At 60.1% G+C, this 57,671-nt stretch carries 40 protein-coding genes, 5 tRNA genes and 2 pseudogenes (2 of these 47 only partly in view); 32 read left to right on the plus strand and 15 right to left on the minus strand.

The annotated features are described in order from the left end of the window. A protein-coding gene (locus GEV38_RS08235) for a LysR substrate-binding domain-containing protein (RefSeq protein ID WP_015269374.1) crosses the window boundary here: on the minus strand, window positions 1–475 show its 5' portion. It extends 377 nt beyond the left edge of the window; 475 of the gene's 852 nt are visible here — the first part of the coding sequence; its start codon is at window positions 473–475; its stop codon lies off the left edge, out of view. 96 nt (window positions 476–571) lie between these two features. On the opposite strand from GEV38_RS08235, the gene GEV38_RS08240 reads away from it, so the two are divergent. Beyond that, window positions 572–790 carry a DUF1127 domain-containing protein gene (locus GEV38_RS08240; protein WP_054573472.1) on the plus strand — a complete coding sequence of 73 codons (219 nt, stop codon included), beginning with the start codon at window positions 572–574 and terminating at the stop codon, window positions 788–790. Between the two features lie 111 nt (window positions 791–901). Here GEV38_RS08240 and GEV38_RS08245 read toward each other — a convergent pair whose 3' ends face one another. Beyond that, on the minus strand, window positions 902–2,248 hold the full coding sequence (locus GEV38_RS08245) for a class II 3-deoxy-7-phosphoheptulonate synthase (RefSeq protein ID WP_003247094.1): 1,347 nt from the start codon (window positions 2,246–2,248) through the stop codon (window positions 902–904). A gap of 116 nt (window positions 2,249–2,364) precedes the next feature. Between GEV38_RS08245 and GEV38_RS08250 the strand changes: the two genes are divergently transcribed. After that, window positions 2,365–3,120, plus strand: coding sequence for a spermidine synthase (locus tag GEV38_RS08250; RefSeq protein ID WP_054573471.1), 756 nt, complete (start codon window positions 2,365–2,367; stop codon window positions 3,118–3,120). 406 nt (window positions 3,121–3,526) lie between these two features. Further along, a pseudogene (locus tag GEV38_RS08255) lies at window positions 3,527–5,240 on the plus strand (DEAD/DEAH box helicase). 125 nt (window positions 5,241–5,365) lie between these two features. Here the strand turns inward: GEV38_RS08255 and GEV38_RS08260 are convergent. Continuing rightward, window positions 5,366–6,133: a class III extradiol ring-cleavage dioxygenase gene (locus GEV38_RS08260; protein WP_054573470.1), complete on the minus strand. Its 768-nt coding sequence runs from the start codon at window positions 6,131–6,133 to the stop codon at window positions 5,366–5,368. Between the two features lie 101 nt (window positions 6,134–6,234). On the opposite strand from GEV38_RS08260, the gene GEV38_RS08265 reads away from it, so the two are divergent. Further along, on the plus strand, window positions 6,235–6,885 hold the full coding sequence (locus tag GEV38_RS08265; protein ID WP_054573469.1) for a thiopurine S-methyltransferase: 651 nt from the start codon (window positions 6,235–6,237) through the stop codon (window positions 6,883–6,885). Between the two features lie 52 nt (window positions 6,886–6,937). Here the strand turns inward: GEV38_RS08265 and htpX are convergent, their stop codons facing one another. Together htpX and GEV38_RS08275 are read right to left on the minus strand one after the other, a co-directional pair. Then, window positions 6,938–7,825, minus strand: coding sequence for a protease HtpX (gene htpX / locus GEV38_RS08270; RefSeq protein WP_023661073.1), 888 nt, complete (start codon window positions 7,823–7,825; stop codon window positions 6,938–6,940). Window positions 7,826–8,100: 275 nt separating this feature from the next. Continuing rightward, window positions 8,101–9,312 (minus strand): pyridoxal phosphate-dependent aminotransferase, encoded by a 1,212-nt coding sequence (locus GEV38_RS08275; RefSeq protein WP_013971543.1) that lies wholly within the window; start codon window positions 9,310–9,312, stop codon window positions 8,101–8,103. Between the two features lie 167 nt (window positions 9,313–9,479). Here GEV38_RS08275 and msrB point away from each other — a divergent pair, with 167 nt between their 5' ends. Both msrB and GEV38_RS08285 read left to right on the plus strand, forming a co-directional pair. After that, the gene (gene msrB / locus GEV38_RS08280; RefSeq protein WP_015269381.1) at window positions 9,480–9,875 is read left to right on the plus strand and encodes a peptide-methionine (R)-S-oxide reductase MsrB; all 396 of its coding nucleotides are present in this window, start codon (window positions 9,480–9,482) and stop codon (window positions 9,873–9,875) included. A gap of 13 nt (window positions 9,876–9,888) precedes the next feature. Further along, window positions 9,889–10,377 carry a glutathione peroxidase gene (locus GEV38_RS08285; protein ID WP_015269382.1) on the plus strand — a complete coding sequence of 163 codons (489 nt, stop codon included), beginning with the start codon at window positions 9,889–9,891 and terminating at the stop codon, window positions 10,375–10,377. Here GEV38_RS08285 and GEV38_RS08290 read toward each other — a convergent pair. After that, window positions 10,367–12,724, minus strand: a complete 2,358-nt coding sequence (locus tag GEV38_RS08290) for a response regulator (protein ID WP_054573468.1) — start codon at window positions 12,722–12,724, stop codon at window positions 10,367–10,369. The genes GEV38_RS08285 and GEV38_RS08290 overlap by 11 nt on opposite strands. Window positions 12,725–12,866: 142 nt before the next feature. On the opposite strand from GEV38_RS08290, the gene GEV38_RS08295 reads away from it, so the two are divergent. Together GEV38_RS08295 and GEV38_RS08300 are read left to right on the plus strand one after the other, a co-directional pair. After that, window positions 12,867–13,754, plus strand: a complete 888-nt coding sequence (locus GEV38_RS08295) for an ATP-binding protein (protein WP_015269384.1) — start codon at window positions 12,867–12,869, stop codon at window positions 13,752–13,754. Continuing rightward, window positions 13,755–14,237 carry a GAF domain-containing protein gene (locus tag GEV38_RS08300; protein WP_054573467.1) on the plus strand — a complete coding sequence of 161 codons (483 nt, stop codon included), beginning with the start codon at window positions 13,755–13,757 and terminating at the stop codon, window positions 14,235–14,237. 127 nt (window positions 14,238–14,364) lie between these two features. Here GEV38_RS08300 and GEV38_RS08305 read toward each other — a convergent pair whose 3' ends face one another. Then, window positions 14,365–15,132, minus strand: coding sequence for a hypothetical protein (locus GEV38_RS08305; protein ID WP_015269386.1), 768 nt, complete (start codon window positions 15,130–15,132; stop codon window positions 14,365–14,367). A 287-nt stretch (window positions 15,133–15,419) separates the two neighbouring features. Between GEV38_RS08305 and GEV38_RS08310 the strand changes: the two genes are divergently transcribed. The 5 genes from GEV38_RS08310 (at window position 15,420) to GEV38_RS08330 (ending at window position 15,980) form a co-directional block, all read left to right on the plus strand. After that, a tRNA-Glu gene (locus GEV38_RS08310) sits at window positions 15,420–15,495 on the plus strand. Between the two features lie 4 nt (window positions 15,496–15,499). After that, window positions 15,500–15,575, plus strand: a tRNA-Gly gene (locus tag GEV38_RS08315). An 89-nt stretch (window positions 15,576–15,664) separates the two neighbouring features. Next, a tRNA-Glu gene (locus GEV38_RS08320) sits at window positions 15,665–15,740 on the plus strand. 3 nt (window positions 15,741–15,743) lie between these two features. Then, a tRNA-Gly gene (locus GEV38_RS08325) sits at window positions 15,744–15,819 on the plus strand. An 85-nt stretch (window positions 15,820–15,904) separates the two neighbouring features. After that, window positions 15,905–15,980 (plus strand) — tRNA-Gly (locus tag GEV38_RS08330). A 109-nt stretch (window positions 15,981–16,089) separates the two neighbouring features. Here the strand turns inward: GEV38_RS08330 and GEV38_RS08335 are convergent. The 3 genes from GEV38_RS08335 to GEV38_RS08345 all read right to left on the minus strand — a co-directional run bounded on the left by GEV38_RS08335 (window position 16,090) and on the right by GEV38_RS08345 (window position 25,104). Continuing rightward, window positions 16,090–17,175, minus strand: coding sequence for a fimbrial protein (locus GEV38_RS08335; protein ID WP_015269387.1), 1,086 nt, complete (start codon window positions 17,173–17,175; stop codon window positions 16,090–16,092). Beyond that, window positions 17,172–19,748, minus strand: a complete 2,577-nt coding sequence (locus tag GEV38_RS08340; RefSeq protein WP_054573466.1) for a fimbria/pilus outer membrane usher protein — start codon at window positions 19,746–19,748, stop codon at window positions 17,172–17,174. The genes GEV38_RS08335 and GEV38_RS08340 overlap by 4 nt, the downstream gene beginning before the upstream one ends. Before the next feature lie 256 nt (window positions 19,749–20,004). Next, window positions 20,005–25,104 carry an RHS repeat domain-containing protein gene (locus GEV38_RS08345; RefSeq protein WP_173895762.1) on the minus strand — a complete coding sequence of 1,700 codons (5,100 nt, stop codon included), beginning with the start codon at window positions 25,102–25,104 and terminating at the stop codon, window positions 20,005–20,007. A 444-nt stretch (window positions 25,105–25,548) separates the two neighbouring features. Between GEV38_RS08345 and GEV38_RS08350 the strand changes: the two genes are divergently transcribed. The 7 genes from GEV38_RS08350 (at window position 25,549) to GEV38_RS08380 (ending at window position 42,841) form a co-directional block, all read left to right on the plus strand. Next, window positions 25,549–27,435, plus strand: a complete 1,887-nt coding sequence (locus tag GEV38_RS08350; protein ID WP_152976830.1) for a hypothetical protein — start codon at window positions 25,549–25,551, stop codon at window positions 27,433–27,435. Window positions 27,436–27,504: 69 nt separating this feature from the next. Continuing rightward, entirely contained in the window at window positions 27,505–29,925 is a 2,421-nt protein-coding gene (locus GEV38_RS08355) for a hypothetical protein (protein WP_054573461.1), read from the plus strand. After that, window positions 29,922–32,837: a hypothetical protein gene (locus GEV38_RS08360; protein ID WP_054573460.1), complete on the plus strand. Its 2,916-nt coding sequence runs from the start codon at window positions 29,922–29,924 to the stop codon at window positions 32,835–32,837. Before GEV38_RS08355 ends, GEV38_RS08360 begins: the two co-directional genes overlap by 4 nt. A 205-nt stretch (window positions 32,838–33,042) precedes the next feature. After that, window positions 33,043–36,714 (plus strand): RHS repeat domain-containing protein, encoded by a 3,672-nt coding sequence (locus tag GEV38_RS08365; protein WP_239688300.1) that lies wholly within the window; start codon window positions 33,043–33,045, stop codon window positions 36,712–36,714. A gap of 217 nt (window positions 36,715–36,931) precedes the next feature. Then, on the plus strand, window positions 36,932–38,935 hold the full coding sequence (locus tag GEV38_RS08370; protein WP_054573479.1) for a hypothetical protein: 2,004 nt from the start codon (window positions 36,932–36,934) through the stop codon (window positions 38,933–38,935). Between the two features lie 217 nt (window positions 38,936–39,152). Continuing rightward, the gene (locus tag GEV38_RS08375; protein WP_236223282.1) at window positions 39,153–41,282 is read left to right on the plus strand and encodes an autotransporter outer membrane beta-barrel domain-containing protein; all 2,130 of its coding nucleotides are present in this window, start codon (window positions 39,153–39,155) and stop codon (window positions 41,280–41,282) included. A gap of 62 nt (window positions 41,283–41,344) precedes the next feature. Beyond that, entirely contained in the window at window positions 41,345–42,841 is a 1,497-nt protein-coding gene (locus tag GEV38_RS08380) for a hypothetical protein (RefSeq protein ID WP_239688299.1), read from the plus strand. A gap of 6 nt (window positions 42,842–42,847) precedes the next feature. Here the strand turns inward: GEV38_RS08380 and GEV38_RS08385 are convergent, their stop codons facing one another. The 3 genes from GEV38_RS08385 to GEV38_RS08395 form a co-directional block, all read right to left on the minus strand. Continuing rightward, entirely contained in the window at window positions 42,848–43,594 is a 747-nt protein-coding gene (locus GEV38_RS08385) for a molecular chaperone (protein ID WP_015269391.1), read from the minus strand. Between the two features lie 63 nt (window positions 43,595–43,657). Next, on the minus strand, window positions 43,658–44,200 hold the full coding sequence (locus GEV38_RS08390; RefSeq protein WP_015269392.1) for a fimbrial protein: 543 nt from the start codon (window positions 44,198–44,200) through the stop codon (window positions 43,658–43,660). A 161-nt stretch (window positions 44,201–44,361) separates the two neighbouring features. Continuing rightward, a complete protein-coding gene (locus tag GEV38_RS08395; RefSeq protein WP_015269393.1) occupies window positions 44,362–44,775 on the minus strand; it encodes a PA2817 family protein in 414 nt (137 codons plus the stop codon). A gap of 273 nt (window positions 44,776–45,048) precedes the next feature. Between GEV38_RS08395 and GEV38_RS08400 the strand changes: the two genes are divergently transcribed. Further along, window positions 45,049–45,483 carry a hypothetical protein gene (locus GEV38_RS08400; RefSeq protein WP_015269394.1) on the plus strand — a complete coding sequence of 145 codons (435 nt, stop codon included), beginning with the start codon at window positions 45,049–45,051 and terminating at the stop codon, window positions 45,481–45,483. A gap of 132 nt (window positions 45,484–45,615) precedes the next feature. Here GEV38_RS08400 and GEV38_RS08405 read toward each other — a convergent pair whose 3' ends face one another. Then, window positions 45,616–48,063 carry an acyl-CoA dehydrogenase gene (locus GEV38_RS08405; RefSeq protein ID WP_054573457.1) on the minus strand — a complete coding sequence of 816 codons (2,448 nt, stop codon included), beginning with the start codon at window positions 48,061–48,063 and terminating at the stop codon, window positions 45,616–45,618. A gap of 284 nt (window positions 48,064–48,347) precedes the next feature. On the opposite strand from GEV38_RS08405, the gene GEV38_RS08410 reads away from it, so the two are divergent. From GEV38_RS08410 to GEV38_RS08420, 3 genes are all read left to right on the plus strand, one after another. After that, window positions 48,348–48,971 (plus strand): glutathione S-transferase, encoded by a 624-nt coding sequence (locus tag GEV38_RS08410; RefSeq protein ID WP_015269396.1) that lies wholly within the window; start codon window positions 48,348–48,350, stop codon window positions 48,969–48,971. Between the two features lie 144 nt (window positions 48,972–49,115). Beyond that, complete coding sequence (locus GEV38_RS08415) at window positions 49,116–50,048, plus strand: ABC transporter ATP-binding protein (RefSeq protein ID WP_013971560.1); 933 nt, start codon at window positions 49,116–49,118, stop codon at window positions 50,046–50,048. After that, window positions 50,045–50,824: an ABC transporter permease gene (locus tag GEV38_RS08420; RefSeq protein ID WP_015269397.1), complete on the plus strand. Its 780-nt coding sequence runs from the start codon at window positions 50,045–50,047 to the stop codon at window positions 50,822–50,824. Before GEV38_RS08415 ends, GEV38_RS08420 begins: the two co-directional genes overlap by 4 nt. Window positions 50,825–50,833: 9 nt before the next feature. Here GEV38_RS08420 and GEV38_RS08425 read toward each other — a convergent pair. After that, window positions 50,834–51,340: pseudogene (locus tag GEV38_RS08425) on the minus strand (DUF2062 domain-containing protein); the annotation flags it as partial. A gap of 142 nt (window positions 51,341–51,482) precedes the next feature. Here GEV38_RS08425 and GEV38_RS08430 point away from each other — a divergent pair. From GEV38_RS08430 to murB, 8 genes are all read left to right on the plus strand, one after another. Continuing rightward, entirely contained in the window at window positions 51,483–53,696 is a 2,214-nt protein-coding gene (locus GEV38_RS08430; protein ID WP_054573477.1) for a DNA internalization-related competence protein ComEC/Rec2, read from the plus strand. A gap of 413 nt (window positions 53,697–54,109) precedes the next feature. Further along, window positions 54,110–54,745 (plus strand): MotA/TolQ/ExbB proton channel family protein, encoded by a 636-nt coding sequence (locus GEV38_RS08435; RefSeq protein ID WP_051099753.1) that lies wholly within the window; start codon window positions 54,110–54,112, stop codon window positions 54,743–54,745. After that, complete coding sequence (locus GEV38_RS08440) at window positions 54,742–55,176, plus strand: biopolymer transporter ExbD (protein WP_054572823.1); 435 nt, start codon at window positions 54,742–54,744, stop codon at window positions 55,174–55,176. The genes GEV38_RS08435 and GEV38_RS08440 overlap by 4 nt, the downstream gene beginning before the upstream one ends. Continuing rightward, entirely contained in the window at window positions 55,176–56,177 is a 1,002-nt protein-coding gene (lpxK, locus tag GEV38_RS08445) for a tetraacyldisaccharide 4'-kinase (RefSeq protein ID WP_054572822.1), read from the plus strand. Before GEV38_RS08440 ends, lpxK begins: the two co-directional genes overlap by 1 nt. A 44-nt stretch (window positions 56,178–56,221) precedes the next feature. Next, on the plus strand, window positions 56,222–56,407 hold the full coding sequence (locus tag GEV38_RS08450) for a Trm112 family protein (RefSeq protein ID WP_011532874.1): 186 nt from the start codon (window positions 56,222–56,224) through the stop codon (window positions 56,405–56,407). Continuing rightward, window positions 56,404–57,168, plus strand: a complete 765-nt coding sequence (gene kdsB, locus GEV38_RS08455; RefSeq protein WP_054572821.1) for a 3-deoxy-manno-octulosonate cytidylyltransferase — start codon at window positions 56,404–56,406, stop codon at window positions 57,166–57,168. Before GEV38_RS08450 ends, kdsB begins: the two co-directional genes overlap by 4 nt. Beyond that, a complete protein-coding gene (locus GEV38_RS08460; RefSeq protein ID WP_003259973.1) occupies window positions 57,168–57,632 on the plus strand; it encodes a low molecular weight protein-tyrosine-phosphatase in 465 nt (154 codons plus the stop codon). Before kdsB ends, GEV38_RS08460 begins: the two co-directional genes overlap by 1 nt. Continuing rightward, window positions 57,629–57,671: the beginning of a UDP-N-acetylmuramate dehydrogenase gene (gene murB, locus GEV38_RS08465; RefSeq protein WP_054572820.1), read on the plus strand. It continues 977 nt past the right edge of the window; only the first 43 of its 1,020 coding nucleotides appear in the window; its start codon is at window positions 57,629–57,631; its stop codon lies off the right edge, out of view. The genes GEV38_RS08460 and murB overlap by 4 nt, the downstream gene beginning before the upstream one ends.

Genomic DNA, 57,671 nt, shown 5'->3' on the forward strand with positions numbered 1-57,671 from the left:
GCTGGCCAATCTCGTTGCCCGGCTCACGCGTGACGATGGTCAGGTCCAGGTCCTGGCGCAGCATCAGTTGTTTGGAGGAGTCGCAATGCACCTCCACCTGCACCAGCGGGTAAGCCTGGGCAAAGCTCGACAGGATGGTCGGCAAAAAGCGCATGGCATAGTCGTCCGGCGTGCCGATGCGTACTACCCCGACCATGTGCGGCATGCGCAGGGTGTTGAACACTTCCCCATGCAACTTGAGGATGCGCCGGGCATAGCCGAGCAGCACCTGGCCCTCGGCGGTCAAGCGCACCTGGCGGCCATCGCGCTCGAACAGCTGGCGCTGGAGGATGTCCTCTTCCAGGCGTTTCATCTGCATGCTCACCGCCGACTGGGTGCGGTTGACCACCTCGCCGGCGCGGGTGAAGCCGCCCTGCTCGGCGATGGCCACGAACGTGCGCAGTACGTCCGCATCGAGGCTCTGGTACTGGGACATTGCATCAATCTCCGAGATGCATGGCATCAGAAACATTCGTTGGATTGATCTTATGCCTGGCAGGAGACTGGAGCCATCAACACGGAGGGCTTCACGATGAAAGGTCATGTCAGCAGCATCCAGCAACCTGCCTTTTCCCTGAACCACCTGTGGCATGCCGCCCTGCGGCGCCCGGCGCGATGGCTGCAGCTATACCGCCAGCGCCAGGAACTGGCCAGCCTGAGTGATGCGACCCTGCACGACCTGGGGCTGAGCCGGGCGGATATCCAGCAGGAGGCCGAGCGGCATTTCTGGGATGATCCGCTGAGGAGGTGAGTTGGGGCGCAGAGGTGTTTGGCTGGAGGTTTTTAGCGCCTGTGAGATCGAGCGCCGCCCGCGCGGCGCTCGATCTCACAGGCGCTGAAAATCCCAAGGCATGCCCCAACCTCAGCGCCGCACCTGCTTGAGGGTTTCGGCAATCAGGAACGCTAGCTCCAGCGACTGGTCGGCATTCATCCGCGGGTCGCAGTGGGTGTGATACCGGTCGGACAGCGCATCCTCGGTGATCGGCCGGGCGCCGCCGATGCATTCGGTGACGTTCTGCCCGGTCATCTCGATGTGAATGCCGCCGGCGTGGCTACCCTCAGCTTGGTGCACCTGGAAGAACTGCTTCACCTCATCCAGGATCTGCGCAAAATCGCGGGTCTTGTAGCCGCTGCTGGCCTTGATGGTGTTGCCATGCATCGGGTCGGAGCTCCACAGCACCTTGCGCCCTTCGCGTTCGACCGTGCGGATCAGCCCCGGCAGGTGGTCGCCGACCTTGCCGGCACCCATGCGCACGATCAGGTTCAGGCGCCCGGGGTCGTTGGCCGGGTTCAGCGTGTCGATCAGGCGGATCAGTTCTTCGGGGTTCATGCTGGGGCCAACCTTGACCCCGATCGGGTTGTGCACGCCGCGCAGGAACTCCACATGGGCACCGTCCAGCTGGCGGGTGCGGTCGCCGATCCACAGCATGTGCGCCGAGCAGTCGTAGTAGTCGCCGGTCAGGCTGTCCTGGCGCACGAAGGCTTCTTCATAGTTCAGCAGCAGTGCTTCGTGGGCGGTGAAGAAGCTGGTTTCGCGCAGCTGCGGCGCGCTGTCCAGGCCGCAGGCGCGCATGAATGCCAGGGTTTCGTCGATGCGGTTGGCCAGCTGGTGGTACTTGTCGGCCAGCGCCGAGTTGGCGATGAAGTCCAGGTTCCACTTGTGCACCTGGTGCAGGTCGGCGAACCCGCCCTGGGCGAAGGCGCGCAGCAGGTTGAGGCTGGCGGTGGCCTGGTGGTAGGCCTGCAGCAGGCGTTCCGGGTCGGGGATGCGGCTTTTCGCGTCGAAGCCGATGCCGTTGACGATGTCGCCACGGTAGGCGGGCAGGGTGATGTCGCCGATGGTTTCATCGCCCGATGAGCGCGGCTTGGCGAATTGCCCGGCCATGCGCCCGACCTTGACCACCGGGCAGCCGGCGGCGAAGGTCATGACAATGGCCATCTGCAGCAGCACCTTGAAGGTGTCGCGGATTTTCGCCGCCGAGAACTCGGCGAAGCTCTCGGCGCAGTCGCCACCCTGCAGCAGGAAGGCGCGGCCTTCGGTGACCTCGGCGAACTGCCGGCGCAGCTCGCGCGCCTCGCCCGCGAACACCAGCGGCGGGTAGCTGGCCAGGGTCTGTTCGACCTTCAGCAGGTGCGCGGCATCGGGGTAGGTCGGTTGCTGCTGGATCGGCAGGGCGCGCCAGCTGTCGGGGCTCCACGGTTGGTTCATCTCGGGCTCGGTCTTGTCGGTTGTAGGCTATGGGCCATGGTAACAGTTGGCGCTGCGCTTGTTGCATCGAGGGTGTTGGCGGACAATGCGCGTTTTTGTGCGGGTAGGTGGTGAGCATGGCGGCGGAACGGGAAGAGCGGCTACTGGCACGGGTGCAGGACGCCTTTGGCGTCATCAGCGTGTATGAAGTCGACGACTACCGCTTTCTGGAATTCGGCGATGCGATCGAGCAGAGCTGCGTGTTCACGGCCGACCCCAGCTGGCTTGAGTACGACTATACCCGCGCCATGCTGGTGGGGGGGCTGTGCCACGAGCAGCCGGAGAGCGCGCTGTTTCTCGGCCTGGGTGCCGGCACGCTGACCCAGGCCTGCATGAAGTTCCTGCCGCTGGACGACATCGAGGCCATCGAACTGCGCCCGGACGTACCGCGCCTGGCCATGGAGTACCTGGGCCTGGATGACGATCCGCGGCTGTATGTACGCATCGGCGATGCGCTGGAGCTGTTGCCCACGGCGGAGAAGGCCGACCTGCTGTTCGTCGACCTGTACACCGACCATGGGCCGGGGGTGGGCCACCTGGCGTGGAACTTCCTGGAGAACTGCCAGCAGCAACTGAACCCGGGTGGTTGGCTGGTGATCAACCAGTGGGCCACCGACGACGGCAAGCCGCTGGGCGCGGCGTTGCTGCGCGGGTTGTACCACCGGCATTACTGGGAGCTGCCGGTGAAGGAGGGCAATGTGATCCTGCTGGTGCCGGCGGACCTGGAGCAGACGCTGGACCTGGATGGGCTGAAAGCCCGGGCCCAGGCGCTGGCGCCGCGCCTTGGGTACAGCCTCGAGGGGCTGATCCGCGAGATTCGGCCGGCTACCTGATGAATCTGTGGCGAGGCTGCTGGCCCTATCGCCGGCAAGCCAGCTCCCACACCGACCGCGTTGGCCTCAAGCCATGCGCTGTCCCTGTGGGAGCTGGCTTGCCGGCGATGAGGCCGGTACAGGCAATAAAGAATTATCGATTCAGCTCCAGGTGATTGATGGCCCGACACTGGCCAAGCACCCTGAAAATATTCCTCACGTCTGCGCACGATTTCGGGTATAGTACGCGCCGGTCTTTTAGCGGACCGCAAAATCAGGTGGTGCAAACCCTCCGAGTCCAGCTTCGGCTGCACGTCCGCTAGGCGGACTTTCCCACGTTTTCTTTTTCAATCGTTTTCGCAAATCCCCGCCGCCAAAGCTGCCTGGGTGACCTGTCGGTCTTTCATGGCTTGTGCAGCTTTGGAGCATGGGTCTTTGCGGATGCACCTAGAGGCAGACCCATGACCCAGGAAACCGGCGGCTTCGCCGCTCTCGATCTCAATCCGAATATTGTTGCTGCCGTTCTGGCGACCGGCTACGAAGAGCCGTCCGCCATTCAGCAACAATCGATCCCGATCATCCTCGCCGGTCACGACATGATCGGCCAGGCGCAGACTGGCACCGGCAAGACCGCTGCCTTCGCCCTGCCGATCCTCAACAAGATCGATGTGAGCAAGCGCGAACCGCAAGCCCTGATCCTGGCGCCAACCCGTGAGTTGGCGCTGCAAGTTGCTACCGCTTTCGAAACCTACGCCAAGCAGATGCCGGGCGTGAACGTGGTCGCCGTCTACGGTGGTGCCCCGATGGGCCCACAGTTGCGTGCGATCCGCAACGGCGCGCAAATCGTCGTGGCCACCCCTGGCCGTCTGTGCGACCACCTGCGTCGTGACGAAAAAGTCCTGTCGACCGTGCAGTACCTGGTACTGGACGAGGCCGACGAGATGCTCAAGCTGGGCTTCATGGACGACCTCGAAGTGATCTTCGATGCCATCCCGGCCAGCCGCCAGACCGTGCTGTTCTCCGCCACCCTGCCGTCGTCGATCCGCTCGATCGCCGAACGCCACCTGCGCGAGCCCAAGCACGTCAAGATCCAGAGCAAGACCCAGACCGTTACCGCGATCGAGCAGGCTCACCTGATGGTCCACGCCGACCAGAAGATCCCGGCTGTGCTGCGTCTGCTGGAAGTGGAAGAGTTCGACGCGCTGATCGCCTTCGTGCGTACCAAGCAAGCCACCCTGGACCTGGCCTCCGCGCTGGAAGCCAAGGGTTACAAGGCTGCCGCGCTGAACGGCGACATCGCCCAGAACCAGCGTGAGCGCGTGATTGACTCGCTCAAGGATGGCCGCCTGGACATCGTTGTCGCTACCGACGTCGCTGCCCGTGGCCTGGACGTACCGCGCATCACTCACGTGTTCAACGTCGACATGCCGTACGACCCGGAGTCCTACGTACACCGTATCGGCCGTACCGGCCGTGCCGGTCGCGATGGCCGTGCACTGCTGCTGGTCACCCCGCGTGAGCGCCGCATGCTGCAGGTGATCGAGCGTGTAACCGGGCAAAAAGTTGCCGAAGCCCGCCTGCCGAATGCCCAGGCCGTGCTGGATGCCCGCATCAAGAAGCTGACCTCGAGCCTGGCGCCACTGGTTGCCGAAGCAGAAGCCACCCACGGCGATCTGTTCGACCGCCTGACCGCCGACCTGGGTTGCAGCGCGCGTGCCCTGGCTGCCGCCCTGCTGCGCAAGGCCACCAATGGCCAGGCGCTGGACCTGGCTGCGGTAGAGCGTGAGCAGCCGCTGGTGCCGAGCTTCGCCCCGCGTGGTGAGCGTACCGAGCGTGGTGAGCGTGGCGAACGCTCGGAGCGTGGTGACCGCGAGCGCCGTGCGCCGATGCCGCTGGCCGAAGGCCGCGTGCGTTGCCGTACTGCCCTGGGTGCCCGTGACGGCATCGCTGCCAAGAACCTGCTGGGCGCGATCCTCAACGAGGGTGGTCTGGCTCGTGACGCCATCGGCCGCATCCAGGTGCGCGACAGCTTCAGCCTGGTCGAGCTGCCGGAAGATGGCTTGGAGAAGCTGCTGTCCAAGCTCAAGGACACCCGCGTGGCTGGCAAGCAGCTGAAGCTGCGTCGCTACCGCGAGGATTGATCCTGGCGCAATGAAAAAATCCCCGGCTTTGGCTGGGGATTTTTTTGCCTGTGCACAGGTGACGCGTAACCCCTGTAGGAGCGGCCTTGTGTCGCGAAAGGGGCGCAAAGCGCCCCCGGCTATCTTCAGTCGAACCGATAAATGTCCATCCCCAACGCCCCCAAGGTAAACCCTTGGTGCACCACCCCGAACTTGCCGCCAGCCCCCAGGGCAAAGAACAGCGGCAGGAAATGCTCATCACTGGGATGGTTGCGCACTGCAAACGGCGCCTGCTGCCGGTAACCCAGCAACGCTTCGTGGTCATTCGCCCGAAGCTTTTCCACCACCCAATCCCTGAACGCCAGTGCCCAGGGCTCGATCACATCCGGCCCGGCATGCCAGTCCAGTTCGCCCAGGTTGTGGGTAATGCTGCCCGAACCGATCAACAGCACGCCCTGGTCGCGCAAGCCCGCCAACGCCTGGCCTACCTTGACCTGCAGTGCCGGCCCCATATGGCTGGGCAGTGAAACCTGCACCACCGGAATATTCGCATCCGGGTACATCAGCGACAGCGGTACCCAGGCGCCGTGGTCGAACGGCCGCTGCGCGTCCAGCCGGGCTGTCAGCCCGGCAGCCTGCAGCAATTCACTGACCTGGCCAGCAAGGGTGGGGTCACCCGGCGCCGGGTACTGCACCGCATACAGCGCCGGTGGGAAGCCGTAGAAGTCATGCCAGGTCTCTGGTTGTGCGCTGCCGGTAACCAGCAGTTCGCGGCTTTCCCAGTGCGCCGACACCACCACGATCGCTTTCGGCCGGGGCAGGGCGTTGGCAAGCCCTGCCAGCGCAGGCCCGCTGGCGCCGGGTTGCAGGGCAAGCATGGGAGAACCATGGGAAATGAACAGGCTGGGCAGCATGGCGGGGTCCTGACGGTTAAGATGCAATCATCTTCGATCAACTACAGATCGAAATCCAAACCAACTTTTACCGACAAACCATCTAAAAATCAGGAGTGATCATGGAGCCAGCGTTCTGGCAGCAGCGGTGGGCCGACAACCAGATCGGCTTTCACCAGGCGCAGGTGAATCCCTATCTGCAGAGGTACTGGCCAACGCTTGGCCTGGCGCCGGGCAGCCGCGTGCTGGTGCCGTTGTGCGGCAAGAGCCTGGACCTGGCCTGGCTGGCCGGGCAGGGGTATCGCGTGTTGGGCGTAGAGTTGTCGCGGCAAGCGGTGGAGGCATTCTTCCGTGAGCATGGGCTTGAAGCCGAGGTGCAACAGCGCGGGGTTTTCGAAGTTTGGCGCAGTGGTGACGTTGAGCTCTGGTGTGGGGATTTCTTTGCGTTGAAGGTCGAGGATATTGGCGATTGCGCGGGGCTGTATGACCGGGCGGCGTTGATTGCCTTGCCGCCGCAGATGCGTGTGGCTTACATGCAGCTGTTGTCGGGCTTGCTGCTAGCGTGTTGTAAGGGGTTGGTGGTGACTCTGGATTATGACCAGGCTTTGCTGGACGGACCGCCGTTTTCGGTCGGGGATGAAGAGCTGCGGCAGGGGTTTACCGGGTGGCAGGTGGATGAGCTGGACGCTGTGGAGGTGATTGAAGAAAGCCCGAAGTTTTCGCAGGCCGGGGTATCGAGTTTGTTGGAGCGGGTTTACCGGGTCAGCCGCTGACAGGTGTACAAAAAAGGGCGACCGAAGTCGCCCTTTTGTTTTACCGGTTGGATCAACCGCGACGGCGCAGGGCCTCGATACGGTCTTCCAGCGGCGGGTGGCTCATCAGCAGCCCGGCCAGGCCGTGCTTCAGGCCACCATTGATGCCGAAGGCCTTCAGGGTGTCGGGCATGTGCACCGGCAGGCCTTGCTCCACGCGCAGGCGCTGCAGGGCGCCGATCATTGCTGCGGTACCGGCCAGCTGTGCACCGGCTTCGTCGGCGCGGTATTCGCGGCGGCGCGAGAACCACATCACGATCATGCTGGCCAGAATGCCCAGGATCAGCTCGGCAACGATGGTCGCCACGTAGTAGGCAATGCCCTGGCCTTCTTCGTTCTTGAAGATCACCTTGTCGACGAAGTTGCCGATGATGCGTGCGAAGAACATCACGAAGGTGTTCACCACGCCTTGCACCAGCGCCAGGGTGACCATGTCGCCATTGGCCACGTGGCCGATCTCGTGGGCCAGCACTGCGCGTACTTCATCGGGCGAGAAACGCTCCAGCAGGCCCTGGGACACGGCGACCAGCGCGTCGTTGCGGTTCCAGCCGGTGGCGAAGGCGTTGGCCTCGTACGCCGGGAAGATACCCACCTCGGGCATCTTGATGCCAGCTTCACGGGACAGCTCTTCGACCGTTTGCAGCAGCCACTGCTCGTGGCGGGTGCGCGGCTGGCTGATGATCTGGGTACCGGTGGTCATCTTCGCCATCCACTTGGAGATGAACAGCGAAACGAGGGAGCCGGCAAAGCCGAACACGGCGCAGAACACCAGCAGGCTGCTGAGGTTCAGGTCGACCCCGTTGGCGGCCATGAACCCGTTGAAACCGAACAGGCTCAGGGTAATGCTTGCAACCAGCACCACCGCGAGGTTGGTGGCTACAAACAACAGAATGCGCATCATGGTTGTTACGTTCTCCTGACGGATGAGTTGTCGCTTACTGCGGGGTATATAAGGGGCCGGCCGTGCCGATTCAATCGGGCGACTATTTCAAACTGTGTACGGCGGAGTATGGCAGAGGATGGCGCAGGGGCTGTGGGATAGAGCGTTGCAGGATGTAAGAAACATCCTGTGGGGTTTTTGGGGCTGCTTTACAGCCCATTCGCAGCGCAAGGCTGCTCCTACAGGGGCATGCGTTCTCCTGTAGGAGCAGCCTTGCGCTGCGAAGAGGCCATCACTTACTGCGAATAACCTTTCAGGAAATTCCCGATCCGGCCAATCGCCGCCTCCAGGTCATCCACCCGCGGCAAGGTGACCACGCGGAAGTGGTCCGGCCACGGCCAGTTGAACGCCGTACCTTGAACGATCAGCAGCTTCTCCGACAGCAGCAGGTCGAGCACGAACTTCTCGTCGTTGTGGATCGGGCAAACCTTCGGGTCGATCTTCGGGAATGCATACAGCGCACCCATCGGCTTCACGCAGCTAACGCCCGGGATGTCGTTCAGCAACTCGTAGGTGCGGTTGCGCTGCTCCAGCAGGCGGCCCGGTGGCAGCACCAGGTCGTTGATGCTCTGGTAGCCGCCCAGCGCGGTCTGGATGGCATGCTGGGCCGGCACGTTGGCGCACAGGCGCATGTTGGCCAGCATGTCGATGCCTTCGATGTAGCTTTGCGCGTGGTGCTTGGGCCCAGAGATGATCAGCCAGCCGGAACGGAAGCCCGCCACCCGGTACGACTTGGACAGGCCGTTGAAGGTCAGGCACAGCAGGTCGGGGGCCAGCGAGGCGGTGCTGATATGCACGGCTTCGTCGTACAGGATCTTGTCGTAGATCTCGTCGGAGAACACCACCAGGTTGTGCTGGCGGGCCAGTTCCAGCATGCCCAGCAGCAGCTCTTTGGAGTACACCGCGCCGGTCGGGTTGTTCGGGTTGATGATCACCAGGGCCTTGGTGTTCGGGGTGATCTTGGCCTTGATGTCCTCAAGGTCGGGGAACCAGTCGGCCTGCTCGTCGCACAGGTAGTGCACCGGCTTGCCGCCGGCCAGGCTCACGGCGGCGGTCCACAGCGGGTAGTCGGGGGCGGGGATCAGCACTTCATCGCCGTTGTTGAGCAGCGCCTGCATCGACATCACGATCAGCTCGGACACACCGTTACCCAGGTAGATGTCCTCGATGCCGACACCTTCGATCTGCTTCTGCTGGCAGTACTGCATCACCGCCTTGCGCGCGCTGAACAGGCCCTTGGAGTCGCTGTAGCCCTGCGCGGTGGGCAGGTTGCGGATCACATCCTGGAGGATTTCGTCAGGCGCCTCGAAGCCAAACGGCGCCGGGTTGCCGATGTTCAGCTTGAGGATGCGGTGGCCTTCCTCTTCCAGGCGCTTGGCGTGCTTGAGCACTGGGCCGCGAATGTCGTAGCAGACATTGGCGAGCTTGTTCGATTTGCTGAACTGCATGATGGGATCCCGATTGAGAAAACGCGCTACGCCCCGCCGAAAGGTTTGAAAGGGCAGGAAGCGGGTGCCAGACTGAACGCCTGGCACACGAAGCCAACTAATATACGTGCCACCCGCGCCCCGGAAAAGACGGTGCGCTGTGAAATTCAGCCTGCCGAGGTCCCTACATGCAAAAGATCGAGAAAACCCTGGAACAATGGCGGTCGATGCTCGACCCCGAGCAGTACCAGGTGTGCCGCCTCAAGGGCACCGAGCGGCCGTTCAGCGGCAAGTACAACAGCGAGCGCCGCGACGGCATCTACCACTGCATCTGCTGCGGCCTGCCGCTGTTCGATGCGCAGACCAAGTTCGATTCCGGCTGCGGCTGGCCGAGCTTCTACGCACCCATCGAGGAAAGCGCGATGATCGAGATTCGCGACACCTCCCACGGCATGATCCGCACCGAAGTCACCTGTGCCCGCTGCGATGCGCACCTGGGCCACGTGTTCCCCGATGGCCCGCCACCGACCGGCCTGCGCTACTGCATCAACTCGGTGTGCATCGACCTGCGCCCGCGCGACTGACCGGAGCCCGACCATGGCTGGATCGATACTGGACATCCCCTGCGTGACCCTGGGCGGCGAGCACAAGAAGCTCGGCGACTTCCCCGGCAAGGCGCTGCTGGTGGTCAATACCGCCAGCCAGTGCGGCTTTACCCCGCAGTACAAGGGCCTGGAGCAACTGTGGCAGGCCTATCGCGCGCGCGGGCTGGTGGTGCTGGGCTTCCCCTGCAACCAGTTCGGCAAGCAGGAGCCGGGCGATGCACGGGAAATTGCCCAGTTCTGCGAGCGCAATTTCGGCGTGAGCTTCCCGCTGTTCCGCAAGGTCGAGGTCAACGGCCCCGGCAGCCACCCGCTGTTCGTCGAACTCAAGCAGCGCGCCCCGGGCATTCTGGGCAGCCAGAAGATCAAGTGGAATTTCACCAAGTTCCTGGTCGACCCGGCCTCTGGCCAGGTAACGCGCTACGCCCCCACCACCAAGCCGCAGGCCCTGGAAGCGGACATCGAGCGCCTGCTCAGCCGTTGACAGGCACCCAGTGCTCGACCAGCGCCAGCAGCTCTTCACGGCGGAACGGCTTGGCCAGGTAGTCGTTCATGCCGGCTGCCCGGCAGCGCTCGCGCTCTTCGGGCATGGCGTTGGCGGTGAGGGCGACGATTGGCAGGTCGGGCCAGCGACCGCTTTGGCGGATACGCCGGCTGGCCTCGTAGCCGTCCATCACCGGCATGTTGCAGTCCATCAGGACCAGATCGAATTCGTCCTGTTCCAGTAGCTCCAGGGCCTCGGCGCCTTGGGTGGCCAGCTGTACCTGGCAGCCGAGCTTGACCAGCATGCCCTTGGCCACCAGCTGGTTCACCGGGTTGTCCTCCACCAGCAGGATGCGCGCGCGGCCTTGTTCCAGGATGATGGTCGGGGTCGCCAGCGGGTGTTCGGGCTCATGGCCCTGCAAGGTGCGGCGCAAGGTCTGGTACAGGGCGTTGCGCGCCAGCGGCCGGGCCAGCTGGTGCAGGGGGGCGAGGGCGACCGACTGTTCGCTGGGCAGGAAGTTGCCGTAGGCGGTCACCAGCAAGATCGGTGTTTTCAATGCCGGTCGCAGTTCGAACAGGTGGTCCAGGCTGTCGGTGATCAGCAGGTCGATGGCCGTGGCGTCGAGCCCCGCGCAGCTGTCATGGTGCTGGTAGGCAAGGCCCCAGGCGGGCAACAGGTCCTGCAATAGTTCATCGAGGCCGCTGCCGGCCGTGCTCAGCGCCACCACGCGCCCGTGCAACGGTGCCGGCGCAATGGCCTCGGTGTGCACGGCCAGCGGCAGCTCGGCGGTGAAGCGGCTGCCGAAGCCAGGGTCGGACTTGATATGCAGGTGGCCCTGCATGGCCTTGCACAGGTTGCGTGTCAGCGCCAGGCCCAGGCCGGTGCCGCCGTATTGGCGGGTGATGCCGGCGCCGGCCTGGGTGAATGGCTGGAAGATCCGTGCCTGGGCTTCTTCGGGGATGCCGATGCCGGTGTCGCGCACTTCCAGGCGCACACCACCGACAATGGTCGCCAGGCGCACATCCACGCGGCCGAAGCGGGTGAACTTGAGGGCGTTGGACAGCAGGTTGCTGACGATCTGCCGTACCCGCGTCGGGTCGCCAAGCACGCTGCTGGGGAAGTCGCGGGCGATCAGGCAGGTTAGCTCCACGCTTTGCGCGGTGTTCTGCGACAGCAGGTTGGCAGTGTCCTCGACCATCGAGCCCATGTCGAACGGAATGCGCTCCAGCTCCAGTTGGCCTGCATCGAACTTGGACAGGTCGAGAATATCGTTGAGCAACTCCACCAGCACCTTGCCCGAGTCATGGGCAATCGCCAGTTGCTGGCGTTGCTCGCTGGGCAGCGGGCTGTCCAGGGCGAGGGCGATCATGCCGAGCATGCCGTTGAGCGGGGTGCGGATTTCGTGGCTCATGTTGGCGAGGAAGGCAGCGCGTGCCTGGGCCATGTCCAGCGCCCGGCGGCGGGCTTCTTCCAGCTCCTGGTTGGACTGGCTCAGGCTGCTGTTGCTGGCCTTCAACTCGTTGGTGCGTGCCGAGACGATATCTTCCAGCTCGTTGAGGTACTGGGTCAGGCGGTTTTCCGCGGTGCGCCGCTGATCGATCTCGGTGGCCATGCTGACGAACTGCTGGTTGGCGACCCTTACCAGTACGCCGATCTCGTCATGTTCATGTCCGGGTGGGCATTGCAGGCGGCTTTGCGTGGGTTTGCGCGGGTCGCTGCCGCTGAGCGCGCCAATTACCGTCACCAGCGGCTTGGTCAGCATCATGTAGAACAGCGCCAGGAGGATGCCGGTCAGCACCAGGCTACGGGCGAAGCCGTTGAGCAGGGTGATCCCGGCACGGTCGAGAAAGCGGCTGCCGAAGGCGTAGGTGTCCACCTCCAGGTAGAGGGTGCCGAGGTTTTCCTCGGGCATGTGGGTCAGATACAGGCGTTCCTTGAACTGGCGCTGATCGCCGAACAGGAAGTCGCTGAGTGGCCGGTAGCAGTCCTCCAGGCGCGGCCGTTCGACGTCGGCCAGTACCGTTTCGTTGTTGTCGATCAGCCGCGCACGGATGATGGCCGGCGACTCCAGCAGGCCGCGAGTCAGCTCCAGCGCCAGTTCCGAGTCGATGTTGTAGGCGATGCGCGAGGCCGGGTTGTGGCTGATTTGCAGCAAGGCGCGTACTTCACGGTTGATGGACGCGTCTTCGCTGGCATAATCGATGCCGATCTGGATGAGACTGAGCAATGTTCCCAGGATGAAGCCGACCAGGACTGTCAACCGGGCTTGCTTGTATGACAGGCGATTGGTGAACTTTATATCCATGTGTCCCGAGCCGGTTTCACGTCCCTTGCGCTGCGCAAGCATAGCCGAATAGCCCCGGCTGCTGGTGGGTCTGTCTGTTCATTTCAGTTGATTGCCAAGCGGGGGCCGCTTTGCGCCCCTTCGCGGGCAAGCCAGCGAAGGGGCGCGCAGCGGCCCCAAAAAACTGAAATTCGTAGGAGTCGTCATGGACGCTCGCTTGATTGCTTTCCTGGACCGCGCCGAATCGGTCCTGGCCCGCCTCGAACCCCTGTTGCCGGCCCAGCGCCCGAACATCGACTGGGCCACCACCCTGGCCGCGCGCTGGCAGCGCGATGGCCGCAGCGGCTACCTGCTGCCGCTGGAGGTCAGCCTGGACATTCGCCTCAGCGACCTGATCGGCGTCGACCTGCAGCGTGACCAGCTGGGCCGCAACACCCATCAGTTCATCAACGGCATGCCGGCCAACCATGCACTGCTGTGGGGCTCGCGCGGCACCGGCAAGTCGTCGCTGGTACGTGCCCTGCTGGCCGAGCACGCCGGTGCCGGCCTGCGCCTGATCGAAATCGAACGCGACCACCTGGCCGACCTGCCACGGGTGGTCGAGCAGCTGCAGAAGCTGCCGCAGCGCTTCATCCTGTTCTGCGACGACCTGTCGTTCGAAGCCGGGGAGGGCGACTACCGGGTGCTCAAGAGCGTGCTCGACGGCTCGCTCGAGCAGGCTCCGGACAACGTGCTGCTGTACGCCACCTCCAACCGCCGCCACCTGGTGCCGGAAAAGGAGAGCGACAACGAGAACTGGAAGCGCGTGGACGGCGAGCTGCACCCCAGTGAAGCGGTGGAAGACAAGATTGCCCTGTCCGACCGTTTTGGCTTGTGGCTGTCGTTCTACCCCTTCACCCAGGAACACTTCCTGAACGTGGTCGAGCACTGGATCGGCCAGCTTGCGCAAACTGCCGGCCTGGCCTGGCAGCGCAGCGAAGAACTCGACATCCTCGCCGTGCGCTGGGCCACCGGCCGCGGTAACCGTAATGGCCGTTGTGCCTATCAGTTCGCCCGCTACTGGGTCGGGCTGCAATTGCTGGAGCAAAAGTAAATGATCGACCTCAATGCCAGTGGCGTCGGCCTCGACGGCTACAACCTGCTGGCGGCGCAAGTGCAGGCGCTGTTTGCCGACGAGCGTGACTTCATCGCCAATGCCGCGCAGTTTTCGGCGTTCCTCTATAACCAGGTGGATGACCTGAACTGGGCGGGGTTCTACCTCAACCGCAACGAAGAACTGGTGCTGGGCCCGTTCCAGGGCCAGGTGGCATGCGTGCGCATCCCGTTCAGCAAAGGCGTGTGCGGGGCGGCAGCGGCCACCCGGCAGACCCAACGGGTAGAGGACGTGCATGCGTTCCCGGGGCACATTGCCTGTGACAGCGCGTCCAACAGCGAGCTGGTGATCCCGCTGGTGAAGGAGGGCAGGTTGATTGGTGTGCTGGACCTGGACAGCCCGAAGTTTGGGCGCTTCAGCGAGGCGGATCAGGTGGGGCTGGAGCGGTTGGCGGCGATTTTTCTGGAGTTGACCGACTGCTGATATTTGTTGCCTGTACCGGCCTCTTCGCGGCTAAAGCCGCTCCTACAAGGATCGCACCAAGCCTGAGGGCGATGTGGTCCCTGTGGGAGCGGCTTTAGCCGTAAAGAGGCCAGTACAGGTTAATGCATCAGTCGTACATCACCTTCTTCTTCCAGGTCTCTTCCTCATCGGTCTTGAGCCCCTGGGTCAGTTCATTCTGCTCGTCCTCCGCCGGGGCCATGCGGTCCAGCACCTGGGCGTTGGCCCGGGCCAGCAGCTTCTCCAGGTACGTCAGCTGCTCTTCATACACCTTCGGTTCCGGCTGCTTGCGCAGGTACTGCACGCCGCGCTCGAAGGCCAGGCGCGCCTGGCCTGGCTGGTTTTTCTGCAGGGCCTGCTGGCCGAGGTTGTTGAAGAATTCGATATGCAGCAGCACCAGGATATGGCGGATTTCCTTGATCCATTGCTTGGCCTCGGGCGTGGGCAGGAAGCCCTCCTGGGCGGCGCGGGTCACCTGGTTGTGCAACGCCTCCAGCAGGAAGCGCACATCCTTGGCCTTGATCTCGGTCTGGATCGGGTTGGGCGGGTTGTTCACCGGGATTTGCGCACCCAGGGCAATCAGCCTCTCCAGTTCGGCGATGCGCGCCTTGATCTCGGCATTGTGCTTGTCCATCGCCAGTTGACGCTGGTTGAGGTTGAGCTCCAGGCGGGTCAGCAGCAACTTCAAGGCCGGGGTCATGAACTGGCCGGGGAAGGTCTCGGTGATTTCGCCACAGCGGCGCAGGCGGTCGGCCAGCTCGACCTTCATCCGGGCGCGCTCGAGCTTACCGTTCTCGACCACATTGTTTAGGTAGCCGATCACGATCAGCAACGCGATACCCGCCACGATGAGCAGGGTGATCAGAAGTGGTGTCACCGTTAATGCCTCATTGAAGAAGAATTACAGCTTTGAGTGTAGTGAGTTTGCCGGGGGGCGAATAGCGGCTTTAGCCGCGAAAGGGCCGGCACAGGATTGCTTCTCTCTATATCGGCACCCCATCCCGCATCTGCACCCCAACTCACCCGGAAGTCATTGATTTAAATAAATTTCTACAAAGGGGTTGACGCCTGTACGAACCATCCATAGAATGCGCGCCACTTGCAGCGTAAAGCACACAGCGAAACGCGGCAGGGAGTGAAAGCAGGCAGTAATGCCAGCAGCGTGTCCCCTTCGTCTAGTGGCCTAGGACACCGCCCTTTCACGGCGGTAACAGGGGTTCGAGTCCCCTAGGGGACGCCAAATTGCGGGAATAGCTCAGTTGGTAGAGCACGACCTTGCCAAGGTCGGGGTCGCGAGTTCGAGTCTCGTTTCCCGCTCCAGTTTCTCCGGCAGCGCTTCGGCGAGGCAGGAAAAGAAAATCCAGGCTGAATCGTGAGGTTCAAACCTGGTGCACTGAAAAGTGTCGTGTGTCCCCTTCGTCTAGTGGCCTAGGACACCGCCCTTTCACGGCGGTAACAGGGGTTCGAGTCCCCTAGGGGACGCCATTTGCGGGAATAGCTCAGTTGGTAGAGCACGACCTTGCCAAGGTCGGGGTCGCGAGTTCGAGTCTCGTTTCCCGCTCCAGTTTAAATACTGTGGCGTCTATGCGGTGCAGTGGTGGTGAATGTCTTAAAGGCGCTTCACGCCGATAGCGGTAAGGTTTCACAATGCGGGAATAGCTCAGTTGGTAGAGCACGACCTTGCCAAGGTCGGGGTCGCGAGTTCGAGTCTCGTTTCCCGCTCCAAATCGAAGAACGAAGAAAGGGACGCAAGTCCCTTTCTTCGTTTTTGTCGTTTGTTTTTCTTCGCCATCCAGACCGCAGGGTATTAGCCCTGCGGTCTTTTTTTTGCCTGTCATTTGTAGCTTACGGTAAAGCTCAGTGCTCCCTCGGCCGAACCTGGCTTCACTATCGGCGAGCTCTGGTAGTAGCGGGCGTAAAAGTCCAGGCGGGTGATGCCGATTTCCACGGGCTTCATGCGCACTTCCGCTTGCAGGGGCATGGGGTTGCTTGTGTCGCCGCGCAGCAACTGGATTTCGACCCCGTCGGCGTCCGAGGCGCTGGTCAGGCTGAAGCGCCCTTGCGCGGGTACGGTGGGTTTCGAACCATCGATACCATCCAGCTCTATGTACACATTGGCGGTACCGGGGAGGGGCGCGCTGGCATCTTTGCAGTCAACGAGGTTGATGTGGAAGGGGACGGGTTTCGTCGTTGTGCCAACCCCTTTGAAATCATCGGCCTTGTAGTCGCCCAAGTGTACGGGGTCGGCACTGACTGCATCGGCTTTCAGCGAGCATTGTGCCTGGTTGACTTCCGCTCTCAGGCGATACTCCAGGACCTTGCCCAGGTGATGGATGGACCCATGGAACAGTTCACCGTCGATGCGTTGTGTCCCTGAGGCGATCGGGCCTGTCTTGATGAGCCATGCCTGGCCGTACAGCCTGGAAATTCTCAGGTTGAATGGCCCGGCGCTGGCCATGGTGCCGGTATAAGGGATGGTCGGCCTGCCATGGTCCGGGCGAAAGGTGTTGGGGGCGCTGCCATCGAAAGGGTCGAACAATTCCAAGTACACGCCCACCCCCGCCACATTGGTCTGCATGACATAGCCGTCGACGTTCCTGCCATCTATAGGTGGCAGGCTGCCAGAAAATACCGGAGCGGTGTTGGGCAAGCGGGCGGTAGGTATGTCGAGGTCGTTCCAGAAGCAATTGATGACTGCGCCCTCATTGTTTGTCGTGTCCATTGCGCCGCGGGCGATGACGGTACCGACAGGCGCATCGCGTGGTACCCAGAATGTGCCCATGTCGCGCTCGTAGGTCATGTAGCTGCCGCCCGCATCAAACGCGCAGCCTGCCTGTGCGGCGGTCGTCCATAACCCAAGGGCCAGGCTGCAACCGGCGAGCCACAGGTTGCGGTCCAGGGTGAGTCTGAGCAGTTTCATAAAAGAGTTTCCTGGGGTTTTTCGTCAGGCAGGGCTGCGCTTGCGCCCGCCTGGGGAAGTGGGCAATTCAAGGTTTTCAGGCGGTAACCGCCGTCCTGTTCGAGGGCTTGCGGGTCGATGCTCAGTTGGCAGACGTCGTCACCGGCACCGCCCCAGATCACCTGTATCTGCTGGTGACCGGCCCTGCGCGCCGACACCAGGGCCTGGCCTGCCTGGCCGACGACCCCTAGCGTCACGCCATCGGCATCGACTACCTGGGCACCGAATGGCACGGGGGCGCCATTGGCCTGTAGCAGCGTCAGCACCAGGCGGGATACATGCTCGGCATTGAACGATGCCTTCATCACCGCACCGCGCCGTGGCACGACTTGTTGGCTGGCATTGCCAATCACCACCTCTGGTGAAAGGTCGTCGGTCTGCAGCACCAGATTATTGAGCCGGTAGGGGCGCAGGTACGGGATCAATGCATAGCCTTCGGCATTGGTACGCGCCGCCGGGGTGTTCTGTACACCAACGCCTGGCACGCCGGGTACATGAACCAGCGCCATGGTTTCCCCCAGATGGCTACCGAAGGCCACACCCTCGTCATGCAGCAGCACGGCGCCACTGGCATTCAACGACAGGCTGCGATAATCGCTGGCTTCGGTATAGCCCATGCCAATACTGGCCTGACTGCCCTGATAGGCCATGGAAAGTGCGGCGCTCTTGCGCCCTTGGTTATCATTGGTCAGTGCGGTGTTGTAGCTGAGCCGGCTGTCCAGCAAGCCGCCGTTCAGGCTGGCCCGTTCACTGTAGTGGCCATTCTCATGGCGCAGGTCGAAGCTGGCCTGTTGCTGGCGGCGAAAGTCCAGCGGCAGGTTCAGGCTCAGGCCGAAAGAGCGGCTAGCGTGGTTGCTGGTGTCCAGGGCTTGGGTGGCGAACAGGTTGACCCCCACCTTGCCCAGTTGCGTGTTGTACTGCAACTGGTACTGGCGGCGCTGGTAATTGGTTTGCCAGTAGGTGTCCTGGGAGAAGGTCAGACTCAGCGAACTGCGGTCACCTACGTTCTGGTAGACCGAAGCTTCCAGTCGGCTACGGCGGTTGCCAAGGTAATCGATGTTACTGCTGCGCTGTTGCACGGCCTCGTCGAAATCGCGGTAACCCTGGGTCGAGTAGCGGTAGCCGGCGAAGCGCAGGCTGGTACGGGTCTGGAAGCTTTTGCCGTAGCGCAGGGCAAGGCTGTGTCCCTGAACCTTGCCCTGTTCATGGCCCAGTTCGCTGGTAGCACGGGTGACATCGAACGACAGTGCTCCCAGGTTGCCGACGTCGCGGGCCAGACCCAGCACGCTGGCGTTGTAGTACTCGCTGGAAAGCAGGCCGCCGTACAGAGTGGTGTCCCAGGCACCGCCACGGGCCAGGGTGGCTTGCCAGAAGACCGGGTTGTCCAGCTGCTGCGCACTTTCATATTGGCCAACGGTGGCGCTGTAGCGCCAGATGCCTTCGCGCAACAGGCTGCCCATGGTCGAGTAGGGTTGGGTGAAGCGGCGTACCTGGCCATCGGCTTCGGTGATGACCACTTCAAGCTCACCATGGCTGGACCCTACGCTGAGGTCGTCGATGGCGTAGGGGCCGGGGGCGACGTAGGTAGCATAGATGGGGTAGCCATTGTGCAGCACTTCGACCTTGGCACGGCTTTGCGCCACGCCACGGATTACCGGCGCATACTGCTGCAAGGTGTCGGGCAGCATGCCGCTGTCCGAGGCCAGCTGCGCGCCGGTGAAGCGCACGCTACGGAACATCTCGCTATTGGTGAAGGTTTCACCCAGTGTCAGGTTGGCCTGCAGGCCAGGCAGGTCGCGTTGGGCATAGGTATCGCTACGTGTCCACTGGCGTTCACCGTCGGGCGTCTGGCGCAAGGCCTGCTTGCTGCGCAGGCGCCAGGCGCCCAGGTTGATACCACTGTTCAGGTACAGGTCCTGGCTATTACTGCTGCGGCCGTCGCGCTGGTTGCTGTGTTGGGCTGAGGCCTGGTAGTTGATGAACGCGGCATTGATGCCATTGCTCCAGCGCTCTTCCGGAATGCTGCCCGAACGGTCCTGGCGCAGGGCGATCTGCGGGATCGACAGAGCCAGGTGCAATTGTGCGGCGTTGAACTCGGCGGTTGCCTGCGGGAGATACTGCGCCAGGTCCAGGCACTGCGAAGTGTCGGGCAGGGGAGCCTCCAGCGCTTGTTCACGCAGGTTCAGACTGCGCAGCAACTCGGCCGTGAGGCAGGGTTGCAGGCCGTCGCCGTGGGGGGCTTCGACGAAGTCGAGCTCCTGTTCCGGTAAGGTGTCGAAGTTGAGCGTGAGGTTAACCCGGTAGCGTCCGGGAGGCAGGCGTGCCTGCGTGGCCAGGTGGCGCAGGGCCAGGGCACCCGCTTCGGCGGGCTGGCCGGGTGCCTGGCGCATGAAGCCAGATTGGAAGGCCATGTCGATTTGTTCGGCAGGTGCCGGGCTGGCCAAGGTCAGGGCCAGGCAACCGCCGAGCAGCGGCGGCAGCGGGGCGAGGCGCGGGCGCAACGGCATGAGCCTGCGCCGGTCGAGCTGGAGCATGAGCGAGTCCTGGGTGGCGCCGTCAGACGATGCACCGTTGGGCTCGTGCTAGGCGCCTGGTGCGATATTGGGAGTGGCGTGACGGCAGGTTGCGCTGCGGGATCACGGTTTACAGGCGAGGGCAGGGTAGGGGGGGAAGAGGGGGCGGGAATGTAGGAATAGTCAGTAGTCGTGGTGGAAGGAGTCGATGACGAAGCAGGTGACCCGCTAGCCGGTTCCCGCGGCTTATCAGCTGCGGGAACCGGTGCGATGGGCGTTAGCCTAGTCGGCCGACACCGTACTTTCCGTTCTTCATTTTCCCGAAAAAGAAGTTGTTATGTTCATCCAGCAGTGTTAGATCTCCCAGCCCGGTGCCTGGGGGAGCTGGGGCCCTAGTTCCAGTGCGGGCCGCGGCCTTTGTTGCATTTTCGGCACGAAGGCCCGCTGAGGTACTTGGTCCGTCGCTTACTAGCCTTGGCGAAGGTGTAGGTGTAGGTGTAGGTGTAGATGTAGGCGTAGGTGTAATGGGCGGGCTTCCTGGGGCAGTGGTTTGGGTTGCTGAGGAAGTAAAATTCACTTCCCGTACGGGTGTGCGAGGCGTGATTTTGAGACTTTTAACAGAGTTATTGATTACCTCAACCTTAGTCGCAACGTTGACCGCGGAACTACTAGCCGACTTCGCCGCCTTCACTGCCGCCCTCGTCGCTGCCGAACCGTAGCCGCCGGCATACATGCCAATGACGCTGAACACTGTACTGATGTGGAACAGCGCATCCGACAGCTCAGGGTTTTCAATCCTCTTTGCAGTTCCCACACCCTGGAGCACGGCAGCGACACCGTTGGACGCTACCCCTACAACACCCGCCACATAGCCGGCCGTGATGCCGAGGGTAGCCGGTGCCGTCCATGGCATGGCGATGGCCGAGACCACGAAGATGGCGGCGGTCGCAGCCACACCAAGCCAGACGTACCACGGTATCTTGGGTTTATTATCCGAGATGATCTCCAGCGGCGCTTCGCGGCCATGTGTCACCGGTTGGCCACGGTGGCCGGTAGGGTCTTGCCAGTAGACCGGGTTACCCAAGGCATAGCTGTACGGGTTGATGCCGGTTTCTTCGGGGGGGAGCGAATCTGGGCTATGGAAGCGCATCAGGCGTGGGTTGTAGGCCCGATAGCCAAGACCCAGCAGGTACCAGCCCAACCAGCCCAACCAGCCAAGAGCGCGCTCACGTGCTTCGCCATTGAACGCCAACAGGCTGCGCAGTTCTTGTGCGCTGTCCTCAGGCAGTTGTTCGCCGTACGGTGCGTAGCATGCATAGCGCGTGGTTTGCTCTTCGCTTTCGCAAATCACACTACCAGTGTGGTCGGTGAGCAGGAAGGTGACAGGCCCCACCGCGTTCTGTTCGGCCACGTCCAGTTGAAATTCCGCGCGGGGTTGGCCGCCAGTATGCAGGTACTGTGTCAGCAGTCCGTCCTCGAGGACGCTGTCCATTTCATAGCCCAGGTAGCGTCGCTGCTGCCGACTGTTGTCGTTACTGGAATAAACCAGTTGGTCATGGCCGTCATAGCCATACCGCGCTTTCAGCGTGCCAGCCGCATCCAGCACTTGTTGCAGCCGCCCGAAGGTGTCGTAGTACAGCTTGTTACCACATTCGTCGTTGAGCATATTGCCCAGTGCGTCATAGCCGAACGACTGCTCGGCTGGGCAACCCTCCGGCGGCAAAGTGTGTGTGACCTTGTCCAGTTGATAAATGTCATGGCTGGCATAGGTGAAGTTTGCATCGTCTCGTTGGCCATCGATGAAGGTCGTTCGGCAACGCTTGATATTGTCCACGTCGTCGAAACTGAATATCTGGGTCTTGATCTGTCGGCCATTCGCGACGGTTCGGGCGGTGTCTTCCGGGCAGTCATACTTCGTCAGACGGCCAAGTTCGTCGTATTGGAATGTTTCGTGACGAACACGCCGCCCACCGCGTTCCAGTGTACGCGAATGCAGCATGTCATCGTCCTGCCATACCTGTGTGAAAGTCTGCTCCTGGCCGTTTACACTCAGCGTGCGGCTGATTTCTCGTCCTAACGTATCGTAGTACTGATTACAAAGGGCAACAGGTTGTTGTTCCGGGATGGGGTTGGTTGTATCGCGGGTTTCGGTCGACTTGAGCAAACCGATGTCGTTGTACGCCAAGGTGGATTTCAGTGGGCCTTGTACAACACTGCTGATTCGACCGAGGTCGTCGTACTCATAATTGCACGGCAACCCATCACTGTACTTGCGTTGTAGCGGCCGGCCTTGCCAGGACTGCTGGTAGAAAGTGCTGTACGGCATGCCGCCGTGCTCCTGCCAGTGTTCCTCTGCCAAGTCACCCTGGTCGGTGTAAATATAACTGCGTACCCCAAGGGCATTGCTGGCAGTGTTGATATCCGCGCTGCTGACGTCGTACTCGAAGTCGGCGTTCTCGGTGCTCAGCAACTGGCCTTGTTCTTCCACTGTGGCCGTGAGCTTTTTCGGTTGTTCGGTCAGTTCCGGCTCGTAGTCATAGCGGATGATATGCTTGCACTTGCCTTTGCCGGTCATTTCCAGCTTGTACGCCGTGCGCGTTTCGACCAGTTGAGTTGTGCCCCTGTAGGTATAACATTCCTCCCGTGAGCCCACCGCCAGACGCACCAGCCGATCAAGGCCGTCGAAGTTTCGTTGGTACAGGATCTGCCCGGTGTTACTGCCAGCCACTTTCAGTTCAAGTCGCGTAACCAGTTCCCCCACGCTATGGCTGGCGAACTCGCGCAACAAGGTCGCTCCGTTCGGCCGCTGGTTGCTGAACATTCTTCCCAGCGCGTCATATCTGAACTGGTTGGTACGGGTGATCACCCTGCTGCTGTCGACAGGGTCTCTGATGGTCTCGGTTTCGCTGAGGCAGCGGCCAAGTCCGTCATAGGTGTAGTCGGTGCGACCGACCTGTAATACAGGTCTGTCTTTTTCCTCCACCTGTCGGTATTCGTAGACCGGCTTGCCGAAACGGTTCAGCTTGCTGATGTGCAACTGCAGACGCTTGCCTGGCAACTTCGGGCTTTCGATCCAGCGAGTCACCAGTCGCCCACCGGCCTCAAGTGGCGAGGTGTCGACGCGTTCCCTTACGCCATCCGGGCGAATCACGTCACTCCGTTGTCCCCAGCCATCGTAGGCGTAGCGGTTTACCAGCTGCAGCACGCGCTCTGCTTGTGACCCATCGTTGGCCGGCAGATAGTCAAAGCTGGTTTCGCTGGCCAGGCGGCCAGCCGAGTCATAGCGCATTTGGGATACGGTGCGCGTAATGGGGTTGCCGCTGAGTGGGTGCTTGGCTGTGCGCTGCTCCTTGATAGGGCGGCGGTTGCCGTCGTAGACGATGCGGGTGATGACCCCCTTGTTGTCTGTGATTTCTTCAGCAGCGCGTATCTTTCCGTCATCCTCGAGGAACTTATAGACCGTCGTGTGTGTAGCGGCAAATGACGTGCCCGGGCTAGCAGTTTGCCCGATGACGCGCCCCAGCAGATCGTGTCGATAGCGTGTGAACACGCCATTGGCGTCCTGTTCCAGCACTAACTGCCCGGTGTGCAAGGCAAAGGTGCTGGTTGTCTTTCTCTGCAGGGTACCTGTGTAGTCAGTAAAGGTTTCGGTGTTTTGGCCCCAGCTCAGCGTGCCATCATCTGCCTTGACCTTCTCATACTTCCAGCTGCTGACAGCTTTAGTGTCATTGATTTCCAGGACTTGCTTATCGAGTCGACCATGCAGGAACGGCAGGTCGGGCTTGTTGAGGTAGTGGCGCTTTTTACTGTTGAGTAAACGCCCGTCTTCTACCGGACCTTCGTACATGTCTTCCTGCTGCAGCGCCAGCCAATTTGGCAGGTTGGGCAAATCTGGGGCGATGTTGGCTTGGGGAATTGCAGGCAGTTCGATGTATTTATACAGGTTGCTCACGACCTGCGCCTTCGGTGCTTCTGGATTGTCTGTGCTGGCCGGGTAAATGGTGGCGGTCATGAGGTTGCGAACGAAGCCTTCCGGGTCTTCGGTGCCAGGATAGTAAGTGCGCTCCATACGCGAGCCGTCGGGTTTGATCTCTGTCAGCAGGTTGCCGTAATTATCATAGAGGGTGGTCGTTTCTTCGCTATCGCCTGGTTCCGATGAGCCAGCCTGGCGCCAGCTTTTTATAACTTTATGTGGTAGCTGGAAGTAAGCAGGCTGGTCGCCGAATTGTGTGTTTTCTTTTTCGTGGTACTTCGTACTTATCGTTTCAATGCAGCCTTGCTCAGTGGTGGTCTGCAGGGTCATCAGATGAAACCGGTTGAATGTGCTGACGACCGTCCGCTGAATAGCACTGCCGAGATAATGCTCGGCAGTCGAAGTGTATTCATAATGGGAATTGGCGTACCTGTACAGTTGATCTGTGCCATCATCTCCATAAATAAGGCCAGTGTTATTGCCAAGGAAGTTGTTGCTTGAGAAACGGTAACGTGTTCGCATGTGAGTGCTAGTATCGAGCCGGTCGGGCATGACCACATGCTCTTCGACACAGGGCAGAGTGCGCTCGATACCCGGGTATTTGTGGCCATCACCTTTGTACCTTATCGTTTCCACGCCGCCATCTGGGTTTTTGATGCGATTTATGAAGTAAAGTGTAACTTTCTCATTGCCTGTGCCTTGTTCATGGCTTTGATAATTCACGTCCCAGTATTCATCGGTCGAGGTGGGCAGGATTATTTTTCTGAGTTGTTCGCTGTCCAGCTTCAGCGTGTAGCGCGCGCTGTCGGGGGTTTTCGGGTTGCTTGTGATACTGACCTGATCTGTTAACGAATAGTCGATTTCGAGCAGACTGCGTCCCGTATCGTCCGTGATCGAGGTCAGTCGTGGGTGATCTTTCTCTGTGTCGTACATGAACCTGATGCCATGGCCAGAGGCATTGGTGACGCGTGCCGTTATTGCTATATCGGGGTTGCTGCGTTGTGGTTCAAGAATCTCGATCAACCCAGACTTGTGGGCAATTCGATAGCGCTTCCTGTTGTCTTTGCTGATGTTCTGGAAGTGAAAACTTTCCAACTTTACTTCAGGAATTACAGGTTTTTCCCCGGGCCCGTTATCGTGAACTTTAAATGTCTCGCCGGTGTAAAGATCGAGCATGCCGGTGAGGGAGTTGAAGCGACTGTTCTTTAGGTTCCAACCAATACCAAAACCGGCATTCGTACTATTCATCGGGTTGAAATCAAGTTGCCCAGGATAATCCGGGCCACACAAGTCATTGGCGTTCAGTGGTGGCAGGGCAATGGACTGGGTAAACAAGCCGGTGCGTGGGTCGACACTACTTTGCATGAAGCTGGAAAAATGGAAGGCATTCGATGTGGTTGCCATGGCGTTAGGTCCTGAGAGGTTAATTTGCTGGCCGCGCTGCAGCCCAGAAAGAAAACCTGAATGCGCAGTGGTTCTGCGTGCGCATGAACCCGCCTTATCTGGTTCTTCAAGTCGTGTCTTTTCAGCGGGCTGCCCAGGCATTACGAATATCAGAAGCGCTCAGCCTGTCTCGAAGGCTAAGAAAAAAACTACGCCTGCGCACCTGGTAAAACTGATAGGTGCGCCTTGCCTGCACAGCAGCGTGGCGCTGCCGGCTACCTGTTAATTCTGCTAGTTGTCTGCGCCACAGGCCTGCTCTAAAAATGACCTGGCATGTGATCGGATATCAGCGGGTGGCGCTACGGCAACGCTGTCTTGCGTTTCACTCCCCCATGTTCCCCTTATTGTGACCTGCGTATCTGATCTCGGTGTGAAGAGAGGTGCGTATGGAGTGGAGGTATTGATATGGTTGAGCGACCGGGCCAACCGAATATTGGGCTTTTGAAATCCTCTTCTGTGGATTGTCTGGAACGAGATATCAAAAATAGTGGTTACCGTAAGGAGGATCTTGCAGCTCCTAGCATTCCTGACTTGACTGCGTCCAATGAGATTGACCTGGACAAGTTGGGTGCTAATGACTTGCGCACGACGATTCAGTACGACGGCATGAAGAAAGACGACAGGTTGCGCGTACGTTGGTTAGGACGAGGTACAACGGGAAAGGCATTCGACTATGTAGGTAATTTTTATATCGAGGATAAAGACCTGCCCGACGGGCTTGAAGTAAGCATCCAGAACCAATATCTGGTCGACGCTGCCGGCGGAGAGGTATTTTATTCCTACACCTTTCAACCTGGCTCGTCTGAAGAGGCCGAGTCGTTGCGCAGGTTTTGCTACATCGGGCTGAGGCCGCGCTTAGGTGAAACGCTGTCTGTACTGCAACTGGTTCAGTCGCACGGCCTGATCATCCAGCCAGACAAGCTGCCTGGGGCCGGGCTGACAGCAATGGTGCCTCGCTATCAAGCCATGCGCGAGGGCGACAAGGTCACCCTCAGGGTCGTAGGGTATGAATCCGACGGTACCGAGGATCAGACCTGGACACGGCAGGTCACCGTAGGCAAGACCCACTTCGATAAACAAGCCATCAGTGAAGTGATCGGGAGGGGGTTCTTCGACTGGATCGACCCGGGCTACGTGTTGGCGTCCTACACCATAGATTTCGTCGACGGTGGGCAACTGGAGTCTCCGGTACAGCGTCTGACAGTCGACTCAGACGCTACGCTACCCGGCTATCTCGATAAACCGTCAATTGACGGGTACACCGAGGGCGATCCGCTGGATCCCAGCAAACACCCTGATGGCTTGGTGGTCAAGGTGCCGGAATATCCTGGCATTGCGGATTCGGACTACATCGTCATGTTGTGGTCGATCCCGGGCGGGGGGCGGCAGTGGCTGCCATCCTTGCGTGTGGACCCGAGTACGCGAGCTTCCGACTCGATCGTCTTCCAGGTTGACCAGGAAATACTCGTCGAGAGCCAAAGCTCCAAGGTAAGTGTTTCTTTCCTGTATGGTCGCCAAGGTGCCGCGTTGCACTCGCAAGTACTGGAAGTGAATGTGCAGCGTGCACGTCTTCCTGATGCCCCGACGGTTGCCAAGGCTACTTCTGATGGTGCGGCAAATAGAGGTCTCATACTGGCGGGCGAGTCTACGGCTGGTGTTTATGTCGATGTGCCTGCGGCGGAGGTGCAAGAAGGAGAAGTGCCCCACGTTCATTGGTGGGGACGCACCCCGTTTGGCCAGTATATCGCCCAGGAACCGGCTTCCCCGGCCAACCCGCTGCGGTTCTGGATCCCCCCGGAATATGTGCCGGCCAATATGGGTAAAGGCGAGAAGGATTTTACCGAGCGCTTCGATGTTTTCTATCGTTTGACGCGAGGCGACGACTACGTCCAATCGCAACCTTACAAATTGCGTATCAAACCCTTGGCGACATCTACTTACCCATCTGTGAGATGTGAGGGTTTCGATGACGGCGGAGTATCCCTTGCCGCTGTGCCCGAGAAGGGGCTTGGGCTGATGTTGGATACTTGGACATTCGTAGCCGCAGGTCAGTTGCTGACTATCGAAATGTCCGGTGTGGACAAGGCGTCACAACCGGTCAGGGTCATCGTAAGGGACGCTAAAGCCGTCACGGTCGATGAGGCGAATAATGGGATCAAGGAGTTACTCGCCAAAGACCATCTTAGAAAATTGAAAATAGATGATCGTTTCACGTTGAGCGCTCGGGTGAGCTTTAACGGAGGCGAACATTTCTTTCAATTCATTCCTTATTCATTGCCGCTGCGCAACTAACAGGTTGCTCACTGAGTGAATATAGGGGCGGTCCGGAATATTCGATTTTTAAACAGCGAGGAAACTAACATGGCTAGGCCGACACTGAGCGAGTATCTGACTTATATGGGCAAGGCGCCACGTACAAAAGGTTGGGGGGCCTTGTTGGTCTATGATCGCGCGAAAACCAACATGCTGCTGATGCAGGAGCATATTCTACGCGGGCAGCAAGGGGCTTGGATCGAACCGGTTTCCGGTGAAAAAGTTACCGAGAACGGCAAGATTTCCCGCCTTTCCAACTTTTCTTTCGGTGCGCCGGTCTTGTCGTTCGAGAACGCGAACATCGGTAGTTCAATGGCCATGCTGAGCATGCCCGTGCTCGGTGGCATACTGACCGAGTATAGCCGTCAGCAGGGGGCCAGCCAGCCGATTCTGATCGGTCTCACCAAATTTGACCCCCTGACCGCGCCACGTGTGAAGATGAATATCAAGCTCAACGAAGGCGGCGGTGGAGTTGTGGGCGAGGATGGCCGGGTGACATTGGACCTGTCCAATAGTGAGGGTTATTACTTCGAGGTTAGTCAGTGGGAGGAACTGAATACAAAACTGGGAGAGTTGATTGAGGAGAAGTTTAAAGAGCCTGAAAGGGGAGAACAAGTTTGGGAATTGAACAGGCTGGCACCGATTGAAGGTGGCCTTAACCCAACGTCCTTCAGGGTACGGACGCATTCGCTGGCCAAAGCGGGGAGTGCCGTTTCGAGTCCACTGCAGGAAGAACAGGAAGAGGGAGCGGTTATTGTCGGTGTCGCATTCAATGGCGACAAGAATGGCGATTTTCCAGCCGATGATAAGGATATGCCTTATTTCCTTCCTTCGCGAGACGGTGGTGCATACACAATGAATTTGTGTATGCATAATGAGGTTTGGATGGGCTCTGCAGTGAACACGCTGATGTCGGCTTTGCCGCATGTAAAGGTCAAAGGTCCAGAGTTTGTTTATGATAATCTAGGCTTTTTGCGGACTGTGGTTGTCGGCCAGTTCAACGTTAGTGTAATGGCTAACGCTTTTAAAGAAGAGCTGGGTGATATGAGAAATGTGAATATCGTTGCCAGCTTCAATCAGCCCATGGGTATTTTCAGTTTTAAACTGGAGGAAGGCTCTCTTCTGTTGACATGGACTGATGCCGGTACCTATGGAAATGTGGAGATTGCTTGGCTGGAGTGGATAGCTGGCTCGCTTTTGCCGTTCCGTCTTGAAAAGCAAACAGACGTGAACATATCGGCCATTTGCCGGGTGGCCGTCGAGGTTGATGGAGGCAAGCTCATCCTGAGGCCAGGCGAAACAAAGGTTTCATGTGACATGAAGCTCAAGGATACCAATCCGCTATTTCTAGCCCTTTTTGATAGAGTGGCTTCTGACTTCGAAGCGAAGACCAAAGCTTTTATAAGCGATATTTTTGATCATCTAGATGGCACCTTTGAGCTTATTGACCTGCTGCGTCTAAATGGTTTGTTGTTCCGCAACAATACACGACCTGTAATTGATACTTCCTGGACCTTTGGGGACCTTTCATTGCTGGGTGACCTGGCCCCTGCGCTCACATCTTTTGCAATCGATCCGCTTGACAAGGTCCTCCTCGCCGGTGGCCAGCAGAAGTTGACGCTGGTGCCCTGGCCGGAGGAAACCGTTACCTGGACCGTCAAGGCTGCCGATGATGGCTCTACCGATAAAACACTGGTGGGCGAGATCGTGGGGGATATATACAAGGCACCCGCAGCGGACAAGGTTCCCGGCACATTCCGCAACATCATTGTCACGGCCACGGCTGGCGAGAACAGCAGCAGTGCCCAACTGACCATCGTACCCAAACCAGTGGCGGTCAGACCGAACCTGCTGAGTGCGAACTTCACTAAAGACAAACCGGAGCGCTATGTACTGGAGGGCGGTAGCGTAGATTCGGCGCTGACATGGGAGAAGAGTGCCAACTTCAAGGGTATTTTGCGAGATCCGGAGCCTTCCGATTACAACGATCTTGTTATCCCTCGGGACAAGAAGTGCAAGATCTATGTCGCGCCTCAGAAAGATCCGGGCACTGGCCAGGACCGGCTCATGCAACTGGACCAGGTGCGGGTCAGTGGTGGGGGCCGCACGGAAACCATCGATATCATTACTGCATGGGACATGCCGTCGGCAACCATGACGGTCGACGCAGTGGGTAATGCACTCAAGCTGACGCTGACAGTCGCATCCTGGGAGGGAGATGATGAGGTTCTTCCACCCGAGAAAACGCAGTGGTACAAGGTTCTGGGCACCGGGAAAATCGATGACGCCAAGGGTACTTACACGCCAGGGGCGGACGAGGGCGATTACGTGATTATTGCCGGTGTTGCCAAGCAGAGTGGGCTGTCCTGGAATTACAGCGTACTGCCTATGCCTTACACCGAAGTGGAAGCCCAGGTTTTCGCTGAGGTCAATGAGGCTTTCGATCGCCTGCAGGCAGCGAGGTCATGATCATGTCTGCTAATTCCAAACAGGACTTGCTCGATGAGTTGGCCAAGGGCGACAGCATGCGCCGCTGGGGCGCGGTACTGGCGCTTGGCCGGGACGCAGTCAACAGGGGGTTGCAAAGCAACTTCGTGGAGGCATTTACCGACTCTGGTGTGCTGCAGCCTATCAGTGGTGAGTTCTATATTGACCCTGGCACCAGGACTGAAAAGGTAGCTTTCGAAAACCTTACCCTGGGCCCGACGCAGTTGTCTTTCCAGGGCGCATCGGGCAGCGGGCCGCAGGTGCGGGTGCGGATGGAGCTGATCGCGGGGAACTGTGTGTCTTCGACGTTCATGATCGGCAACGTCAATCGCCTCAGAAGAAGCCATGCCCTGGAAATGGGCATGGGCTATCAGTTCGAAGTCTATGGCCGCCTGAAGGTGCAGGCGCACGAGCACCTCGATAGGAGCTTGGTGGTGCTCGACCTGAGCGAGGCCGACAACCCTACCTGTACCTTGGGCTTCAGCAGCACCGCTGCGAGCGCGATGGGAAAATTCATTCTCGAGCAGCTTCGTCAGCAGGGCGTGCTGGCCCGTCAGATACCGGTGCTAGCATTCGATATATTCGGTCGTAACGGATTGTCCACTAGCCGCATCGAGGTCGTGGCCCAACAAGCGCCCGCTGGCGGAGGCGGGGGTACATCGCCGGTAGATGATGGCGCACTGTTGGTACTGATGCAATTGGTCGCGGGTGTGGAAGCGGGCCAGCCAGGCAGCCCCTTGCCTTACTTGTTGCCGCGCAAGACTGACAAGGACAACTATGCCAGTGCACTGTTGATCAGTCGTCTGCGTGCGCCCATCGCTAAAGCGCGTCCGTCTGTCGCCCTGGAGCAACTGGTTTTGCCCGATGCCTATCAGGTCGTGCTGGAGCAGGAAGAGCACAACCCGCATGACATGATCGTTTTCGGCGATGTCAGGGCCAGTAGCTACTCTCGGCAGCTACTGCCGAATATCGCAAGGGTCTCTGCTGGCAATGAGGTGCGGTTTGACGTTGGGGCCACTGTCAGCCGGTGGTCGGCGGCCGATGTGTATCATCCGCAAAATTCTGGCGAGATGGAAGATGCCAAGTACACCGCTCCCAGTGTGCACACGTTCCCGGCGCAGCAACGCCTGGTGAAGATTACCGGTAGTTTGGCCAGTGGCAATGGGGAGGTGTCCAGGTCGTCGTTGCTGGTGGTGTCAACGGAGCAGCTGGCAGTTTCCCCGCGGGTGGTTATCTGGGCGAAAGGGGATGACCCTGTTCGGTTGACTGCATCCGAAGGCGGCAGGTTGGAGTGGGCGCTCGAGGGCGATGCGTTCGGTAGCATCCAGCGTGACCCGGAGGGCGATCAGAATACGCCCCATGCTCTTTTCACGCCTGCTCCGCCTACCGATAACTCACCGATTCGCCTGCAGCGCATCCGGGTCAGGAACTGGGGGGAGGAGGAAGGTTATGCGACCGTGATCATCCTCGACAAGATTGCACCCTGGGAGGTACAGCCCTTCCATGTATCCACGTTACCGGCCGATGGCAAAGTGTCTTTTTCCATGCCTGAGTTGCCAGAAGAGCCTGCAGCGACGACGCTTGAGACGGCGTGGGACGACCACCCTGTCGTGCAAAGTACTCGATGGGTGCTGTATGGCGAAGGCGAACTTGATGCGGAAAACGGTCAATATACGGCGCCTGAGCAAAGCACAGGTCAAGCCAGTGTCGTGGCGGGTATCTACGGTGGCCAGGCGGGTATCGCAGTGATCGAGCATCATGCAGGGTCGCCTCGGGAAATGGCCCTGAGCAAACAGCGCTGGATATCCCTGCAGCATTTCTATGTCAGCCTGAACAATACATCCAGAAAAGTCGCCTTGGCTAATGGCAGGCAGCAGGTGGGAATTGATATCGAAATCAAGACTGACCTGGTTGAAACTGAAGTTGGCCCCGTTCCTATTCCAATCAGCGATGCCGAACTGGCCACGCTGGTATTGACACACAGGGATGGGACAAGGATCGACTGGCTGCCTGTGGGGACGGAAAGCCTCAAGACGGACGGTCGAAAGTGGGTAGCCAATAAAGCTCGCAATCGCTTCGATTATTACCCAGTCGCTCTCGCTGCACCTTCCACTGTACTAGAGGATGATCAGGCTACACGTCGCGTAACGGTCTACCTTCAAACCACCCAGGCTGAAGTGACACACATCCGTGCCGAGTTCCGAGGCCATGATAACCAAGTCCACAGGTCATATGACAAGAGCAAGGAACGAGGCCAGGTAGAACTTGAGGGGCGAGTAGTTGAGCCACTAACTGAAGCGGATATAGAAGTATTCAAAGGTAAACGGATACGAGAGCAAGGTGGGTTCGATAAGGAACGGAAAGATGGCACCTTGGATATTCATAATTACTGGCATTATACAACTGACTATTGGCTGCTCAAGGGCATAAGGCGCAGGTTTGTAGATGTACTCTTCGACCAGATTTCCATGGCGAAGTGGGAAAGTGAGCTGCTCGACGAAGCATTCTGCAGTTACGTGGGAACTGCGTACTTTCCTCGTGCTCTTCCCGGTCAGCGACCGGTTGGCGGACGCATGGAGTACCAGGCTGAATTGGAGTTGCTGGCAATTCAGCAAGCCGGTACACCGTTGGATCGCGTTATCAAGCAAAGTGAGATACCAGCAGAAGGCGCCGTGTTGTTTGTGATCGAGCGGGTCGCGGACATGAAGTTCTGGTACGACCACAATGGCGTTCGATGGCGCGAAGGCTTGGGAGAGCCGATGCAACTCACGTTGATCGACAACTACGGCTCAGCCCACACGCTGAAAGTCAGGTGGGGACGAAAAAATAACGACGGCTCCATCGATTCATCGGATGTGCGAAACTTCTTGCACTTCGAAATCATATCTGCTTGAGAAATGTTGATGGGCACAGTGAACTGTGCTGGTTCTTTTACTGTATTGGCTGCCCCTACGGTCAGGGGCAGCCACGCCCTGTTGAGGGATATATATGACGACGAAGTCTGTAGTGCACTCCAATGCTTTCAACTTCATGAGCTTCGTGCAAGGTGGCGTAGACTCTCGGACCGGGCAATATAGCCTGACTATCGAGCTGCCTGGTATGCCGGCCAACTACCTGAATGGCCCCAACTTGCCTTTACGCATCACGTTCAACCCCATGAACCCGGAAGACTCGGGGTTCGGCGCCGGCTGGCGTTTAGGCCTGAGCGAATATGATCTGGATAGCCAGATGCTCAGCCTGCACAGCGGTGAGCAATTCAAGGTCGTGGACAACGGGCCAGGCCGGAAAGGTAGGGTGCCGGAGCGCAAAATTGATAGTTTCCATTTTGAACATGTTCTTGTGGAAGGCGAAACCCGTTATCGCGTCGCGCACAAATCAGGTTTGATCGAGTTGCTCAAGGTGTACACGGTTCCTGCTCCCGAGCCAGGGCTGCCGGACCGACGGGTAGCGTTCCCGGCGCAGGTACTGGCACCGACCGGGCATGGTGTTTCCTTGCGGTACGACATTGTGCAGGTGCCATCACCGATGCCAGGTATCCCGGCGAAACGGGTGCCCTGCCTGGCCGAGATGGAGGATGACACCGGACGCAAACTGCTGAAGATCGATTATTCCCTCAGCGACCGGATATTCATCGATATCAACCCGGACACGCTGGCGCGTGCGCGTTATACACTGCTGCGCAATGGAAGTGAACTGGAGAAGGTCATACTGCCGACCAAAGATAATGCACGTTGGCAGTTCAAGTACAGGGTGATGGGCGAGGTGCGTTGCCTCGTAGCGCTGCAGACGCCTGTCAATGGCGCTGAAGAAATCATCTATGACGAAGCAGGACACAAGTTTCCCGGCAGTGGTGGCAGGACACTGCCACGCGTAAAAAGTCATGTGGTCAAGCCGGGTGCGAAGCAGCCTGACATGCGTACGGACTACAGCTACAGCTCGAATAACTTCCTGGGTAACAACACAAGTATCACTTGGGAAGACAACGGTGAGGACAACCTGTACAAGAATGCCGACGTGACGTACCTCTACAATGCCACGGCCACGCATTTCAAAGGCGGCAAAGGGGTACGAACGGTCAAGTCCACGTTCAACCGTTTCCATTTGATGATCGAACAGGTCACTACGCAAAGCGATTGCATTGAAACGCAAACCGTCCATTATCCTGAGGTACCGAACAGGCAATTCGGGGATCAGCCAGCGAATTTCCAGTTGGCTGAAACCACGATCACTTCTTGGCGCCAAGGCCTGTCGGGCGCCCCCCGGGAAGAGAAGGAAATTACCCGCTACGATCTTTATGGCAACCTGACGGAAAAGATCGAGGCCAATGGCAAAACGACGGTATGGACGTATTATCCGGCCCATGAGGACCCCGAGCAATTCGTGCGCCACATCAAGACCGAGGAAGTTATTCCGGCCGTTGGAGAGGGCCGCGCCGAAGCGCTGCGCAACCTGTACACCTACCGCTTGCTTTCGTCGCTCGCAGAGCAAGGCAAGGGAACCCTGCAGCGTCACCACGACCAACAGGTCCGGGTGCGTGATGAAGCGCCACTGTGGCACACCACTATCGAATATTACGCAGACCCCACCGATGTAGTTGCGTATGGCAGGCCGAAGGCGCTGACACAAGTGCTGAATGGCAAGAAGACCCTTACCGAGTATGTCTATGGCGAGGTGTCGATCGAAGGTCACCCGGCAGTACAGACGGTTGAAACCCTGACCGGGTTCGATCACGGCCAGCCGCTGCTCGCCCGCGAACAGGCGCATGTGAAGGGTGGGGCGAGCCGGCATTCGCAGAAGGTCAACACCCTCCAGCATTCGCTCTTGATCGGTGAGCCAATGCTCAACTACGACGACAATCAGGTGCAGATTGCCTATCTGTATGACGAACTGCGGCGTGTCATCCGCGAAACGGTCGACCCGTTCGGTGAGTTCAAAGCTTGGCGCAGCTACAACTATTACCTGTCTTCTGATGGTCAGCAGGCTTACCAGGAAGAGACTGATGTGAAGGGGGTGACCACCTGGACCTATGTGGATGGGCTCAATCGGGTTCAGCGGGTAGAACGCCAGGACCCGGATTTTGGCGCTACCGCTAAAGCGAGGGCAACGCCGCGGCTCAGGAAAACCGCGCATTATGATGAACTGGGCGATTTGCTGGAAGAGGTCCAGTACGAATGGCTGGAGCTGAAGAACCTGCCATTGTCCACCCGTTACGAGTATGACGATTGGCGCCAGCGTAGCTGCGAAATCGGCCCGGACGGCGTACGCAACTACACAGTGACCGATCCGGTCGGTTTGCCGGATCGGCTGGGGCCAGTTGTTCGCGAGTGGCGAGAGTCCAAGTCACGATTGCTACGCAGTGGTACCACTATTACTCGCATGAACCTGTTCGAGCAGCCGGTCGATGTCGAGCGAGTGGATAACCGGGGACAAACCGAGAGTTTGCATCGGTATTACTACGATGGGTGGGGGCGTACTGTTCGGGAAGTGGATGCACGCGGGTATGAAACGTCGTCTGTTTACGATGAGTACGATCGGCTTGTCGACCAGATACTGCCTGATGGATCGGTGGTGCACCGTGACTACGCCCCGCATGCCAAGGGCGATCTGCCGACGTTGATCAAGGTGAAAGATGTTACGGATGGCAAGGATTATGTGATGGGTACGCAAACCTTCGATGGCCTGGATCGCATGATCGAGTCGGTAACCGGCGGGCGGGTGCGCACTCTGTTGTATGATCTCGGGCAGCACCAGCCGGCGGTAGTGATCACACCTGCCGGTAACCGCATCGACTACAAATATGTGCCGCAATTGAGTGAAGAACCGCTGCGTCGTACGTTCGCGGGTGACGACGCGAGCTACGTGTACGACAAGCAGAACGCGCGTTTGCTTAACTGCACCGAGAACGACGAAGCGCTTGAGCGTGAGTATTTCAGCACTGGCGAACTGAAAACGGAAAGGCGTCAGCGAACCGGTGAGGAACTCTATGAGATGGCCTATGTGCACAGCATCGATGCTCGGTTGCTGAGGTACACGGATGTGCTTGGCAAGACCCAGTTCTATGAATACGACTCGGCAGGGCAGTTGCGCCAGACCAGCCTGGAGAATGTCACCAGTACTTTTGACTACGATGCATTGGGCAGGATGGCCAGCATTTTCACCGAAACCGAGGATGAGGACGGGACACATCGCAGCCTGCGAACCGAGCTGTTCTATGACGATTTCGACCGTGAAATCCTGCGACGTTTCGACTTTGGCGATACCGTTCAGACTTTGGCACAAGCCTACAACGCGGTAGATGGCATCATCAGTAAAACGCTGAAGGAGGGCGATGCGGAACTGCGCCACGAAGACTTCGAATACGACGAGAGGGCCAGGTTGCGGAAATATACCTGCCGAGGTGTAACTGACTATGTACCTGTCGACCCCTATGGAAACAAGATCGAGGAGCAGCTTTTCCGCTTCGATGGCCGCGATAATATCACCCGGGTTCGAACCACCTTCAATGGCGGGAAGATTGACGCTACTTACCTGTTCGGCAATGAGGCGGATCCGGCACAGTTGACGGGTATTGACATGATTTGGGCCGATGGGAAAACGGAACACATTCCGTTGGAGTATGACGGCGATGGCAATTTGAAAACTGACGAAGAGAAGCGTCAGTTGACCTATGATGCCCTGGGGCGCCTGTCGCAGGTGGTTGTACCTGCACAAGGTATTACAGCCAATTACGGCTATGACCCGCTAGACCGTCTGGCGTCGCAGGATGCTTGAAGCACGCGGGTAATCGAAAGAGCGGTATTTTAAATCGACAATGTAGTCGGAGCCTGCCTTTGCGCAGGCTTTTTCTTATCTTGGATGTCCAGGTTGACTTGTTGTCAACTGATAAAATTGTCAGTTCACCGAGTGTGCGTTGCGTGATTGAATAGTCCCTGTGATATTGGCTTTGAAGTTAATATTGACGTCAATCATGACAGGGTGGGCCATCGGAATGAGCAGCAAGATTCATACACCAGCTGAGTCGACTCGGCAAATGGTAAGGCGCGCAAGAGCCGTGAACTCGGAAGGCAAGGCGCTGGTCAAGCCGGGTATAGATCCGACTCTGTTGGCAGACACCCGGGATGGTACGGTATTCAGCGCTGTTTTGACTGACGCCACGAAGAATCTGCTCATCAGCATCGAGGCGTGGCCGTTGCTGGAAGGCACTCCGGCGGGTTTTTTTGATGTATTGGAAATCTATCATGCCTCCGCGAGCGGTGTGTCTACATTGCTGTCGAGTGAAGAGTATACAGGCGCTGATGTTGGGAAGTTCCCACTTTCGGTAGTCATAGATAAAGATAAGGTCGAGAGTTGGGTGGATGGGCCGCAGCTATTTAGCTACAAGGTCAAACCATGGAACGGCTCTGACCCGACGGAATCTGAAGTGCTGAGCCTGATTTTTGACCGTATGCCTCCTTATGGTAATAGCACGCCTGTCGCGCTTCCTGCGTTGGGCTATGATGTTATTGACGCGAATATTAACAATGTGTCGGTCGAGTTGCCGGACTATGACACGTACGCGGTTGGCGATAAGGTTTATGTTTACTGGCTGAATCATGTTCCGGAAGATCCATCCACAATATCTCCGGTTGCTTCCGATGTGATAGATGTATTGCCAAAGACATTGAAGGTACCCGCTGAGGAGATCAAGGCGGTGGGGGATGGCGGGGTGTATGTACTGTATGCACTGGTCGACAAGGCTGGCAATATCAGCAGGCTGTCATTGCCGATGGCTGTGGGTGTTGCCGTGGGACCGCTGCCCTCAGGGCTTCAGGACCCGGCAGTGCCGTTGGCGGCAGATGGCTTGATTGATCAGGAGGATGCCTGGGCCGGGGTAGTGGTGGAGGTTCCGAGCTTTGACAACTGGAAATCGACCGATTGGGTGCAGGTCAGGTGGGGGGCGTTGGGGCTCGGCTGGCGTGAAATAGGTAGCGCTCCCAAGTTTCCGCTTGAATTCGTGGTCCTGCCCAAGCAATTGTGGGATCAATATGGCGCTACGAGCACGGGCAACGTAGAAACCAACGTCAGTTATGAACTGCGCCGCGGTGCGGTGCCGCAGGGCGGTAAAGACATTGATGTGGATGTGAACCTGGAGGTCATCGGGCCGACTGATCCAGGCACTGACCCTGGCTGGCCAGACCCAGTCAATCCGAAACTTTCGCTTGCTGAAGTTTTTGGCAGAAGTTCCGATACGCTGAATACATTGCTGCCGGAAGATGAGAAACAGGACGCTGTGCTGAAAGTCACAATCGATGCGGCTTTCAAAGAGGGCGATATTGTCAGTTTTTATTGGGATGATGAACATGTCGTCGAGATTGACTACACGCTGGCAGCCAAAGACTTGGGGGCGGAAATAAATGTGGATGTTCCCTGGGCTTATATCGAAGCGCGTAACAATGGCAGTGTGCCTGTGTGTTATATGGTTGAACGCCCTGGTGTGCCCAATCGTCCGAAGTCTGCAAGTACCATCGTCAATGTCGAAGCCATTGTTCTACGCCCGGATGCGCCCGCCTTTTTGGGGGGGAATACCAGTGCGAACCCGCCTGAAGGTTGGTTGACCTGCGCAGCCCTGTACGATGATGACAATCCTAGTCCGTTGGATCCGGCAATCAGAGTATTGATAAAAGGCCTTGGTGATTATGGTTTGAAGGCAGGCGACCAATTGACCATGCATTGGTATGCTGTGCATAACCTTAACGGTGAGGAGAAAATTGACGATACCGTGTTAGACGAGGTGATAGCTCTGACGGAAGCAGACCTTGCTGAGTTGGTGTGGCGTGTGCAGCCGTATAATGAGTATATTCTGCCAATTTATAATTATCACGCTACCATTCATTATGGGCGAGGGCGTGTCTATTACAGTTTTTCTATCGACGGAAAAACTGTTAATTCAGAGTTGGCGGAGCAAGTTGTTTCCATGCACAATGCAGCCGGTAGTTGTCCTCTCAGACCTTGAATGAAATATGGCGGTGCCTAACCAACTTGGCATCGGCGTTGGTTTCATTTGGAGCTTAGGATTTTTCCTACAGAGATTTGGGAATTTCCCTTGTAGCCTTGTCGGTGATCGCTTTCCTTTGGCAACGATGATCCGACATGAACGAGGTTTGAAGTTAATGAATAAAGGCCGGAAACTGTCTTTGAGCCCTTTAGTGCAAGCGCTCTGCATGGCGCCTATGATGCTTTTGGTCACCCCTGGCGTATCGGCAGTGACCACCGTCGAGGGTACGCTTGATATAGACAGTACTACCCCGCTCGACAACTATCGGCTGAACCCCAACGCCAGGCTCAATGCGGTGGGCGCTTCAATGAATGATGTTGCTGTCGGTACTGGTGCGCACCTGAACATGCAAGCCAGCACGATCGAGGCCCAACGGGCGGATGGTGTCGATCTGGTGGCGGGCGCCTCTGCCAGCATCGCCGGCAACTCTCGGGTGGTCAGTGACCGCTTTGGCTTACGCTTGCAGCATGATGGCAGCACAGGTGCTTCGGCCTTGGTCTCCGACAGCCATGTCGAGGGTGGCAGGGCCGGGGCTCTGGTGTCCGCCGCATCACGTCTGGTGCTGCAGGGCAGCACGCTGGTTGGCAACGGCACGGCACCGGCAGCCCAGTTGTTTGGCAACGCCGAGCTTTCGGCACAGGGCAGCTCGGTGGTTGGCGCCACTGACGGCTTGCTGGTACTTGCCGACCCCACGTTCTCGGGGGCCGCCAGGATCAACTTGGTTGGCTCGCGGGTCGAGGGCCAGGATGGTTCGGCGATTGTCGTGGGGCACTCCCTGATCGGCCCGACCAAGGCGGACATCGTCGTTGCCAGTGGTTCGAGCCTGGTGGCGAGCAACGGTAACCTGCTTGAAGTGGTGGGAGGGTCCGAGGCCACCATGACTGTGGACAATAGCCACCTGGTAGGGGATGTACGGGTCGAGGCAGGTTCCAGTGCGGCCCTGATCCTGGACAATCAGGCCAGCCTGACCGGGCACCTGGAGAACGTGGCCGGTTTGACTTTGAACAACCAGGCGCGCTGGAACATGGTACAGAGCAGTCAGGTTGGCAGCCTGGCCATGAATGGTGGCGTGGTCCGTTTCGGTGAGCCAGGGCAGTACCAGCGCTTGACGCTGGGTACGCTGGCCGGTAGCGGTACCTTCATCATGGATGCTGACTTCACAACCGGTGCGACAGACTTCCTTGAAGTAGGCAACGCTACCGGTAGCCATAGCCTGCTGGTGGGTAGCAGTGGTGCGGACCCCGTGAGTGAGAACGCCCTTCACCTGGTGCATGCGGCAGCAGGTGATGCCAGCTTCTCTCTGGTTAATGGCCCGGTGGATCTCGGTGCATTTTCCTACGAGTTGGTACAGCGTGGTAACGATTGGTTCCTTGATGGTACGCGTAAAGTGATCAGCCCTGGCACTGCATCGGTGCTGGCGCTGTTCAATACCGCGCCCACCGTTTGGTACGGTGAATTGACCACCTTGCGCAGCCGTATGGGCGAATTACGCCTGGATGAGCGCAAGGCAGGGGGATGGGCGAGGGCTTATGGCAACAAGTACCAGGTTTCGGACAATGCGGGCAGCCCCTACAGCCAGGTGCAGCGTGGGTTCTCGATCGGGGTTGATGCGCCACTTCCATTCGGTGACGGCCAGTGGCTGGCCGGTGTAATGGCGGGCCACAGCTCATCTGACCTGGACCTGATTCGCGGCAGCTCCGCTGAGGTCAAGAGCTATTATCTGGGGCTTTACGCCACCTGGCTCGATGCACAAAGTGGCTACTACTTCGATGGTGTGATGAAGGCCAACCGTTTCGATAACAGTGCCAAGGTTGCTCTCAGTGATGGCCAGCGCAGCAAAGGTGACTATGACAACCTGGGCCTGGGCATGTCCGCAGAGTTCGGGCGCAACATCGACCTGGGACAGGGTTACTTTGTCGAGCCCTACACCCAATGGGCCATGGTCACGATCCAGGGTAAGGATTATCACCTGGACAATGGCCTGAAGGCTCAGGGTGACGATACCCGTTCGCTGCTTGGAAAGGCCGGGGCAACAGTGGGGCGTACCGTGCAGCTTGGCAAAGGGCGGCAGGTGCAGCCCTACGTACGTCTTGCCTACGCCCACGAATTCGTCGGCAGCAATGAGGTCAAGGTCAACGACAATCGGTTCGATAACGATCTGTCGGGCTCGCGCGCCGAATTCGGCATGGGTGTCGCCATCAGTTTGAACGAGCGCATGCAACTGCATGCCGATTTCGATTACGCCAACGGAGAAAAGATCGAGCAGCCGTGGGGGGCTAATGTCGGGTTCCGGTACAGCTGGTGATCACTAAGGAAGGAAGGCCTCGGCCTTCCTTTTTTGTGGGTCGGATTCAAAGAGGAGGTGATATGTACATCAAACCCGCGGGCTTTCTGTTCTGGCTGCAAAAGAAGTTAGCGAGCCTGTTTCGCAAGCGCCTGCTCGACCCTCCTTCTGCGCCGGCGGCGCTCGCGAACATCCCTGAGGGTGAGCTGAATTTGTTGCCGGTTGCGGCCCTTGGCCGGCCGTTGAGGATCGACGTGCCCATCTGGCAAGAGTCCAACCCGATGCCTGGTCTTCCAGAGGTATTGACGCTGTACTGGAACGGAGTGGCGGTTGGTGAGCCAAAGCGTTGGGAGGATAAGATTCCCGAGGACGATCTTTTCGTGGAAGCCCCTGTAGCAGTGCTGCTGCACGGCACCCAGGAAGTCACTTATGAAGTGTATGGGTTCAATGGTGTTGTCACACACTCCAGTCCGCTGACCCTTACGATTGACACCGTCCCCCCGGTACTCGGCGGCGATGAGGGGCTTTTGCTGTTTGATGAGGAAGTCGGGCGCGAGGGGGTGACGGCGCGCTATCTGGAAAAACATGAAGATCGCTTACTCGCTGAGGTACCTGTTTACCAGAAGGTTGCGGTAGGCGATGTAATTATCTACTACTGGGACGATCGCCCCTTTGCCAATGACAAGCTTGGCGAATATACGATTAACAGGCAGGACACTTCTCAGCCGATTTTCCTGCCGATCGAAGGCGACGATATAAGATCGCGAGGCGATGGTGAGCGCTATGTCCACTATCAGATACGTGACCGCGCGGGCAATCTCAGCGCCCGGTCCAGGCCTGTGCCGTTGCAGATAGCTGCCGTTCCAATTCCCCGGACCTTGCCTTGGCTTGAAATACCCCAGGCAACAGGCTCTGGAGAAGCGTTGTCGTTGCAGTTGAATGACTACCGGCCTCCGATGGTGGTCATCGTTCCCGAAGAGGCCGTGATTTATCCGGAGGAGCGGGTGACCGTCATTTGGGGAGAGCCAGGTGATGCGGGTTATTTCACAACATCCGAAGTGTTGCCGGGTACAGATAAACGGTTCTTGATCCCTGAGAAGAATTTGCTGGCTTACAGTAACCAGATACTCAAGGTTTCATACAAGGTTGATGACGGCATCGATGAGTTTCCCTCCACCCCGCGCAATCTCAAAGTCACGGCTCTCACAGAAAAACTGCCTCTTATCGAACTGATAGGTGTCATCGGCGATGGCTTCAGTCTAGCAAGTGCACCGGCCAAGGTGCCCGTACAGCTGGCTCCGTGGCGATTGATTGCGGTTGGGCAGCGCATCAGTATCTGGGTGACGGGGGTGTTGCAGAGCGGTGCCGAGGCTGGACCGCATCATGTCCTGACCGCGCATGCCATAAACGAAATGCAGGTGCGTCAGGGCGTTGGGGCAAACCAGGACGTCACCGTGCCGAAGACGTTTCTCGCCACCCTCAAACGTAACGCCCAGTTCACCCTGCATGTGCAGGTGAGTTTCGATGACGGGGCGCATTGGGTCGACTTCCCGGAATATCACCCTGTGCTGAGAGCCTGATCAGGCTCATGAGCGCCTTGCCGGGCTGGACATTGCTGGCGTTATGGCGCCGTAGTCATTGATGGTGGTGAAATCGACCTTCAGGTTGCCCTGGGCTGGCAGTGTTTTCAGCGGATAGGTTTGCCTACCCAGCGGGATGGCCATTTTCCTGGCATCGATTTTTTCGCTGCCCTTGGGGCTGATGAGGGTCAGCTGGTTGAAGGTGAAGTAGTAGGGAGAAGGGTTGTCCACCACCAGGTGCGGCTTGCCGTCTATGGATTGCACGGACCAAGTGAGGTTTTTTAGATGATTCTGTGGGCGACCCTTTAGCTGGCTGGGGCGGAAGAAAACCTTGATGCGTGTGCGCAGGGCGATGTTCAGCACATTGTCAGGTTTATCGTTGGCTTGCGGGATTTCCTGCAGGTTGAAGAAGAACAGTGACTCGCGGTCTTTTGGCAAGTCATTCGGCAGGCGGTTGAGCTGCACGGTCTGCTCGCTGCCCGGGTCGATGCGGAATAGCGCTGGCGAGGCAATCAAGGGGACCGCAGTGGTGCTGTCATCGGCTTCAGTATTGATCCAGGCTTGTGCGGCATAGGCCCGGTTGCTTGGGTTGGCCACGACGATGCTGGTGCTTTGTCGGTCACTGGGTTGGATGATACGGGTGGAGCTGATGGTCAGGGCGGCATTGGCGCTGAAGGGGGCGAGCAGGAGCATGCAGATGGCCAGGGCATAGGCCGAGGTCAGGTTGAACTTGCTTGAAGTCGGATGGCGCATGGGGAGTCTCTACAGGGGTCGTTGCGTGCGCCCCAGGCCCTGATCGAGCCTGGGGGCTTGTTGCTACTTGAGCGCGAACGTGTATTCGACCAGGACGTTTGCGTGGCCAGGCTCTACGGTGTTGGCGGTGGACTCGTAGTGTGCAAAGAAGTCCATCTCCGAGGGCAGGGTATCGTCGAGCGGATACGCGATGGATTCCTTATTGGGCTCCACGTAGTTTTGTGCTCTATCCAGGATGGCAAGCGCTATTCCTTTCGCGGCATCCGGGTCGATTCTGTCAAGGCCATATAGCTTTGTACCTGCTGTATCGTAAACGGGCTTGTACGTGACATAGCCATCTTGAGTGCCGACCACACAGCCGGCACCTGGCGTGACCTTCAAGGCGAAACGAACCAGCTTGGACTTGCTACCTGTAGCTGGGAAGTCCTCCGCTCGCAGGCTGCCCATTTCAAGCCTGGGGATGCTGGTTCCGGTTCCTGGGATGACCAGGTCGATAGGGCAGGTACCACCGGGTTTGATCGAGCCGGCGAAGGTGATCGTGCCTGTATCTGCAAATGCTGTGCTGCTTGCCAGGCCAAAGGCGATGGCGAGAAGGGTTTTTTTCATTTTCTGATCCTGGGGCGAAAAAACGGGCCGAACAGACAAAAACTGTTCGGCGTGCAGGATAGAAAGGGGGGCGGGGTGAAGCTGTAGGCGAAGTCTACCTTTGGTGAGGTAATTGGAGACATTGCAAGGCGCGCTCGCAAGCGTGTGGTGTGCTGTGCATATCAGTGCTGGGTATTGTCGCCATGAGCTTGGCTCATCAATCGCTTCTGCTGGTGCCAGTCGAACGCTTCGCCGCTCTGCTCGGCTTCGTAACGACGTTCTTCCAGCTGCTGGTACAGGTCCAGCTCTTCGTCGGGCATGTAGTGCAGGCAGTCACCCCCGAAGAACCACAGCAGGTCGCGTGGCACCAGGTGGGCGATTTGCGGGTAGCGCTGGATCACCTGGCAGATCAGGTCCTGGCCCAGGTACTGGCTTTCCAGCGGGTCTTGCGGTAGCAGGGTCAGCAATTCGTCGAAACGCTCGAGAAACAGGGTGTGGCTTTCCTCCGGTACCTGCTCGGCTTCACCCAGAGCCACCAGAATGGTACGCAGGTGGTTCAGCAGTTGCAGGTGGTATTCCAGGTGGGGGTTGGCCATGGGGGCGGTCCTCGGGGTAGTTGAAACGGGGGCGGAGTATACGCCGGTTGAGGGCGGGTTGGGGACGGTGGTGGCTGCTCCGCTCCATTGCGCCTTGTGATTACCCGATGCGGCATGGTCGGCGAGCACCGCGTGCGAACCATGGACCTGTCAATTCTGCCAGGTGCGCACGCACGGGTATTGATCTAGATTCAAGCCCACACAATGACACTGCACCGTTGCTGGCGGTGATAGGCGTTCAGGGCACTCAATCTTCCACGCGAGGTGCGTATCATGGAAAAGGGCAACACCCCGGCACAGAACGGTGCCATCATCTTCTGGCACGAGTCCAACGTCAGCCATGGCCTGACCTTGCCAGCAGAGGGGAGTGGCGAAAGGGCCAACAAGACGGTTGATGCGACCAACAGCGGTATTGCGATGAGCGACATCCCTTCTGCCTCGACCATTACGTTGAAGTATAGAAAGGCCCCAGACGATTGGGTTGTGCACTCATCCATCACATTCTTGACCACTCACAGGCCAGCGTCGCTCGACCGGACCCAATACAGCTATCTGCAGGGAACCTATTCCGTTGGCGACTTCGTCAGCGAAGGCCTGGGCCTGAAGGTGATTGCCAAAACGGGCTCAGCTCTCCTCCAGGCTGATATGAAAGCGAACCATCAAATAGATTGTGAAGTTCAGCTTTCCAAGTTCCCACCCAGTGCCTGAGCAGCCCTCAGGCACACGCGCTGTATTACGTGTCGCCAAGGTGTGGGACATTTCCCAAGAGACGGGGCCGCTTTGCGCCCCGTCGAAACACAAGACCGCTGTACTCCAAAATCGCGTCTGGCAATCAGCAGGTCAACGTACCTTGCCCTGCCCCAGTAGCAACTGCGTTTTGTCGAAGGCGTCCACATCGATGATCGCGCGGCGGGCTTGCTCGGCTTCACGCAATCGTTGCCCCTCGGTCGGCTGCAGTGCACCATGCTCGACTGCCGCATCGATCAGCGACTGCCCTGGTGCCGGCTGCACCTTGCCCTCCTTGATCGCCTGATGAAGTGCCTTGTACAGTGGCACGGTTTCATCCAGCAAGTCGCAAGCCCGTTGCAGCGCTGCCACCGGGTCGCCCTCGCCCTGCGGCCTGAAGCAACCAGCAAGCAGCTCTTCCAGCGCCGGGTCGCCCTTGCTGCGGCCGATCAGCGCCGCCACCTCTGCATCCAGTTCATCGCTCGGCCCGGTATGACGGCGGCCGAAGGGGAACACCAGTATCCGCAACGCGCAGCCGACAAAGCGGTTAGGGAAGTTGTCGAGCAGCCGGTCCAGGGCTGTTTCCGCCTGGCCCAGGCTTTCTTCCATCGCCCAGCGCAGCAAGGGCTGCATGTGTTCCGGTGAGCCCAGGTCGTGATAGCGCTTGAGCGCGGCGCTGGCCAGGTACAGGTAACTCAGCACATCCCCCAGCCTTGCGCTCAGCCGTTCGCGGCGTTTCAGTGCGCCGCCCAGCAACATCATCGACAGGTCAGCCAGCATGGCGAAGGCCGCTGCCTGGCGGTTGAGTGCACGGAAATAGCCTTGGCTCAGGGCATCGCCGGGCACGGATTCCAGTCGCCCCAGCCCCAGGCTGAGTATGAGTGTGCTGGCCGCATTGCCGGCGGCGAACATGATGTGTTTCATCAGCAGGTCATCGAATTCCCTCAATGCCTGGTCACCGTCCTCGCGCCCGGCCAAAGCCATTTCCTTGAGCACGAACGGATGGCAGCGGATGGCGCCCTGGCCGAAGATCATCAGGTTGCGCGAAAGGATGTTCGCCCCCTCGACGGTGATGAAGATCGGCGCACCTTGCCAGTTGCGCCCCAGATAGTTGTTCGGCCCCATGATGATGGCCTTGCCGCCATGCACGTCCATAGCGTGCTGGATGCACTCGCGGCCACGCTCGGTGAGGTGGTACTTGAGGATCGCCGACAGCACCGAAGGCTTCTCGCCCAGATCCACGGCCTTGGCGGTCAGCAACCGCGCGCTGTCCATCAGCCAGGCATTGCCGCCGATGCGTGCCAGCGACTCCTGGATACCTTCGAATGCAGCCAGCGGGACATTGAACTGTTCGCGGATGTTGGCGTACTGGCCGGTGACCAGACTGGTGTATTTGGCTGCGCCAGTGCCCACTGCCGGCAGGGAGATGGAGCGGCCTACCGACAGGCAGTTCATCAGCATCATCCAGCCCTTGCCGAGCATGGCCTGGCCACCGATGAGGAAATCCAGCGGCACGAATACGTCCTTGCCGCTGTTGGGGCCGTTCATGAACGCGGCGCCCAGTGGCAGGTGGCGCTTGCCGATTTCGACGCCGGGCGTGTCGGTAGGGATCAGCGCCAGGCTGATACCCAGTTCTTCCTGCTCGCCCAACAGGTGGTCCGGGTCGTAGGCCTTGAACGCCAGGCCCAGCAGGGTGGCGACGGGACCGAGGGTGATATAGCGCTTTTCCCAGTTCAGCCGCAGGCCGATGACCTCTTCGCCGTTCCATTGCCCTTTGCAGACCACCCCGGTGTCAGGCATGGCGCCTGCGTCGGAGCCTGCCAGCGGGCCGGTGAGGGCGAAGCAGGGGATTTCATCGCCACGCGCCAGGCGTGGCAGGTAGTGGTTGCGTTGTTCGTCAGTGCCGTAATGCAACAGCAGTTCGGCCGGGCCGAGCGAGTTGGGCACCATCACGGTGGAAGCCAGGTCGCCGCTGCGGGTAGCCAGTTTCATCGCCACCTGGGAGTGGGCGTAGGCCGAAAAGCCTTTGCCGCCGTACTCCTTGGGAATTATCAGGGCGAAGAAGCCATTCTGCTTGATATGCGCCCAGGCTTCGGGCGGCAGGTCCATGTCCTGGCCGATCTGCCAGTCGCTGACCATGGCGCACAGTTGTTCCGTCGGGCCGTCGATGAATGCCTGTTCTTCTTCGGTCAGCTGTGGAGCCGGGTAGGCGAGCAGGGTGCGCCAATCGGGACGGCCGCTGAACAGTTCGCCGTCCCACCACACGGTGCCGGCGTCGATCGCCTCGCGCTCGGTCTGCGACATCGGCGGCAGGGTGCGCTGGAACCACTTGAACACGGGGCCTGTGAATACCTTGCGGCGCCATTCCGGCAGCGCCACCAGGGCGACTTTCAGGGCCAGCACTATCCAGATCAGGGTCAGCAGCCAGCCGGGAGCACTGCTGAAAATGCCCATCAGCAGTACATAAGCCGCCATGATGCCAAGAATCTGCAAGGGCGCCAGGCGCCGGTGCGTGAGGTACGCCGCGCCGATCACCAGCACTACCAACCACAACAGCAACATAATCGGTCCTCCTTGGAACCAGGGGGGTAAGCCGTCCCAGACAGCTTAGACGCAACGCTGCGAACGGCCGGGTCAGAACAGTGACAGGGTATGGCGGCGGGAGTTTCAGGGCATTGCTTGTCTGTACCGGCCTCTTCGCGGGTGAACCCGCTCCCACAGGTACTGCATCACTCTCAGGGCTGGCGCAGAACCCTGTGGGAGCGGGTTTACCCGCGAAGAGGCCGGTACAGGCGACGAAAGTCTGGAGTAGACTGCACCACCTCCGCATTCATTAGGACGTTGCCATGCTGAAGATCTGGGGTCGCAAGAATTCGAGCAATGTGCGCAAGGCGCTATGGATCGCCCACGAACTGGGCCTGGATTTCGAGTCGATCGACGCCGGCGGCGCCTTCGGCGTGGTCAACGAGCCGCACTACCGCGCGCGCAACCCCAATGGCCTGGTGCCGATGCTGGAAGACGGCGACCTGACCCTGTGGGAGTCCAACACCATCGTCCGCTACCTGTGCGCCGAGTACGGTGCGGAGCAAGGCTGGTACCTGGAAGACCCGCGTCAGCGCTCCCTGGCGGACAAGTGGATGGACTGGACCACCTCGTCCTTCGCCACGCCGTTCCGCCCACTGTTCTGGGGCCTGTTGCGCACCCCGGAAGACCAGCGCGACTGGGTGGCGATCAACGCTGCGCACAAGCAATGCGCCCAGTTGCTGGCCATTGCCGACGAAGCCCTGGCCAAACAACCGTACCTTTCCGGTGACCAGATCGGCATGGGCGACATCCCACTGGGTAGCTTCATCTATGCCTGGTTCGAAATGCCCATCGAGCGCCCGGCCATGCGTCACCTGGAGGCCTGGTACGAGCGCCTCAAGGCCCGCCCTGCCTACCAGGCAGCGGTAATGACTGCGCTGACCTGATCGAACACCACGGCCACTTCGATAGTCATTATCAATACACATGACTGTACTTGTGCGGCCAGGCCAAGCACCATTGGCCGCACTCACTGCGCCAGTGCCTTTACCTGGCGTGTCCTGCACCTTTTTCTCGGTAAGTGACCCGCTATGAGTTCCGCCCTGTCCATCCGACAGCTGACCAAGACCTACGGCAACGGCTTCCAGGCCCTCAAGGGCATCGATCTGGATGTTGCCGAAGGCGACTTCTTCGCCTTGCTCGGCCCCAACGGCGCGGGCAAGTCCACCACCATCGGCATCCTCTCCACCCTGGTGAACAAGACCAGCGGCACGGTCAACGTGTTCGGCCACGACCTGGACCGCGAGCCGTCGGCGCTCAAACGCTGCCTGGGCGTGGTGCCGCAGGAGTTCAACTTCAACCAGTTCGAGAAAACCTTCGACATCGTCGTGACCCAGGCCGGTTACTACGGCATCCCGCCCAAGGTGGCCAAGGAGCGTGCCGAGCAGTACCTGACCCAGCTCGGCCTGTGGGACAAGCGTGACGTGCAGTCGCGTTCGCTGTCGGGGGGCATGAAGCGCCGCCTGATGATTGCCCGCGCGCTGATCCACGAACCGCGCCTGCTGATTCTCGACGAGCCCACCGCCGGTGTGGACATCGAACTGCGTCGTTCGATGTGGAGCTTCCTCACCGAGCTGAACCAGAAGGGCATCACCATCATCCTCACCACCCACTATCTGGAAGAGGCCGAGCAGCTGTGCCGTAACATCGGCATCATCGACCACGGCACCATCGTCGAGAACACCAGCATGCGCCAGTTGCTGGGCAAGCTGCATGTCGAAACCTTCGTGCTCGACCTCAGGCAGGACCTGGCCACTGCACCGGTGCTGCAGGGCTACCCGTGCCGGTTGCTGACCCCGCACACCCTGGAAGTGCAGGTGGACAAGGACATCGGCATCACTGCGCTGTTCGGCCAGCTGGCGCTGCAGAACATCGAGGTGCAGAGCCTGCGCAACAAGACCAACCGACTCGAGGAGCTGTTCGTGTCCCTGGTGGAAAAAAACCTGTCGAAGGTGGCCGTATGAGTGTGGAACTGCGCACCAACTGGGTCGCCCTGAATACCATCGTCTACCGCGAAGTGCGGCGCTTCCTGCGTATCTGGCCGCAGACCCTGCTGCCGCCAGCGATCACCATGGTTTTGTACTTCGTCATCTTCGGTAACCTGATCGGTCGGCAGATCGGCGACATGGGTGGCTTCAGCTACATGGAGTACATCGTGCCGGGGTTGATCATGATGTCGGTGATCACCAACTCCTACGGCAACGTGGTGTCGAGCTTCTTCGGCAGCAAGTTCCAGCGTTCTATCGAGGAGTTGATGGTGTCGCCGGTTTCGCCACACACCATCCTCGTCGGTTATGTGCTGGGTGGCGTGCTGCGCGGCTTGGCGGTGGGCGTGATCGTGACCTTCCTGTCGCTGTTCTTCACCCATTTGCAGGTGCACCACCTAGGCGTGACCGTGGTCGTGGTACTGCTGACCGCAACCATTTTCTCGCTGCTGGGCTTCGTCAACGCGGTGTTCGCACGCAACTTCGACGATATCTCGATCATCCCGACCTTCGTGCTGACGCCGCTGACGTACCTGGGCGGGGTGTTCTATTCGATCAACCTGCTGCCGCCGTTCTGGCAGACCGTGTCGTTGGCCAACCCGGTGCTGCACATGGTCAACTCGTTCCGCTACGGCATCCTAGGGGTGTCGGATATCAGCATTGGTACGGCGATTACCTTCATGCTGGTCGCCACCGCGGTGCTCTACCTGGTGTGCGTTCGCCTGCTGGTCAGCGGCCGCGGCATGCGTGCCTGAAGCCTTGCACCGGCATTGGCGCAGACGCCACTGCCGGCCCACCCACCAGCGCCAGTAGAGCATGGTGGTGAAGTAGCCAAGGATGCCCAGCACCACACCACACACTACCGAGCCGAGCAGGAAAGGTTGCCACAACGTCGACAGCTGGTCGGTTATCCACTGGAAAGTCAGCTCGTCGGGCAGGGTGCGCGGCGGTACCTGCATCAGCCAGGCGCCGGTCATGTAGGTGACGAAGAACACCGGTGGCATGGTCAGCGGGTTGGTCAGCCAAACCAGGCTGACCGCGATCGGCAGGTTGCCGCGCAGTGGAATGGCCAGCGCGGCAGCCAGCAGCATTTGCGCCGGCATCGGGATCAGCGCCGCGAACAGGCCAACGCCCATGGCCCTCGCCACCGAATGGCGGTTCAGGTGCCAGAGGTTCGGGTCATGCAGCAACTTGCCGAAAAAGCGTAAGGACTTGTGTTCCCGAATACTGGTCGGGTCCGGCATGTAGCGTTTGAAAAGTCGGCGCGGCATGTAGGCTCCCGGAGCGTTGATCCGGGCAGTATGCCCTGATTCCCGCTCAGCCTCGTTTAGAGTTTGTGACAATTGTTGAGCAAGCGCTGCCGGCAATTGGGCTATGCCTCAGAAGGTGATTTCGCTTCTGGAGCTCTACTTCATGCGCACAGGGATGTTTGCGCTCGCGCTCGGGCTGTTGTGCCTGGGCTTTCTCCCCGGATTGCCATCGGTCGGATGGCTGGTGCTGCTGGCTGTAGCCGGTGGCATCGGCCTGTTTACCCGGCTGTGGCCACTGGGCTGTTTTCTGTTGGGCCTGTGTTGGGCCTGCTGGTCTGCGCAGCAGGCGCTGGATGACCGCCTGGCAACCGGGCTGGATGGCCGCACCTTGTGGCTTGAGGGCCGGGTGGTCGGCCTGCCGACCCGGACTGCGCAGGGTGTGCGCTTCGAGCTGGACGCGGCCCGCTCGCGGCGGGCAGAGCTGCCGCAGCGCCTGCAACTGAGCTGGTTCGACGGCCCGCCGCTGCGCGCGGGCGAGCAGTGGCGGCTGGCGGTGACCTTGCAGCGCCCGGCCGGGCTGCTCAACCCGCATGGACCGGACCGTGAGGCGCAATTGCTGGCGCGGCGGGTCGGTGCGACCGGTACGGTCAAGGCCGGGCAGTTGCTGGCGCCGGTTGTCGGCGGCTGGCGCGACACGCTGCGCCAGCGCCTGCTGGCAGTCGAGGCCAATGGCCGGCAGACAGCGTTGGTGGCGCTGGTGCTTGGCGACGGGGCGGGCCTGGCCCGGGAGGACTGGCAAACGTTGCAGGCCACCGGCACGGTGCACTTGCTGGTGATCTCTGGCCAGCACATCGGCCTGGTTGCCGGCTTGCTGTATGGCCTGGTTGCCGGGCTGGCGCGTTGGGGGCTGTGGCCCGCTCGGTTGCCGTGGCTGCCCTGGGCGTGTGGCTTGGCCATGGCTGCGGCACTGGCCTACGGTTGGTTGGCTGGTGGCGGTGTACCGGTGCAGCGTGCCTGCCTGATGCTGGCCGTGGTGTTGCTCTGGCGCCTGCGTTTTCGCCAACTGGGTGCGAACTTACCGTTGTTGCTGGCGCTGATTGCCGTACTGTTGGTGGAGCCGTTGGCCGCGCTGCTGCCCGGGTTCTGGCTGTCGTTCGCGGCCGTGGCCACGCTTGTCTATTGCTTCAGTGCCCGCCTGGGCAGCTGGCGGCCCTGGCAGGCCTGGACGCGGGCGCAATGGGTGATTGCGATCGGCTTGCTGCCGGTACTGCTGGCTACGGGCTTGCCGGTGAGCTTGAGTGCGCCGCTGGCCAACCTTGTTGCGGTGCCCTGGGTCAGCCTGGCCGTGCTGCCATTGGCATTGCTGGGCACTTTGCTGCTGCCGTTGGGCGGGGTAGGGGAGGCACTGCTCTGGCTGGCGGGAGGTTTGCTCGATGTGCTCTTCCGGCTGCTGGAGTTGGTGGCGCAACAGCAGTCGGCGTGGCTGCCAGCAGTTCTGCCGTTGTGGGCCTGGCTGCTGGTGTGCCTGGGTACGTTGCTGGTTTTGATGCCCCGTGGCGTACCACTGCGCGGGTTGGGTGGCGTAATGCTGCTGGCGCTGTGGGTACCCCGGGAGACGGTGCCGTTCGGCCAGGTCGAGGTCTGGCAGCTGGACGTCGGCCAGGGGCTGGCAGTGCTTTTGCGCACCCGGCATCACAACCTGCTGTACGACGCCGGGCCGGCCAGGGGCGAGAGCGACCTGGGCGAGCGGGTGGTGTTGCCGACCTTGCGCAAGCTGGGGGTGGGCAGCCTGGACCTGATGCTGGTCAGCCACGCCCATGCCGACCACGCCGGTGGTGCTGGCGCAATCATGCGTGGCCTGCCGGTCGAACGGGTGATCGGCGGCGAATTGCTGGATGACCTGCAACTGCAACCTTGCGTAAGTGGCGAGCAGTGGATGTGGGATGGCGTGCGCTTTTCGATGTGGCGCTGGGCCGATGGGCAGAGCAGCAATGACCGCTCCTGTGTGTTGTTGGTCGAGGCGCAGGGTGAGCGGTTGTTGCTGGCGGGAGACATGGAGGCCGGTGCCGAACGGGCCTGGCTGGCGGCCACGGAAGCACCGCGGATCGACTGGTTGCAGTCGCCGCATCACGGCAGCCGCAGTTCGTCCAGCGAGGCCTTCATCCGCGCCACGGCGCCGCGCGGGGTACTGATTTCGCGGGGGCGCAACAACAGCTTCGGGCACCCGCATGTGCAGGTGGTCGAACGTTATCGGCGGCATGGGGTGGTGATGCATGACACGGCGGAGCAGGGGGCGTTGCGGTTGGTGCTGGGGAGGCTGGGGGAGGTGGAGGGTGTGCGGGGGCAGAGGCGGTTTTGGCGGGTTCGGGTGCAGTGAGGTGTAGTGGCTTGCAGGTGCTTGCCGTTACATTTTCAGCGCCTGTGGGATTGAGCGCCGCCCGCGCGGCGCTTCGCAGCGCAAGGCTGCTCCTACATCTGTTTCGGGCCAATTATTCCTCAGGCAAAGGCGCGCGGCCCCTTGGCGTCCACCTCGATATCGGGCCGGACAAACAAGGCGGTCGCGCGCATTGGCACAGGCGTTACTGGCCCGAAACAGATGTAGGAGCAGCCTTGCGCTGCGAAGCGCCGCGCGGGCGGCGCTCGATCTCGCAGGCGCTGCAACTGTCATGGCGACCCCCACCCCCCACCCCCTCCGCAACCCCCACACAACCCAATTCCCTGACCTCCGGCAGATGAGCCCCCGGCGCGCCTATGGTAGAGTGGCGGCCTTTTTCCGAAGGGGCGTTTACTGTGTGGGAATTGGTCAAGTCCGGTGGTTGGATGATGCTGCCGATCATTCTGAGCTCCATCGCTGCCATGGCTATCGTCGTCGAGCGCCTGTGGACCCTGCGCGCCAGTCGCGTCACCCCGCCGCACCTGCTGGGTCAGGTGTGGATGTGGATCAAGGACAAGCAACTGACCAGTGACAAGCTCAAGGCCCTGCGCGCCGATTCGCCACTGGGCGAAATCCTTGCCGCCGGTCTGGCCAACTCGCGCCATGGCCGCGAAATCATGAAGGAATGCATCGAGGAGGCCGCTTCGCGCGTCATCCACGAACTGGAACGCTACATCAGCACCCTCGGCACCATCGCCGCCATGGCTCCGCTGTTGGGCCTGCTGGGCACCGTGCTGGGCATGATCGACATCTTCAGCGCCTTCATGGGCTCGCAGATGACCGCCAACGCCGCGGTGTTGGCCGGTGGTATCTCCAAAGCCCTGGTCACCACCGCGGCCGGCCTGATGGTTGGTATCCCGGCGGTGTTCTTCCACCGCTTCCTGCAGCGCCGCATCGATGAGTTGGTGGTGGGCATGGAGCAGGAAGCGATCAAGCTGGTGGAGGTGATCCAGGGCGACCGCGAAGTGGAAGTGGCCGGAGGCAAGGCGTGAAGTTCCGGCGCAATCGCCAGCGGGAGAACGTCGACATCAACCTGGCGTCGCTGATCGACGTGGTGTTCGTCCTGCTGCTGTTCTTCGTGGTCACCACCACCTTCACCCGCGAGACCCAGCTGCGCGTCGAGCTGCCTGAAGCTGCCAGCGCCGAGCCGGCGGCGCCCGACCAGGGCAAGCTGGTGGAAATCACCATCAGCGCCGAAGGCGTGTACTCGGTGAACAACCACTTGCTGCCAAAGAGCGACCTGGCCACCCTGAGCGAAGCGATCGAGCGTGAGTCGGGCGGCGACAACAAGCTGCCGCTGGCCATCAGCGCCGACGGCAGGACCCCGCACCAGGCCGTGGTCACTGCGATGGATGCCGCTGGCAAGCTCGGTTTCAGCCAGTTGCGCATGACCACCGTCGAGGCGGCCCAGGGCACACCTTGATGGCCTTCGCCGACCGCCTGCTCGCCGCCTGGTACGCCGGGCACCCGGCCCTGGCGCTGCTGCGCCCGCTGGAGGCGCTGTATCGCCGCGTGGTCACGCGCAAGCGGGCGCGTTTTCTCAGTGGCGAAAGTGCCAGCTACCGGGCCCCGGTGCCGGTCATCGTGGTGGGTAACATTACCGTGGGTGGTACCGGCAAGACGCCGATGATCCTCTGGCTAATCGAGCACTGCCGCAAGCAGGGGTTGAAAGTGGGCGTGGTCAGCCGTGGCTATGGCGCCAAACCGCCGCAGCTACCCTGGCGCGTGCAGCCCGATCAGGCGGCCGGGCAGGCCGGCGACGAACCGCTGCTGATCGTGCAGCGCACCGGCGTGCCGCTGATGATCGACCCCGACCGCTCCCGGGCCGTGCAGGCATTGCTGGCCAGCGAACCCCTCGACCTGATCCTGTGTGACGACGGCATGCAGCACTATCGCCTGGCGCGCGACCTGGAGCTGGTGCTGATCGATGCCGCACGCGCCCTGGGCAATGGCCGCTGCCTGCCGGCGGGGCCACTGCGTGAGCCCGCCGAGCGCCTGCACGAGGCTGACGCAGTGCTGTTCAACGGCGTCAGCGCAGACCGCGCCGATGGTTTCGGCTTCCGCCTGCAGCCGTCCGCCCTGGTCAACCTGCGCAGTGGCGAGCGCCGTGCGCTTGACCATTTCCCCGCAGGCCAGCGCCTGCACGCGGTGGCCGGTATCGGCAACCCGCAACGTTTCTTCAATACCCTGCTGGGGCTAAACTGGCAGCCGGTGCCGCATCCCTTTGCCGACCATGCGCAGTTCAGCGCCCAGAGCCTGGCCTTCAGCCCGCCGCTGCCGCTGGTCATGACCGAGAAGGATGCGGTGAAATGCCGGGCCTTCGCCGCTGACGACTGGTGGTACCTGGCCGTCGAGGCGCAGCCCACGCCGGCTTTCAGCGCCTGGTTCGACAACCAGTTGCAACGCTTGCTGCGCAAGCCCTGAGCCCTTTTTCAATTCCCGGCCACCTGGCCTAAAGGAAGCCTCAAATGGACACCAAACTGCTCGATATCCTGGCCTGCCCGATCACCAAGGGCCCGCTCAAGCTCAGTGCCGACAAGACCGAGCTGATCAGCAAGGGCGCCGGCCTGGCCTACCCGATCCGCGACGGCATCCCGGTCATGCTGGAAAGCGAGGCGCGCACCCTGACTGATGAAGAGCGTCTGGACAAATGAGCCTGGATTTCACCGTGGTGATCCCCGCCCGGCTGCGCTCCACGCGCCTGCCGGGCAAGCCATTGCTGTCGATCGCCGGCAAGCCGATGGTGCAGCATGTGTGGGAACAGGCCCGCAAGAGCGGCGCCAGCCGCGTGGTCATCGCCACCGACGACGCCAGCATCGTAGAGGCCTGCAAGGCCTTCGGCGCCGAAGTGCTGCTGACCCGTGCCGACCATGAGTCCGGCACCGACCGCCTGGCCGAAGTGGCCGTACACCTAGGCCTGTCTGCCGATGCCATCGTGGTCAATGTACAGGGCGACGAGCCGCTGATCCCGCCGGTGATCATCGACCAGGTAGCAGCCAACCTGGCGGCGCATCCGGAAGCCGGCATCGCCACCCTGGCCGAACCGATCCATGAGCCGGAAACCGTGTTCAACCCCAATGCGGTCAAGGTGGTCAGCGACAAGAACGGCCTCGCCCTGGCCTTCAGCCGTGCGCCGCTGCCCTGGGCCCGCGATGCTTTTGCCAAGGATCGCAACCTGTTGCCAGAAGGCGTGCCATATCGCCGCCACATCGGCATGTACGCCTACCGCGTCGGCTTCCTGCAGGACTTCGTCAGTTGGGGCCCATGCTGGCTCGAGCAGACCGAAGCGCTGGAGCAGCTGCGTGCCCTGTGGCATGGCGTGCGCATCCACGTCGAAGACGCCATCGAGGCGCCTGCCGTGGGCGTGGATACCCCTGAAGACCTGGAGCGCGTACGGCGCTTGCTGGAGGCCTGATGCGCGTCCTGTTCGTCTGCCTCGGCAATATCTGTCGCTCGCCCACCGCCGAAGGCGTGCTGCGCCATCAATTGCAAGCTGCCGGGCTTGCCGACCGGGTGCATGTAGCCTCGGCCGGCACCGGCGACTGGCACGTCGGCAAGGCGCCCGACAGCCGCACCTGCAAGGCAGCGCTGGCGCGTGGCTATGACCTCTCGCAGCAACGCGCCCAGCAGGTCAAGGCGGCGCACTTTGCCGAATATGACCTGATCCTGGCCATGGACGAGAGCAACCTTGGCCACTTGCGTGCGATGCGCCCGCACACGGCAGTGGGCGAGCTCGACCTGTTCCTGCGCCGTTATGGCGCAGCGCTGGATGAAGTGCCGGACCCGTACTACGGTGGCGCCGACGGCTTCGAGCAGGTGCTCGACCTGGTTGAAGCGGCGTGCCAGGCGCTGGTCCTGGAAATCAAGGGGCGGCTATGACAGTGCAGTGGCAGGAGCAGGTATCGCTCAAGCCGTACA

Source organism: Pseudomonas sp. 13159349, from assembly GCF_013305685.1.
Lineage (GTDB): Bacteria > Pseudomonadota > Gammaproteobacteria > Pseudomonadales > Pseudomonadaceae > Aquipseudomonas > Aquipseudomonas asiatica.

Coding starts and splice junctions, on each gene's coding strand:
- GEV38_RS08240 (WP_054573472.1), top strand. CDS start 572: ATGAAAGGTCATGTCAGCAGCATCCAGCAACCTGCCTTTTCCCTGAAC.
- GEV38_RS08245 (WP_003247094.1), bottom strand. CDS start 2,248: ATGAACCAACCGTGGAGCCCCGACAGCTGGCGCGCCCTGCCGATCCAG.
- GEV38_RS08250 (WP_054573471.1), top strand. CDS start 2,365: ATGGCGGCGGAACGGGAAGAGCGGCTACTGGCACGGGTGCAGGACGCC.
- GEV38_RS08260 (WP_054573470.1), bottom strand. CDS start 6,133: ATGCTGCCCAGCCTGTTCATTTCCCATGGTTCTCCCATGCTTGCCCTG.
- GEV38_RS08265 (WP_054573469.1), top strand. CDS start 6,235: ATGGAGCCAGCGTTCTGGCAGCAGCGGTGGGCCGACAACCAGATCGGC.
- htpX (WP_023661073.1), bottom strand. CDS start 7,825: ATGATGCGCATTCTGTTGTTTGTAGCCACCAACCTCGCGGTGGTGCTG.
- GEV38_RS08275 (WP_013971543.1), bottom strand. CDS start 9,312: ATGCAGTTCAGCAAATCGAACAAGCTCGCCAATGTCTGCTACGACATT.
- msrB (WP_015269381.1), top strand. CDS start 9,480: ATGCAAAAGATCGAGAAAACCCTGGAACAATGGCGGTCGATGCTCGAC.
- GEV38_RS08285 (WP_015269382.1), top strand. CDS start 9,889: ATGGCTGGATCGATACTGGACATCCCCTGCGTGACCCTGGGCGGCGAG.
- GEV38_RS08290 (WP_054573468.1), bottom strand. CDS start 12,724: ATGCTTGCGCAGCGCAAGGGACGTGAAACCGGCTCGGGACACATGGAT.
- GEV38_RS08295 (WP_015269384.1), top strand. CDS start 12,867: ATGGACGCTCGCTTGATTGCTTTCCTGGACCGCGCCGAATCGGTCCTG.
- GEV38_RS08300 (WP_054573467.1), top strand. CDS start 13,755: ATGATCGACCTCAATGCCAGTGGCGTCGGCCTCGACGGCTACAACCTG.
- GEV38_RS08335 (WP_015269387.1), bottom strand. CDS start 17,175: ATGAAACTGCTCAGACTCACCCTGGACCGCAACCTGTGGCTCGCCGGT.
- GEV38_RS08340 (WP_054573466.1), bottom strand. CDS start 19,748: ATGCTCCAGCTCGACCGGCGCAGGCTCATGCCGTTGCGCCCGCGCCTC.
- GEV38_RS08345 (WP_173895762.1), bottom strand. CDS start 25,104: ATGGCAACCACATCGAATGCCTTCCATTTTTCCAGCTTCATGCAAAGT.
- GEV38_RS08350 (WP_152976830.1), top strand. CDS start 25,549: ATGGTTGAGCGACCGGGCCAACCGAATATTGGGCTTTTGAAATCCTCT.
- GEV38_RS08355 (WP_054573461.1), top strand. CDS start 27,505: ATGGCTAGGCCGACACTGAGCGAGTATCTGACTTATATGGGCAAGGCG.
- GEV38_RS08360 (WP_054573460.1), top strand. CDS start 29,922: ATGATCATGTCTGCTAATTCCAAACAGGACTTGCTCGATGAGTTGGCC.
- GEV38_RS08365 (WP_239688300.1), top strand. CDS start 33,043: ATGCCGGCCAACTACCTGAATGGCCCCAACTTGCCTTTACGCATCACG.
- GEV38_RS08370 (WP_054573479.1), top strand. CDS start 36,932: ATGAGCAGCAAGATTCATACACCAGCTGAGTCGACTCGGCAAATGGTA.
- GEV38_RS08375 (WP_236223282.1), top strand. CDS start 39,153: ATGATGCTTTTGGTCACCCCTGGCGTATCGGCAGTGACCACCGTCGAG.
- GEV38_RS08380 (WP_239688299.1), top strand. CDS start 41,345: ATGTACATCAAACCCGCGGGCTTTCTGTTCTGGCTGCAAAAGAAGTTA.
- GEV38_RS08385 (WP_015269391.1), bottom strand. CDS start 43,594: ATGCGCCATCCGACTTCAAGCAAGTTCAACCTGACCTCGGCCTATGCC.
- GEV38_RS08390 (WP_015269392.1), bottom strand. CDS start 44,200: ATGAAAAAAACCCTTCTCGCCATCGCCTTTGGCCTGGCAAGCAGCACA.
- GEV38_RS08395 (WP_015269393.1), bottom strand. CDS start 44,775: ATGGCCAACCCCCACCTGGAATACCACCTGCAACTGCTGAACCACCTG.
- GEV38_RS08400 (WP_015269394.1), top strand. CDS start 45,049: ATGGAAAAGGGCAACACCCCGGCACAGAACGGTGCCATCATCTTCTGG.
- GEV38_RS08405 (WP_054573457.1), bottom strand. CDS start 48,063: ATGTTGCTGTTGTGGTTGGTAGTGCTGGTGATCGGCGCGGCGTACCTC.
- GEV38_RS08410 (WP_015269396.1), top strand. CDS start 48,348: ATGCTGAAGATCTGGGGTCGCAAGAATTCGAGCAATGTGCGCAAGGCG.
- GEV38_RS08415 (WP_013971560.1), top strand. CDS start 49,116: ATGAGTTCCGCCCTGTCCATCCGACAGCTGACCAAGACCTACGGCAAC.
- GEV38_RS08420 (WP_015269397.1), top strand. CDS start 50,045: ATGAGTGTGGAACTGCGCACCAACTGGGTCGCCCTGAATACCATCGTC.
- GEV38_RS08430 (WP_054573477.1), top strand. CDS start 51,483: ATGCGCACAGGGATGTTTGCGCTCGCGCTCGGGCTGTTGTGCCTGGGC.
- lpxK (WP_054572822.1), top strand. CDS start 55,176: ATGGCCTTCGCCGACCGCCTGCTCGCCGCCTGGTACGCCGGGCACCCG.
- GEV38_RS08450 (WP_011532874.1), top strand. CDS start 56,222: ATGGACACCAAACTGCTCGATATCCTGGCCTGCCCGATCACCAAGGGC.
- kdsB (WP_054572821.1), top strand. CDS start 56,404: ATGAGCCTGGATTTCACCGTGGTGATCCCCGCCCGGCTGCGCTCCACG.
- GEV38_RS08460 (WP_003259973.1), top strand. CDS start 57,168: ATGCGCGTCCTGTTCGTCTGCCTCGGCAATATCTGTCGCTCGCCCACC.